The 57,671-nt window shown below is 51.3% G+C and carries 42 protein-coding genes, 1 tRNA gene and 1 pseudogene (2 of these 44 running past the window's edge); 25 read left to right on the plus strand and 19 right to left on the minus strand.

Annotation, left to right across the window (positions count from 1 at the left end):
- The 3 genes in view from fdhF to L4174_RS07690 are tightly spaced (at most 1 nt apart) and all read left to right on the plus strand, a layout consistent with a single transcriptional unit that may run on beyond the window.
- Positions 1-1,099, plus strand: the 3' portion of a protein-coding gene (gene fdhF / locus L4174_RS07680; RefSeq protein ID WP_254589128.1) for a formate dehydrogenase subunit alpha. The gene continues 998 nt to the left of window position 1, outside the view; the window shows 1,099 of its 2,097 coding nt (coding positions 999-2,097); its start codon lies off the left edge, out of view; the stop codon is at positions 1,097-1,099.
- A gap of 1 nt (position 1,100) precedes the next feature.
- Positions 1,101-2,132 (plus strand): 4Fe-4S dicluster domain-containing protein, encoded by a 1,032-nt coding sequence (locus L4174_RS07685; protein WP_248140080.1) that lies wholly within the window; start codon positions 1,101-1,103, stop codon positions 2,130-2,132.
- Positions 2,125-2,973, plus strand: a complete 849-nt coding sequence (locus L4174_RS07690) for an FAD/NAD(P)-binding protein (RefSeq protein WP_248140082.1) — start codon at positions 2,125-2,127, stop codon at positions 2,971-2,973. Before L4174_RS07685 ends, L4174_RS07690 begins: the two co-directional genes overlap by 8 nt.
- 46 nt (positions 2,974-3,019) lie before the next feature.
- Here L4174_RS07690 and ppsA (L4174_RS07695) read toward each other — a convergent pair whose 3' ends face one another.
- Complete coding sequence (gene ppsA, locus L4174_RS07695) at positions 3,020-5,482, minus strand: phosphoenolpyruvate synthase (protein WP_248140084.1); 2,463 nt, start codon at positions 5,480-5,482, stop codon at positions 3,020-3,022.
- Positions 5,483-5,754: 272 nt separating this feature from the next.
- On the opposite strand from ppsA (L4174_RS07695), the gene L4174_RS07700 reads away from it, so the two are divergent.
- The gene (locus L4174_RS07700; RefSeq protein ID WP_248140086.1) at positions 5,755-8,472 is read left to right on the plus strand and encodes a cation-transporting P-type ATPase; all 2,718 of its coding nucleotides are present in this window, start codon (positions 5,755-5,757) and stop codon (positions 8,470-8,472) included.
- 29 nt (positions 8,473-8,501) lie between these two features.
- Here L4174_RS07700 and L4174_RS07705 read toward each other — a convergent pair whose 3' ends face one another.
- The 5 genes from L4174_RS07705 to acsA all read right to left on the minus strand — a co-directional run bounded on the left by L4174_RS07705 (position 8,502) and on the right by acsA (position 13,872).
- Positions 8,502-8,747, minus strand: coding sequence for an acyl carrier protein (locus L4174_RS07705; protein WP_248140088.1), 246 nt, complete (start codon positions 8,745-8,747; stop codon positions 8,502-8,504).
- Positions 8,748-8,814: 67 nt separating this feature from the next.
- On the minus strand, positions 8,815-10,107 hold the full coding sequence (locus L4174_RS07710; protein WP_248140090.1) for a dihydrolipoamide acetyltransferase family protein: 1,293 nt from the start codon (positions 10,105-10,107) through the stop codon (positions 8,815-8,817).
- Positions 10,107-11,090: an alpha-ketoacid dehydrogenase subunit beta gene (locus L4174_RS07715; protein WP_248140092.1), complete on the minus strand. Its 984-nt coding sequence runs from the start codon at positions 11,088-11,090 to the stop codon at positions 10,107-10,109. The genes L4174_RS07710 and L4174_RS07715 overlap by 1 nt, the downstream gene beginning before the upstream one ends.
- 23 nt (positions 11,091-11,113) lie before the next feature.
- Entirely contained in the window at positions 11,114-12,103 is a 990-nt protein-coding gene (gene pdhA, locus L4174_RS07720) for a pyruvate dehydrogenase (acetyl-transferring) E1 component subunit alpha (protein WP_248140094.1), read from the minus strand.
- Positions 12,100-13,872 carry an acetate--CoA ligase gene (acsA, locus tag L4174_RS07725; protein ID WP_248140096.1) on the minus strand — a complete coding sequence of 591 codons (1,773 nt, stop codon included), beginning with the start codon at positions 13,870-13,872 and terminating at the stop codon, positions 12,100-12,102. The genes pdhA and acsA overlap by 4 nt, the downstream gene beginning before the upstream one ends.
- Before the next feature lie 305 nt (positions 13,873-14,177).
- On the opposite strand from acsA, the gene L4174_RS07730 reads away from it, so the two are divergent.
- From L4174_RS07730 to L4174_RS07740, 3 genes are read left to right on the plus strand one after another with little or no spacing between them, the layout of a single operon-like run.
- Entirely contained in the window at positions 14,178-14,849 is a 672-nt protein-coding gene (locus tag L4174_RS07730; RefSeq protein ID WP_248140098.1) for an ABC transporter ATP-binding protein, read from the plus strand.
- The gene (locus tag L4174_RS07735; RefSeq protein WP_248140100.1) at positions 14,830-17,295 is read left to right on the plus strand and encodes an FtsX-like permease family protein; all 2,466 of its coding nucleotides are present in this window, start codon (positions 14,830-14,832) and stop codon (positions 17,293-17,295) included. The genes L4174_RS07730 and L4174_RS07735 overlap by 20 nt, the downstream gene beginning before the upstream one ends.
- Complete coding sequence (locus tag L4174_RS07740; RefSeq protein WP_248140102.1) at positions 17,295-18,488, plus strand: lipocalin-like domain-containing protein; 1,194 nt, start codon at positions 17,295-17,297, stop codon at positions 18,486-18,488. The genes L4174_RS07735 and L4174_RS07740 overlap by 1 nt, the downstream gene beginning before the upstream one ends.
- Before the next feature lie 9 nt (positions 18,489-18,497).
- On the opposite strand, the gene cra is transcribed toward L4174_RS07740, so the two are convergent.
- Complete coding sequence (gene cra, locus L4174_RS07745; protein ID WP_248140104.1) at positions 18,498-19,484, minus strand: catabolite repressor/activator; 987 nt, start codon at positions 19,482-19,484, stop codon at positions 18,498-18,500.
- Between the two features lie 276 nt (positions 19,485-19,760).
- Here cra and fruB point away from each other — a divergent pair, with 276 nt between their 5' ends.
- Genes fruB through fruA form a run of 3 tightly spaced genes read left to right on the plus strand, consistent with a single transcriptional unit; the run spans position 19,761 to position 23,669 of the window.
- The gene (fruB, locus tag L4174_RS07750) at positions 19,761-20,906 is read left to right on the plus strand and encodes a fused PTS fructose transporter subunit IIA/HPr protein (protein WP_248140107.1); all 1,146 of its coding nucleotides are present in this window, start codon (positions 19,761-19,763) and stop codon (positions 20,904-20,906) included.
- A gap of 14 nt (positions 20,907-20,920) precedes the next feature.
- Positions 20,921-21,913 carry a 1-phosphofructokinase gene (gene pfkB, locus L4174_RS07755; RefSeq protein ID WP_248140109.1) on the plus strand — a complete coding sequence of 331 codons (993 nt, stop codon included), beginning with the start codon at positions 20,921-20,923 and terminating at the stop codon, positions 21,911-21,913.
- Between the two features lie 13 nt (positions 21,914-21,926).
- On the plus strand, positions 21,927-23,669 hold the full coding sequence (gene fruA / locus L4174_RS07760; protein WP_248140110.1) for a PTS fructose transporter subunit IIBC: 1,743 nt from the start codon (positions 21,927-21,929) through the stop codon (positions 23,667-23,669).
- 332 nt (positions 23,670-24,001) lie between these two features.
- Here fruA and L4174_RS07765 read toward each other — a convergent pair whose 3' ends face one another.
- Both L4174_RS07765 and L4174_RS07770 read right to left on the minus strand, forming a co-directional pair.
- Entirely contained in the window at positions 24,002-24,748 is a 747-nt protein-coding gene (locus L4174_RS07765; protein WP_248140112.1) for a hypothetical protein, read from the minus strand.
- A gap of 281 nt (positions 24,749-25,029) precedes the next feature.
- The gene (locus tag L4174_RS07770) at positions 25,030-25,863 is read right to left on the minus strand and encodes a pyruvate, water dikinase regulatory protein (protein WP_248140114.1); all 834 of its coding nucleotides are present in this window, start codon (positions 25,861-25,863) and stop codon (positions 25,030-25,032) included.
- A 220-nt stretch (positions 25,864-26,083) separates the two neighbouring features.
- Here L4174_RS07770 and ppsA (L4174_RS07775) point away from each other — a divergent pair, with 220 nt between their 5' ends.
- From ppsA (L4174_RS07775) to L4174_RS07785, 3 genes are all read left to right on the plus strand, one after another.
- Entirely contained in the window at positions 26,084-28,447 is a 2,364-nt protein-coding gene (gene ppsA, locus L4174_RS07775; protein ID WP_248140116.1) for a phosphoenolpyruvate synthase, read from the plus strand.
- 371 nt (positions 28,448-28,818) lie between these two features.
- Complete coding sequence (locus L4174_RS07780; protein WP_248140118.1) at positions 28,819-29,523, plus strand: hypothetical protein; 705 nt, start codon at positions 28,819-28,821, stop codon at positions 29,521-29,523.
- Positions 29,524-29,888: 365 nt separating this feature from the next.
- A complete protein-coding gene (locus L4174_RS07785) occupies positions 29,889-30,617 on the plus strand; it encodes a hypothetical protein (RefSeq protein WP_248140120.1) in 729 nt (242 codons plus the stop codon).
- Between the two features lie 89 nt (positions 30,618-30,706).
- On the opposite strand, the gene L4174_RS07790 is transcribed toward L4174_RS07785, so the two are convergent.
- The gene (locus L4174_RS07790) at positions 30,707-31,933 is read right to left on the minus strand and encodes an MFS transporter (RefSeq protein ID WP_248140122.1); all 1,227 of its coding nucleotides are present in this window, start codon (positions 31,931-31,933) and stop codon (positions 30,707-30,709) included.
- A gap of 176 nt (positions 31,934-32,109) precedes the next feature.
- On the opposite strand from L4174_RS07790, the gene L4174_RS07795 reads away from it, so the two are divergent.
- The 10 genes and pseudogenes from L4174_RS07795 (at position 32,110) to L4174_RS07840 (ending at position 45,115) form a co-directional block, all read left to right on the plus strand.
- Positions 32,110-32,877: an ABC transporter ATP-binding protein gene (locus tag L4174_RS07795; RefSeq protein ID WP_248141636.1), complete on the plus strand. Its 768-nt coding sequence runs from the start codon at positions 32,110-32,112 to the stop codon at positions 32,875-32,877.
- A gap of 21 nt (positions 32,878-32,898) precedes the next feature.
- Positions 32,899-33,792, plus strand: coding sequence for an ABC transporter substrate-binding protein (locus L4174_RS07800; RefSeq protein WP_248140124.1), 894 nt, complete (start codon positions 32,899-32,901; stop codon positions 33,790-33,792).
- Positions 33,792-35,795: a Fe(3+)-hydroxamate ABC transporter permease FhuB gene (gene fhuB / locus L4174_RS07805; RefSeq protein WP_256549378.1), complete on the plus strand. Its 2,004-nt coding sequence runs from the start codon at positions 33,792-33,794 to the stop codon at positions 35,793-35,795. The genes L4174_RS07800 and fhuB overlap by 1 nt, the downstream gene beginning before the upstream one ends.
- Positions 35,796-35,991: 196 nt before the next feature.
- Entirely contained in the window at positions 35,992-37,782 is a 1,791-nt protein-coding gene (locus L4174_RS07810; RefSeq protein ID WP_248140126.1) for an IucA/IucC family siderophore biosynthesis protein, read from the plus strand.
- Positions 37,783-37,801: 19 nt separating this feature from the next.
- Positions 37,802-38,704, plus strand: coding sequence for a GNAT family N-acetyltransferase (locus L4174_RS07815; protein WP_371929401.1), 903 nt, complete (start codon positions 37,802-37,804; stop codon positions 38,702-38,704).
- Positions 38,704-40,458 carry an IucA/IucC family siderophore biosynthesis protein gene (locus L4174_RS07820; RefSeq protein WP_248141639.1) on the plus strand — a complete coding sequence of 585 codons (1,755 nt, stop codon included), beginning with the start codon at positions 38,704-38,706 and terminating at the stop codon, positions 40,456-40,458. The genes L4174_RS07815 and L4174_RS07820 overlap by 1 nt, the downstream gene beginning before the upstream one ends.
- A 10-nt stretch (positions 40,459-40,468) precedes the next feature.
- The gene (locus L4174_RS07825) at positions 40,469-41,785 is read left to right on the plus strand and encodes a lysine N(6)-hydroxylase/L-ornithine N(5)-oxygenase family protein (protein ID WP_248140130.1); all 1,317 of its coding nucleotides are present in this window, start codon (positions 40,469-40,471) and stop codon (positions 41,783-41,785) included.
- 162 nt (positions 41,786-41,947) lie between these two features.
- Positions 41,948-44,176, plus strand: a complete 2,229-nt coding sequence (locus L4174_RS07830) for a TonB-dependent receptor (RefSeq protein ID WP_248140132.1) — start codon at positions 41,948-41,950, stop codon at positions 44,174-44,176.
- Between the two features lie 251 nt (positions 44,177-44,427).
- A pseudogene (locus L4174_RS07835) lies at positions 44,428-44,706 on the plus strand (transposase); the annotation flags it as partial.
- Positions 44,707-44,758: 52 nt separating this feature from the next.
- Positions 44,759-45,115, plus strand: a complete 357-nt coding sequence (locus tag L4174_RS07840; protein WP_248140134.1) for a DUF4113 domain-containing protein — start codon at positions 44,759-44,761, stop codon at positions 45,113-45,115.
- Between the two features lie 226 nt (positions 45,116-45,341).
- Here L4174_RS07840 and L4174_RS07845 read toward each other — a convergent pair whose 3' ends face one another.
- Both L4174_RS07845 and L4174_RS07850 read right to left on the minus strand, forming a co-directional pair.
- Positions 45,342-46,823 carry a sodium:alanine symporter family protein gene (locus tag L4174_RS07845; RefSeq protein WP_248140136.1) on the minus strand — a complete coding sequence of 494 codons (1,482 nt, stop codon included), beginning with the start codon at positions 46,821-46,823 and terminating at the stop codon, positions 45,342-45,344.
- A gap of 772 nt (positions 46,824-47,595) precedes the next feature.
- Positions 47,596-47,672 (minus strand) — tRNA-Pro (locus L4174_RS07850).
- Between the two features lie 552 nt (positions 47,673-48,224).
- Here L4174_RS07850 and L4174_RS07855 point away from each other — a divergent pair.
- A complete protein-coding gene (locus tag L4174_RS07855; protein WP_036752808.1) occupies positions 48,225-48,533 on the plus strand; it encodes a hypothetical protein in 309 nt (102 codons plus the stop codon).
- A 75-nt stretch (positions 48,534-48,608) separates the two neighbouring features.
- Here L4174_RS07855 and L4174_RS07860 read toward each other — a convergent pair whose 3' ends face one another.
- The 5 genes from L4174_RS07860 to L4174_RS07880 form a co-directional block, all read right to left on the minus strand.
- A complete protein-coding gene (locus L4174_RS07860) occupies positions 48,609-48,818 on the minus strand; it encodes a helix-turn-helix domain-containing protein (protein ID WP_248140138.1) in 210 nt (69 codons plus the stop codon).
- Positions 48,819-48,929: 111 nt separating this feature from the next.
- Positions 48,930-51,755, minus strand: a complete 2,826-nt coding sequence (locus L4174_RS07865; protein WP_248140140.1) for an Hsp70 family protein — start codon at positions 51,753-51,755, stop codon at positions 48,930-48,932.
- 116 nt (positions 51,756-51,871) lie between these two features.
- Positions 51,872-53,707 carry an Hsp70 family protein gene (locus tag L4174_RS07870; protein WP_248140141.1) on the minus strand — a complete coding sequence of 612 codons (1,836 nt, stop codon included), beginning with the start codon at positions 53,705-53,707 and terminating at the stop codon, positions 51,872-51,874.
- Positions 53,707-54,321 (minus strand): DUF2760 domain-containing protein, encoded by a 615-nt coding sequence (locus L4174_RS07875; RefSeq protein WP_248141640.1) that lies wholly within the window; start codon positions 54,319-54,321, stop codon positions 53,707-53,709. The genes L4174_RS07870 and L4174_RS07875 overlap by 1 nt, the downstream gene beginning before the upstream one ends.
- A 394-nt stretch (positions 54,322-54,715) precedes the next feature.
- Positions 54,716-55,009: a helix-turn-helix domain-containing protein gene (locus tag L4174_RS07880; protein ID WP_248140143.1), complete on the minus strand. Its 294-nt coding sequence runs from the start codon at positions 55,007-55,009 to the stop codon at positions 54,716-54,718.
- 529 nt (positions 55,010-55,538) lie between these two features.
- On the opposite strand from L4174_RS07880, the gene lpxL reads away from it, so the two are divergent.
- Entirely contained in the window at positions 55,539-56,468 is a 930-nt protein-coding gene (gene lpxL, locus L4174_RS07885; RefSeq protein ID WP_248140145.1) for an LpxL/LpxP family Kdo(2)-lipid IV(A) lauroyl/palmitoleoyl acyltransferase, read from the plus strand.
- Positions 56,469-56,538: 70 nt separating this feature from the next.
- Here lpxL and L4174_RS07890 read toward each other — a convergent pair whose 3' ends face one another.
- Both L4174_RS07890 and L4174_RS07895 read right to left on the minus strand, forming a co-directional pair.
- Complete coding sequence (locus L4174_RS07890; protein WP_248140147.1) at positions 56,539-57,381, minus strand: pirin family protein; 843 nt, start codon at positions 57,379-57,381, stop codon at positions 56,539-56,541.
- A gap of 157 nt (positions 57,382-57,538) precedes the next feature.
- On the minus strand, positions 57,539-57,671 hold the end of the coding sequence (locus tag L4174_RS07895) for a DNA-J related domain-containing protein (protein ID WP_248140149.1). Its footprint extends 485 nt past the window's final position; the window shows 133 of its 618 coding nt (coding positions 486-618); its start codon lies off the right edge, out of view; the stop codon is at positions 57,539-57,541.

The following is a 57,671-nucleotide window of genomic DNA, read 5'->3' on the forward strand; positions in this document are numbered from 1 at the left end:
GCAGAATAATGTGCAGGGTGCCTGCGACATGGGATGCCTGCCGAATGTCTATCCTGGCTACCAGGCAGCCGATGATCTGGCAGTGCAACAGAAATTTACTCAAGCCTGGGGAACAGAAGTTGCAACCAAGCCCGGTCTCACGTCGCTGGGGATGACCAAAGCAACACTGGCGGGTGATTTTCGGGCCCTGATCATTTTCGGAGAAGATCCGGTCGTGACCGATCCGGATCAGAATCATGTCCGTGCAGCAATGAAAGAGATGGATTTGCTGGTGGTTGCGGAACTGACGATGACAGAAACCGCCAAACTGGCCGACTTCATTTTGCCTGCGGCTTCTTTCGCGGAAAAAGAAGGGACCTTTACCAACTGTGAGCGACGGGTCCAGCACGTGGCACAGGCGCTGCAACCGCCGGGTTCAGCCATGGGTGACTGGCAGTGGCTCCAAGCACTGGCCGCGAAGCTAGGCAGCGATGCGCTGAACTGGCCAGACAGTGAAGCCGTGTTTGATGAAATGGCCTCACTGACGCCGTCTTATCAGGGGATGTCTTATCCGGGCATCATGCGTGCGCACGGCTTACAGTGGCCTTGTCATTCCGGCGCGCCTGAAGGGACCGCGATTTTGCATCAGACTACATTTCCGATTGGTAAAGCTCGGTTGATTCCGGTGCATCAGATTGAAATTGATGAACCTGCTGATGAACAATACCCGTTGCTGCTGACCACCAACCGGCTTCATTTCCATTATGGCTGCGGCTCGATGACCCGGAAATCACCTTTGCTGGAGCGGGAAATACCGGCCGGACTCTTATTTATCAACCCGGAAGACGCCCGGACGCTGAATATTCAGCGTTATTCGCCGGTGGGTATTCGTTCGCGCCGGGGATATGTCGAGACGCGGGCCATGATCACCGAGGATGTGCCGCCGGGGCTGGTCGCCATGCCGTATCACTTCAGGGAAGCGCCTTCGAATCAGCTGACGAATACCGCGCAGGATCCTGTCACGAAAATGCCAGAACTGAAGGCATGCGCAGTGTCAGTGTCGCCGTTACCGCCGGGTCAGGAACCCCGGGGTATCGACCAGTTACGGGAGGAACCATAAGATGCAGCAGTATGTGCTGGAATCATTACAGGCGCTGCAAGTGCACTTGTCTCGGGCGCGGCAGTTCTATCAAGTGGTGGAAAGTGAAGGTGAGGCCTTCTGGCAGCATGTCCCGCAAGGGCCGTTTCCTGCGCTGACGTCGCAGCAACCCCTCAGTTCGGCGAAAGGATTCTTCTTTGCTGAGCAGGAAAGTCTGTATGTGTTCGATGGTCAGTTTTTCCGCGAAACGATTCCGGCACCCGAGCCTTTTGTGTTATTCGGCGTTCAAAGCTGCGACCTGATGGCGATTCATTATCAGGACATTTTTTTCGAACAGGACCCTTATTATCAGGCGCGGCGGCAGCAGGCCTTACTGGTGGGGGTGGATTGCGTTCACCCGTGTGCGCAGGGCTTCTGCCATCTGGTGAATGCCGGACCGGGTGTCAGAGATACCACGGCGGACCTGATTTTACATCCGCTTGAACACGAACAATGGCTGCTGATCGCGGTGACGGATGCTGGCAAGGCATCGCTGCAAGGACTGACGCTGACGCCGGCTGCGGATCAGGACAAGCATTCGCGCTGGGATAACCTGAGCCATTGCGAGCAAGAGTTTGAGGATCAAACCTATATTCTGGAAGGCATTGAAAAGCTCAATCGCGATCAGCCGTCGGCTGAATTCTGGCAACAGGTGGCGATTCAGTGCATTGCCTGTTCCGGCTGCACCACACTCTGTCCGACCTGTTCCTGCTACGGAACCCAGCAGGCAGCGATTGGGACAGATGATGCTTCCTGCAGTCAGGCATCACAGACCCGGCAGGTTCGGTTCTGGGACTCCTGTTTATACGAAGGCTTTCAGCGTGAAGCCAGTTTCCACAATCCCTCCGCGCAGGCCGGTGAGCGGGTGAAGCGTTTCTGGTACCACAAATTCAGCAACGACTTTTTACCGGAATTTGGCCGGTATGGTTGTGTGGGGTGCGGGCGTTGCGAGCAGACTTGCCCGGGCGTGATTGGTGTTCATTCGATCATGAAAAGGATTGTCAAAGATGCATAACCTGACGCCAACGGCCATCCGTCTGATTGACTTTTACGATGATGGTGAGCATGCCCGTCATTTTCGGTTTCAATTGTTCAATACTGATCCCGGGGCAACTGCTGTACATCATGATTGGATGCAGGCCAAAACCGGACAGTTCTTCATGCTTTGTCTGCCTGCGGTCGGGGAAGCGCCTTTCACATTCACACAGGTGCCTGACCAGCAGGGGTATTTTCGCGCACTGGTCCGGAAAATGGGGCAGGTCACGTCAGCGCTGTTTCAATTGAAAGCGGGACAGATTCTGGGTGCCAGAGGGCCCTATGGCGAGGGCTGGCCGATGGATCAGGTGATCAACAAAAGCATTCTGGTGGTCGGTGGCGGTTGTGGTCTGGCACCTTTGGTTGGCGTGGTCAACCAGCTTGTGGCACAGAAAAATTACTCGCAACTGATGGTGGTGTATGGTGCCCGCAGTCGTCAGGCGAGAATGCTGACGCCGGAGCGCAGGCAGTGGCAGCAGGCGATCCCGGTGTTTAACGCCATTGAAGACGGCGATCTTGAGCCGGGTCAGAATGAATTCAGCGGCACGCCGGTCGATCTCCTGCCGATGGTACTTGGTCAGTTTCAACAGGGTCCGGATGTGGTGCTGCTGGCCGGGCCGCAAGCCATGATGTTTGCGGCGGCAAAACATCTGGTGACCAGCGGGGTTTCTGAACAGGGAATTTATTTGTCCATTGAGCGCCGTATGCACTGCGGGGTTCGAACCTGCGGGCATTGTTATCTGAAAGACAAGTATATCTGTTCTGATGGTCCGACTTTCCGCTGGGATGTACTGCAAGCCTACATCCCCCAGAGTCCATGATGAATCAAGCCCATCACAAAGTTATGCTGGCGCTCTCAGGTGCCGGTTACTCGTAACCGGCCGTGTTGATCTGGTACTTGAGTTCTGCCAGTGCGACTTGCTCGCAGCCTTTGGCGACCGAGTCCGGGTTCAGGGAAATCGAATCTATTCCGCAATTGACCAGAAATTCAGCGAATTCAGGATGATCTGAGGGGGCCTGTCCGCAAATTCCGACCTTACAGCCATATTGGTGTGCCACGGTGATCACTTCAGCGATCATCTCTTTCACGGCATCGTCTCTGGCATCAAATAAGGGTTTCAGCTCGGCTGAATCCCGGTCGATTCCCAAAACCAGCTGCGTGAGATCGTTACTGCCGATTGAAAACCCATCGAATCGTTGTGCAAAGCGGGCGGCCAGAATGACATTCGAGGGAATCTCACACATCACATAGACTTGCAGGCCATTTTCGCCGCGTTTCAGGCCCGCTTCAGCCATGACGTCCAGCACCTTGTCGGCTTCACCGGTGGTGCGGCAAAACGGAATCATCACAATGATGTTGTCAAACCCCATCGCTTGCCTGGCTTTGACGATGGCCTGGCATTCCAGCTTGAAGGCTTCCCGGTACAGCGGGTGGTAATACCGTGACGCACCGCGCAGTCCCAGCATCGGGTTCTCTTCGTTGAGTTCAAAAAACTCACCGCCCAGCAGCCCCCGGTACTCATTGGATTTAAAGTCTGACATGCGCACGATGACTGGTTTCGGGTATTGCGATGCTGCAATTTTGCCCACGCCCAGCGCCAGAAGGTCGACAAAGTAGTCCGGCTGATGGGCATAGTTCCGGGTCAGGTGGCTGATGGACTCGCGAACCGATGGATCGGCCACTTTCTCAGGGTGGATCAACGCCATCGGGTGAACGCGAATCTGACTGGAGATGATAAATTCGATCCGGGTCAGTCCGATCCCGGCAACCGGCAGCTGCCACCAGCGAAAGACACCGTCAGGCATCGCTGCGTTAATCATCACGGCGGTTCGGGTGCGCGGGATCTCATCCAGATTCACTTGCTGAGTCTCGTACTTGAGGATGCCTTCATACACTTTTCCGACAGCGCCGCCCGCGCAACTTAAGGTGACCGATTGACCTTGGGTCAGGGCTTGGGTCGCATGTTCAGTGCCCACAATCGCCGGGACTTTCAGCTCACGGCTGACAATGGCCGCGTGGCTGGTGGGGCCGCCGGTGTCTGTAATGATCCCGGCGGCTTTGCGCATCAGGGGCACCCAGTCCGGATCCGTTCTTTCGGTCACCAGAATGGCGCCATCCGGAAACGCCTCGGTATTGTGCGGATCATTAATCTGAAAAACGGGGCCAGTAGCAATGGCACTTCCGACACTGGCACCTTCCAGCAGCAGGGTGGATGTTTCTTTCAGACGGTAATTGACCAGCACCGCCTGTTCTTTCTGAGATTCGACGGTTTCCGGGCGGGCCTGAACGAGATACAGCCCCTGAACGTCCTTCGCCCATTCCATGTCCATAGGGCAGCCGTAATGACGTTCAATGAGCACCGCCCAGCGGGCCAGTTGCAGGATCTCCTCATCAGAAAGGACCAGTGAGCAGCGTTCCTGTTCGGTCGTCGGCAGCGTGACGGTTTGTCTGCCGGTGAAGGGGAGCTTTTCAGGCGTGCTCTGAGGAGAGGCTTCAGACAGAACGTCCGTCGCATACACCATTTTTTGCTGCTTATTGCCGGGTTGTTTTTCGATAATGGGTCGCTTCCCGGCGATTTCCAGCAAAGGTTTGTACACCATAAAACGGTCCGGGGTCACGCTGCCCTGAACAATGGTTTCGCCAAGTCCCCAGGCACCGCTGATCATGACCACATCCGGAAATCCATTTTCCGTATCTAAACTGAACATCACGCCCGCTGCCTGAGATTCGATCATCTGCTGCACCCCGACAGACAGCGCCACCTGCTGGTGAGCAAAGCCTTTTTCCTGACGGTAGACAATGGCCCGGTCGGTATAGAGTGAGGCGAAACACTGCTTACAGGCGTGCAGTACCTGCTCCCGGCCACGGATGTTCAGGTAGCTTTCCTGCTGACCGGCAAAGCTGGCATCCGGCAGATCTTCTGCGGTTGCAGAACTTCTGACTGCAACGCTGACATTGCTGTGACCCAATTCGTCACACAGCTGCTGATAGGCATCGGCAATCGCATCTTGTTGGGCGTCCGTAAAGGTGCCCTGTGAGATTAAGTGCCTGATCGCAGCGCCGGTGTCTGCCAGTGTGGCCGAACCGTCGTCCAGCGCTGCCAGCAGCCGTGCGATCGGCTCATCCAGCTGATTCTGATGCAGAAAGTCACGAAAGAGCTGGGCACTGGTGGCGAACCCTGACGGAACCCGGATACCGGCATCTTTCAACTGGCTGATCATTTCTCCCAGACTGGCATTCTTACCGCCAACACAGGGGATGTCGGTGGTGCGTAACTGGTGATACCAATAGATGATCGGACTGGCAGGGCGCTGAGGATCAGAAGTCATACAGTTCTCCTTTCTCTGACTCTGAAGTCATTTAAAACTCAGAGGCGGGACTCAATTTATTTTAGAAGTGAATTGTTGTGCAGCCAGAAAAGTCGATCCGGTTTTGTCGGACATCACAGGCCGGAAAGAATGACAGGGAGGACGGATTTTGCTGTCTATGCTTATCCGGAAGAGTCATGAGGGTTTTCCCGGGGAATGCACCGAGTGCTTTTTTGAACTGATCAGATTTGAGGTCTACAGCTCTGAATTGAAAGGAGGGGTGTCATTCGATCATGCAAAATCGAACAGAAAAAACATGGCATGAAATGACATCAGAAGATGTGCTTCATGCGCTGCATGCCAGTCAGGACGGCCTGTCTGCTGAAGAAGCGGCTACGCGTTTGCAAACCTGCGGACCGAACCGGTTGCCGGATCCGCCGAAGGAGCACCGGCTGATTCGTTTTCTGCGGCAGTTTCACAATATCCTCATCTACGTGCTGCTGGGTTGTGCGGCCATGACCGCACTGCTGGGACATGGGTCCGATACGCTGGTGATTCTGGCGGTTGTGATTGTCAATGCAATCATCGGCTTTATTCAGGAAGGGAAAGCCGAAGCGGCCATGGATGCTATCCGGCATATGCTCGCGCTGAAAGCCTCGGTGATCCGGGCAGGGACTCGTCACCAGATTGCCGGTGAGTTGCTGGTGCCCGGTGATCTCGTCTTGCTTGAAGCCGGCGATAAAGTTCCGGCTGATCTGCGGCTGTTGCAGGTGAACGGACTCCAGGTTCAGGAATCAATCCTGACCGGCGAATCTGTGCCGGTGAGGAAAAGTGTGCAGCCTGTTGCGGTGCATACAACCCTCGGTGATCGGGCATGTATGGCGTACAGCGGCACGCTGGTGACCCGGGGGCAGGGGTTGGGTGTCGTTGTAACAACGGGTGCAGGGACAGAAATCGGCAGGATTAGCGGCATGCTGTCGACAGTTGAAACACTGACCACACCTTTGCTTCGGCAGATGGATATATTTGCGCGGTGGTTGACGGCGTTGATCTTATTGATTGCCGTGGTGCTGCTGGTCTTCGGATATTTTGTCGCCCATTTCGATTTTACTGAGATGTTCATGGCCGTGGTGGGCCTCTCCGTTGCGGCGATTCCGGAAGGACTTCCGGCAGTCCTGACCATCACCCTGGCGGTGGGCGTGCAGGCGATGGCAAGACGCAATGCCATTGTCCGGCGTTTGCCCGCCATTGAAACGCTGGGCGCCGTGTCGGTGATTTGCACGGATAAAACAGGCACGCTGACCTGTAACGAGATGATGGTGGCATCCGTGGTCACTGCATCCCATGCGTTCTCACTGGACGGTGCCGGGTATGAACCCAAAGGGGAAATCCGGCTCAATGATGTTGCTGTCAGCGCCAGTGAGCATGCCATTTTAGCGGAAATTGGCCGAGTAGCGGCTTTGTGCAATGACGCATCGCTGCATCATCACGAAGGCGTGTGGGAAATTGTGGGTGACCCGATGGAGGGCGCTTTGCTGACGCTGACCGGTAAGCTGGGTCTGGCGATTGAAGAAGAACTGGCCGGATGGGTGCGGACAGACGTGATCCCGTTTGATGCCAAGCATCGGTTCATGGCGACCCTGAATCACGACCACGAAAATCATGCGTTTATCGCAGTGAAGGGGGCGCCTGAACAGATTTTTTCGATGTGTGTTTTTCAGCGAACGGTCGCCGGAGACATCGAACCGATCAATCTGGGGTACTGGCATGAAAAGGCCGAAGAGATTGCGGCGCTGGGGCAGCGCGTCCTGGCGTTTGCGGTCAAACCGGTGCCGCCTGAGCATACGGTGCTTGAATTGACGGATGTGGCGCAGGATCTGACACTGATTGGCATGGCCGGATTGATCGACCCGCCGCGTCCCGAAGCCATTGACGCGATCCGCGAATGTCATGCGGCTGGCATTCGCGTGAAAATGATCACCGGCGACCACCAAGGCACCGCCGTGGCGATCGCGAAACAGCTCGCTCTGCAAAATACTGAGCGGGTGCTGACGGGCGCTGATCTGGATGAGATGGACGATCCAACGCTGGCTGCGACTGTGGTTGAAACCGATGTTTTCGCCCGCACCAGTCCGGAACATAAGCTGCGTCTGGTGATGGCATTGCAATCTCACGGGATGACGATTGCGATGACGGGCGATGGGGTGAATGATGCACCGGCGCTGAAGCGGGCGGATGCTGGGATTGCCATGGGGCTGAAAGGCAGTGAAGCGGCAAAAGAAGCCGCGGACCTTGTGCTGGCGGATGATAACTTTGTATCCATCGTTGCGGCGGTGCGGGAAGGGCGGACCGTTTACGACAATATCAAAAAAGTGATCAGCTGGACCTTGCCGACCAATGCCGGGGAGGCACTGACCATTGTGGTGGCACTGCTCTTTGGGATGACACTCCCGATCACTCCGATTCAGATTCTCTGGATCAATCTGATTACCGCGATCACGCTCGGGATAGCACTGGCCTTTGAACCGACGGAACACAAGAGCATGCAGCGTTTGCCCCGCCGCCGGGACGAACCGCTGCTGACCGGCGAACTGACCTGGCGGATCATCTTTGTTTCGGTGTTACTGCTGGGCGGGGTGTTCGGTATTTACGCCTATGCAATCGATCAGTCTTATTCGATTGAACTGGCACGAACCATGGCCGTGAATACTTTAGTCGTGATGGAAATCTTCCATCTGTTTTTTATCCGTAATATCTACGGGACGTCACTGAAGTGGGAGCTGATTGTCGGCACTCAGGTTGTCTGGCTGACGGTGATTTGCGTCACTGCCGCGCAGTTCGCCATCACCTATTTTCCCCCTTTACAGGCACTGTTTGCGACTGTTGCTGTGCCATTTTGGGACGGGGTGATGATCGTGGTGGTTGGCATCGTGTTTTTTGCGATCATCGAAATCGAAAAGCGACTCCGCTTGTTGTTGCGCGAGATGCACACCGGACATCAGGTGCCATGATCCAATCATCAGTGCCATCAGTCGTGCCATCAGGTCAGATGCTTATTCAGATAATCGACCATCCCCGTGAAGGTCCTGACCTTGGGATAGTCCGTTTCCGGAATATTGACACCGCAGCTTTTTTTCAACGCGCTGAGCAGATTGAGGTAGTCCATTGAATCGAGATCGCAGGTGTCGCGTAAATCCTCATCCGGTTCAATGTCTTCAGCTGTGATTTCCGGTGCCACACTTTGTATTGCGGTGATCACTAAGGCTCTGATGTCGTCTTGATTCATTGCTGCTCCGTTTATCGCTATTTGATGGATCACTGTTTTATGGGTAACTGATTTATAGCGGCTTCATTCATAACAGCTCGGGTTGCTGTAATTGCTGGGATAACGCGTGGAGGAACTTCGCGCCCTGGATACCATCGCTGACTCTGTGATCTGCGCTGAGCGTGACCGTCATCGTGTCACAAATGTTGATCTGTCCCTGTTTGACGAGCGGGGACTGGCGTAACCGGCCAAAACCGAGGATGGCGACCTGTGGCGGATAGATCACGCCGAAGACGCTGTCTGATCCCCGATCCCCGATATGGGTGAGTGTGATGGTGGCATCGGTCAGTTCAGAGCTGCGCAGGCGGCCGGTCCGGCTACGCTGGCTGATATCCCGGAGCGCCAGCATGGTGTCATTGAGCGAAAGCTGGTCCGCATGGTGAATGGCGGGCACCATCAGGCCGCCTTCTCGCAGACTGATCACCGTGCCGATGTGAATGGCCGGGGCCGGTTCAAATCGGCCGTCCAGATAGTGCCCGTTCAGGGCCGGGAAACGCGGCAGCAGAATTGCGACGGCTTTGATGAGCAGGGCTGTGAGCAGCAGGCGATCGTCGGGGTCCCGTCCGGCATTTTCCTGGCTCAGCCATTGTTTTGCGACACTGAGATCGATCTCATGGCTCAGGTAGTAGTGCGGGATTTCACGTTTGGATTTCTCCATGGCGGCAGCAATGGCTTCTCGCATCGCGTTTGAATCACGGCTGCTGGTGGCTGTTTTGGGGGTCACTGCTTTTGATGAAGGCGCTGCTGTCGCTGCCTCCGATGGGCTGGAAGCCGCGGACTGGGCCTGAAGAAGCGTTTGTATATCCTTCAGTAAAATAGCCCCCTGAGGGCCTGAACCGGAGATGCCCCGGAGGTCCAGCTGTTGTTGCTGCGCCAGCGCTCTGACAATCGGTGAAGCCAGGCGCTGTGATGTCAAAGCGCGAACGCTGGTTTCAGTTGCCGGAGCCGTTGAGACGACCGGGACAATCGGCGGTTCATTGTGTATCGGGGGCGATATGGATTGAGACACCGGCTGCTCATTGTCTGTCACAATGTCAGCGTCTGCATTTTCCTCGGCATCTGTTTCGGTATTTGAATCTGCATCAATGGTCCCCAGAATCGCGCCGACCGGCAGGGTCAGCATCGGCTGGACCAGAAGACGGTTGATGGTGCCGGAATAATAGCTTTCCATCTCAATGGCACCCTTGTTGGTTTCGATCACGGCGATACTGTCGCCTTTGCTGACGTGATCGCCTTCAGCAACCAGCCACTCCGTGAGCGTGCCGTCGCGCATGTCTGCCCCCAGAGATGGCATCACAATGTCGAAGGACTGGCGAGCCATCAGCGACCTTCCATCACGGCTTTTGCCGTGGTGACAATCTGTTCGACCTGAGGCAGTGCGGCCTGTTCGAGGTGGCGGGGGTAGGGGATGGGCACTTCCGCGCTGCACACCCGTCTGACCGGCGCATCCAGAGACCAGAATCCATCTTCCATGATGATGGCACTGATTTCTCCGGCCAGACTGCCGGTCTGCCAGCCTTCATCGATGAGAACCGCCCGGTGTGTTTTGCGGACGCTGTTCAGCAGCGTCGGCTTGTCCAGCGGTCGCAGGCAGCGCAGATCAACCACTTCCGCAGAAATGCCGTCCTGTTGCAGCTGTTCGGCAGCCGTCAGTGCTTTCGGCAGGTTGCCCCCGTAGGTGATCAGACTGATATCCGTTCCCGGACGGCGGATCAGCGCGGTTTCCATCGGGGCATCCGGTTTGTCCGGCACGGTGCCGGGTTCATTGAGCAGCATGACGTGTTCGAAAATCAGGACCGGATTCGGATCGGCCAGTGCCTGTCCCAGCATGTACCGGGCGTCGCTGTGCGTAGCCGGGCTCAGAACTTTGAGACCGGGAATATGGGCATAGAAGTTCTCCCAGCTGTGTGAATGTTGGGCCGCCAGCTGCCTGCCTGCACCACAGGCCATGCGGATCACTAAGGGGACATGGAACTGACCGCCGGACATATGGCGCAGCGTAGCCGCGGTATTAACGATCTGATCCATCGCCAGCAGGCTGAAATTGACCGTCATGACTTCAACGATCGGACGCATACCACCCAGCGCGGCACCGATGCCGACGCCGACAAAGCCGGACTCGCACAGCGGGGTGTCGATGATGCGTTCGGCTCCAAACTGGGCCAGCAGCCCTTTGCTGACGGCATAACAGCCGCCATAACGTCCGACATCTTCGCCCATCAGAAAGACCCGGGGATCCTGATTCAGCGCTTCTTCCAGACCAGCACGTAATGCTTCGCGGTAGCTCATGGTTTCTGAAGCCATAAATGTCCTTCCCGTAAATCGACTTAACGATGGGTCTGCCGGGGGCTGTAGACATCCCGGGACAAATCTTCCACCGGCTCCCATTCTCCGGCTTCAGCAAAACGGACCGCGGCCTGAATTTCTTTGTCAACGTCTTTTTCGATGTCATCCAGTTCACTGTCCAGCAAATGACTGTTGTTTCTCATCCATTGCACCAGTTGTCTGACCGGGCCTTTTTCTTCCCACAACGCCACTTCTTCTTTTTCACGGTAGAGCTGGCTGTCGAAGCTGGAGTGGCCCCGAAAACGATAGGTTTTGCATTCAAGCAGATAAGGTTTCTGTTGTGTGTGGATGTACTCAGTTGCTTCAAGGGTGGCGGCTTCCACATCCACCACATTCATGCCATCTACCTGTGCGGCGGCGATGCCATAACTGTCGGCCTTTCTGGCGATATTGGTTTCCGATTCAGACAGGGTCAGTGCGGTGCCCATGGCATAGTTGTTGTTCTCACAGATAAACAGCACCGGTAACTGCCACAACGCTGCCAGATTCAGGCTTTCATGAAACTCACCCTCGGCAACGGCACCCTCACCGAAAAAGCAGGCGGTCAGGGCGGTGCGCTGCATTTTTTTGTTTGCCAGTGCCAGCCCGGTTGCCAGCGGCAGGCCACCGCCGACAATGGCATTTCCGCCGTAAAAATGCGTTGCGCGGTCAAACAGGTGCATGGATCCGCCGCGTCCGCGACTGCATCCTGTGGTCCGGCCATACATTTCTGACAGAACACTGCCCATACTGACGCCGCGGGCCAGCGCGTGGCCGTGTTCTCTGTAGGTCGCAACGACCTGATCATCGGCACTGAGCACACTCATGACCCCGACCGCAATGGCTTCCTCGCCGATATAGAGATGCAGAAAGCCGCGAATTTTTTCCAGCGCATACAGTTCGGCACATTTTTCCTCAAAGCGGCGGATCCGCAGCATCTGTTTGAGCTGACGCAGTAAGTGAGCGCGGTTGATATGGAGTCTGCTGGTCATTGTTCGTCGCTCTCCAGAGTTGAAAGATCACCTTCGGGCAAGCCGAGTTCACGGGCTTTGAGCAGCCTGCGCATGATTTTACCGCTGCGGGTTTTCGGCAGGTTGCGACGAAAAACAATCTCCTTGGGCGCAACGGCCACCCCCAGATGCTGGCGGGCAAAACCAAGTAAGGTTTTTTGCAGGGTTTCATCGGGCGTAAACCCGGGTTTGAGGGTGACAAAGGCTTTGACGATTTCACCGGCAACCGGATCGGGTTTGCCAATTACTCCGGCTTCAGCCACGGCTTCATGCTCCATCAGCGCACTTTCTACTTCGAACGGGCCAATCAGATGTCCGGATGACTTGATGAGATCATCCTTGCGTCCGACAAACCAGTAGTAGCCGTCTTCGTCACACATCGCCAGATCGCCGCTGAGGTACCAGCCGTTGGCAAAGCAGTGGCGGTATTTTTCTTCCTGATGGAGGTAACCGCGAAACATGGCGGGCCAGCCGGGTTTCAGTGCCAGTTCACCGACCTGCATCGGTGCGGTGATGATCTGGCTGGTGCCATCGTCCTGGTGGCCGATGATGGCGGCCTGAATCCCGGGCAGAGGGCGCCCCATGGAACCGGGTTTGATGTCCTGACTGGCCAGATTGGCAATCATGATGCCGCCGGTTTCGGTTTGCCACCAGTTGTCGTGAAAAGGTATTGAGAAAGCGGTCTGTCCCCACACAACCGCTTCAGGATTAAGTGGCTCCCCGACACTGGCAATAAAGCGCAGCGCGGACAGATCGTACTGATTCCGGATCGCCAGTCCGGCTTTCATCAGCATCCGGATGGCCGTCGGCGCGGTATACCAGACGGTCACCTGCTGTTGCTGGAGCAGGCGATACCAGCGCTCGACGTCAAATTCGGCTTCATCGATGATCATCGTGACGCCTAAACACAGCGGCGCGATGATGCCGTAAGAAGTACCGGTGACCCAGCCCGGATCGGCGGTGCACCAGTAGGTGTCTGAGGGTTTCAGATCCAGCGCCCAAAAGGCGGATAACTGATGATAGGCCACCGCCTGATGGACGTGGATGACCCCTTTGGGCTGACCGGTTGTCCCGCTGGTAAAGTGCAGCAGCGCCATGTCTTCAGGTTGGGTTTCCGCACAAGGGAAGTCAGGGTCGGCCTGCTGCATAAGCTCGGACCATAAATGACAGTCGGGTTCGTCATCCAGATCGCCATCAATCAGGATGACCGCTTTCAGACTTGGCAGGGATTGCCGCCACGATTTTACTTTTTTCCGGTACAGGCTGCGGGTGGTCAGCAGAAGCTGGGCTTCCCCGATGTCCATCCGGGATTGAATCGGCTCGGGGCCGAAGGCCGAGAACAGCGGGGTAAAAACACAGCCTGCTTTTAAGGTGCCTAGCGCGGCGATATAAAGTTCCGGCCGGCGACCGAGCAAACTGAAAATACGCGCGCCGGTTGATAAATTTAACGTGTGAAGAATGCTGGCAAAACGGCTGGTGAGCTGACACAGATCGCGGTAACTGTAATCAAGAATCTCATCATTTTTGCTGATCCATCGGATGGCCAGCTTGTCTGCCACCGGGCTCTTCAAGTGGTTGTCTAGCGCCTGATAACAGATATTCAGTCCGCCGCCCGGCAGCGTTTTCAATTGCGGTCCATCTGAAGCGGCATTGTCCGAACAGAAATCGGTAAATTCGCTGCAGCATTGCTGATAGTCGGCCAGATTGGCAGCCGCAGCATTTGCTGGTTTTTTGATAATCGGAACAGCCATCTCTGCTTTCCCCTGATACAGCCTGGCGGCGTCGATGTCATTTCATCTGGAATACCGAAGTTGCTGTATAAGGATAGTTGGCTTCAACGTGAGGATGCGGTCGAGCCTGTGAGACAAGCTGTGAATCAGTGTCCTGGGCACAGATGTTACGGACCCAATCGCCCGCCGGAGCATCAGGCGATGGACTACACTTATTTTCTGAACCTTCTGATCTAAAATAATTATCTGAAAATACATGGATTTCAGGCTGATAAGCCGAAGCTTTGTTCTGAAGGGCGATCTTTGTTTCATCCACGGAGGCGGGCATGCTACGACTTGTTGATCTCTGTAAAGGGTATCAGGATGGCAACGAGTTTCACTCCGTACTTCAGGGAGCTGCGCTGACGCTCGACCGGGGAGAACAGGTGGCGCTGATGGGCGAGAGCGGCTCCGGCAAGAGTACGCTGCTGAATCTGATTGCCGGGCTGGATCGGGTCGATCAGGGCGAAATCTGGCTGGCGGACACCCCGCTGCATGCAATCTCAGAGCGGGCCCGGACGGCTTTCCGTCGGCATCATATCGGGCTGATTTTTCAACAGTTTAATTTACTGCCCACCTTAACCACACAGGACAATATTCAGTTTTGCCGCCAGCTGAAGGGACTGCCGGATCAGCCGGAGCTCTGGCGCAATATTGTGTCGGCTCTGGATCTGAAACCCTTACTCAAGCGATATCCGGAAGAGATGTCAGGCGGACAGCAGCAACGGGCCGCGATTGCCCGTGCATTGTATATGGAGCCGGATATTCTGCTGGCTGATGAACCGACCGGCAGCCTGGATGAGCGGAATGCACAGGCGGTGATGCGGCTGCTGACGGGCCTGACCAGGCAATTGAATTGTTCATTGCTGCTGGTGACGCACAGTCATCAGGTGGCGTCTTACATGAATGGCCGGGTGATGCTGAAAGGGGGCGTGCTGAATGCGCAACCCGGTCTTTAATGCACTCTGGGGCCATTACCGGCGTCATCCTTTGCAGATGGTGTTACTCCTGCTCGGACTGGTCATGGGGATTGCACTGCTGGTGGGGGTACTGGCGGTCAACCAGCAGGCCAGAACAAGTTACCGGGCCGGAGAAATGTTGTTCAAAACGCCGTTCCGGTATGCCATTCGCCATCAGCAGGCCGGGATGACAGTGCCGCAGGGGCTGTATATTCAACTGCGGCGAATGGGCTATACCCAATGTGTGCCCTATGAAATGCACCGCATTGAGACAGCCGAAGCCGGTCCCCTGACGCTGGTAGGCATTGATCCTTTTGTCATGATGCCGTTTGCTTCGTCGCGCAGCGAATCGGCTCAGTCTGTCGCTTTGAGTCAGACGCCGGGGCAGATTTGGATCAGCCGTCAACTGGCACAAATCAAACAATTAACCGACGGTCAGCGGCTCACGCTGAATACGGGGCGTGAGGTCGGTCAGCTGGCGATTGTCAATGATGACCGGATTCATGGCGCACGTCTGCTGGCCGACATGGGGCTGGTGCGGCAGTTGTTTCCCCGCTCAGGGTTTACCGCCGTGTTCTGCGGTCAGTTAACGCAGGATGAGCAACAGGACATCAGTCAGTTGCTGCCGGGCGGGCTGATCCTGACCGAAAATGATCATGCGCATCTGGAACCCCTGACCCGGGCTTTTCATCTCAACTTATTTGCCATGGGAATGCTGGCTTTCATCGTGGGTCTGTTTATCTTTTATCAGGCCATGTCGCTGTCGCTGACGCAGCGTCAGTTTCTGGTCGGTCTGCTTTGTCAGAACGGTGTATCCGGCTCGCAACTGGCGAAAGCCTTGTGTGTTGAGCTGATGCTCTGGCTGGTGATTGGTGTGGTGGGCGGGAATGTACTGGGGTTGTTTCTGGCGCAAAAGCTGTTGCCGTCGGTCGCAGCAACGCTCAGCGACCTTTATCAGGCCAATATTGCGTTAACGACTGGATGGCACTGGCAATGGGGGGCGCTCAGTCTGGTGATTGCCCTTGGCGGCACTGTGCTGGCCTGCGGCTGGCCACTGGTGCGGCTGATCCGCACACAACCGGCCCGGCTGACGGCACATATGACGATGGTCAGAGGCAGCTGGCGTGAGTTCATCTGGCAGGCATTGATGGCAGCATTGTTCATCATGGCTGCTGTGATGATTTATTTTCTGGAACACAACCAGTTCGCCGGGTTTGCGTTGATCGGCTGTCTGCTGGCGGCGGCCGGACTGTTGATGCCATTTCTGTTATGGGCCGTGTTTAAAGGGCTGGCGAAATGGATTCGTTCACCACGGGTCCGCTGGTTTTTCAGTGATGCTGCAGCCAGTCTGAGTTACCGGGGCGTCGCAGCCATGGCATTTATGCTGGCGCTGGCTGCCACGATCGGGATGGATACTATGGTGGGCAGTTTTCGGCTGGCAACGCAAAACTGGCTCGGGCAACGGCTGGCCGCTGATCTTTATATTCAGCCGTCCACACATCAGGCCGCTTCAATTGCCCGCTGGGCAGTCAAACAACCACAGGTCAAAGCCGTGTGGTGGCGATGGCGTCAGGAAATCACCGGGGACCGCTATGAACAACCGTTGCAGATCTTCAGTATCGGGTCATCGGCTGGAGAAAAACAGGCCCTGCCAGTCAAAGCGGCACTGGATGATTACTGGTCGTTACTGCACCGTCAGGGACCGGATAAAATCTTTCTTGCCAGCGAATCGCTTGCACTGAGAAATCAGTGGGTGCCCGGCCAGACCGTCGATTTACCACCAAGACTGGGGCAGGGCTGGCGTCTCGCAGGCGTGTATTACGATTACGGTAACCCTTATGGGCAGATTGTGGTGGCTGAGTCTGTGTGGCACACCCTGTTTCAACGAGAGGGGAAAGTCAGTCTGGCAATTCATCTCCACAACGAGAAAGAGATTCAGAGCGTGATGAATCACATTCTGGGTCGCTTCGGTCTGAAGGCCAGTCAGGTGCGTGATAACAATCAGATCATGAATCAGGCCATGGCGGTGTTTGACCGGACCTTTATTGTGACAGCAACGCTGGGCAAACTGACGCTGTTCGTTGCTGTGGGCGGTTTGTTCATTGCCACGATTGCAGGTGAAATTTCCCGGCAACGGCAGTTTGCCTTACTGCGTTGTATGGGCATGACCGGCAAAGAACTGGCATTACTGGGGGGTGGACAGCTGCTGGCGATTGGTGCCATGACAGCGCTGATTGCTTTGCCGCTGGGTTTGCTCCTGGCCCAGTTGCTGATTGATGTGGTGCTGAAATATTCCTTTGGCTGGACTATGCCGGTTCGCTTCTTCCCTTTGCAGTATCTGTTTTCGCTTGGCACCGCACTGGCAGCTCTCCTGCTGGCTGGCGCGTGGCCCGTCTGGCGGTTGGTGCGACGCTCTGCCATGTTATCGTTGCGGGAGGCATTCTGATGCCGAGACTGAGAATCTGGCTGAGGCGTTATATGTTCGGGTTGCTGAGCCTGTTCCTGTTGATCCTGTTATTGTTCGGCTGTGAGCCTGATTCCCGGGAAAACAATTCACTGGCCATACTGTCTCAGCAGAACGATGCAGGATTTGAGCAGGTGACCCCAGGGAAGCCGCTGATTTTCCCTCAGGATCATCTCAGCCATCCCGGCTTCCGGACGGAATGGTGGTACCTGACGGCCAATCTGATGTCTGATTCCGGCCAGTGGATCGCAGTGCAATGGACGTTGTTCCGGACGTCAGCCCGGCCGAATCAGGGCGATGTCCAGGCGACGGGATGGCAGAGTCCGCAGCGATTTATGGCCCATGCTGTGGTCACGACGGCGCAGAAACGCTGGCAGGCGGAACGCTTTGCACGCGGCGGTATCGGGCAGGCGGGTGTGACGGCGGAGCCATTCACCTTGTGGCTCGATAACTGGCGGTGGCAGGGGCAAGAACAGGGGAAAAGACAGGCGGCATCGCCGTTCCCGGGGACTTTAACTTTCCGTGATCACAATATGGATGTGATGCTGAAAATGCGCAGCTTTGGCAATCGGGTCCTGCAAGGGGATGCCGGTTACAGTCAGAAAGATCCGGCAGATCCGCGGCTGGCTTCTTACTACTACAGTATGCCTTTTCTGAACATCGATGGTGAGATTCGCCTGGATGGCGAGCTGTACAAAGTGAAAGGGGAAGGGTGGTTCGACCGCGAGTGGAGCAGCCAGGTGATGTCTGAACACCAGCAGGGCTGGGACTGGTTTTCAATTCATCTGGACGATGGCAGAGCACTGATGCTCTATCAGTTACGCAGTCGCAAACATCCGCCTTTTGTGTTTGGCAGCCTGAGCTGGCCTGATGGCCGAAGCATCCGGATCACTCAGGGAAAAGCCCGCATGACACCAATACGAATGGCGACATTACGAAGCGCAAGCCAAGGAACTGAAATCCAAGGCGCCGAAACGCCGGGAACCGACAACCAGACTGAACGTGAATTTCCGGTGCGCTGGCATCTGGTGGTGCCCGAACAACACATCGAGCTGGATGTTCAGGCCCGGCGCGACGATCAGCTGCTGCCGTTTCTTTTTCCCTACTGGGAAGGCCCGGTGACGGTAACCGGCAGTCACACCGGGCAGGGGTTCATGGAGCTGACGGGTTACTGATGAAAAAAGTTAACGCACTTTTAGCTGACGCGGAATCACTTCCACACCGGCGCGATAACGTCCTGCCGTGGCATTCAGGGCGAGTTCCAGTGCACTGTCGGCAATGTCTTCGAACTGCTGGGGCAGAGAATGAATCCGCATCGGCAGAAAATCTAGCAGGCGGTGATCACCAAAGGTCGCAAGCTGAGTGGTTTTCATGAGCTCCGGGTGAGACAGCAAGCAGTCCAGCATGCCTTCAAACAGGGTGTAAGAGGTGATCAGAATGCTGTCGGGGACGGCATCTTCCTGAATCCACTGTTGTAACAGGCGCTGTCCTTCTTCCGGACTGAAGTGCTCGCCATACAGGGTTTTCGCCGAGAGCGCTGTGTTGCCCAGATCCCGGATGGCGGCTTTGAACCCCAGCTCACGTTGCTGAGAAATGCCCAGTTCGGGCACGGCGCCGATCAGACCGATGGATTGAGTGTGTGGTTGAATCAGTTGTTTGGTCAGTGCATAAGCACCGTCGTGATCTTCGCTGATCACGCAGGCAAAGAACTCATCATCCAGTCCCCGGTCAATGGCGATCACCGGCACGCCGGCAGTCTGTATCTCGCGATAGAAGGGATGGTCAGCAGGCAGGCTACTGGCAACGATCAGCGCATCAATCCGGCGGGCGACTAACGTCTGGGCCACTTTCATTTCTGTCTCCGGTTCATCATCGGAGCAGCTGATCATCAGCTGATAGCCAGCTTTACGGGCATCTCTTTCGAGCAGCTTTGCCAGTTTGGCATAACTGCTGTTTTCCAGATCCGGAATGATCAGGCCCAGAGAACGGGAGCTGCCTGCCCGAAGGGCACTGGCGGCGTGATCCGGCCTGAAATTGTGTTCTTCGACTACAGCCATCACTTTCTGCTGGGTTTTCTCGCTGATCCGGTACTGACTGGCTTTACCATTGATCACGTAGCTTGCCGTGGTCTTGGAAACCCCCGCCAGCCGGGCAATTTCATCTAGCTTCATCTTGTGTATTTACTCGAAAAATCAGGGAAAGTGTGGTTTGGATCATAGATTGAAACCGGATCGAAAGTCCATTGTTTGCAATTCTTGCTGAATCGATCCAGCATGATAGCTGAAAGGTTTCAGCACTGTATTCAAGCTTATTCTATACTCACTGGTACATCGCTGAAACTTTTTATTTCCCGGCTTGCTGAATCGTTTCAGCTTCCGGTGGATTCAAGCGAAGCACTCAGTAAATCCGGTCAACAGAGCCGGTCAGCAAACGAGGGGAGTGAACCGATGTTGTCACTGACGCGACAAGACATTGCGCTGAATCAGTCAGCCAATGATAAAACCGCTGCAATTTCTGCCCTGGCGGGCGAACTGACCCGACAGGGGCTGGTGGCCGAAGGCTATGTCAAAGGTATGCTGGCCCGTGAAGCCCAGAATTCCACATTTCTGGGCAGCGGCATTGCGATTCCTCATGGCACAACCGATACCCGTGATCTGGTCAATCAGACCGGAGTGAAAATCCACCATTTCCCTCAGGGGGTCGATTGGGGAGACGGTAACATTGTGTATCTGGCGATTGGGATTGCGGCGAAGTCTGATGAACATCTCGGCATTCTGAAGCAACTGACCAAGGTGCTGTCGGCCGATGGGGTTGCTGAACAAATTCAGCAGTGCAGCAGTGAAGATGCCCTGATTGCCTTGCTGAATGGCGAAACTCAGCTTGAAGCGGATTTTGATGCCGGGTTGATTGCGCTGAATTTTCCGGCGACTGATTTACTTCAGCTGACAGCGGTCGCAGCAGGTTTGATTAAAAATCGCCAGGCCGCGGGCCATGGATTCGTGGCTGATGTGATTGCCAGCGACCCGTCGTATCTGGGGCAGGGTTTGTGGCTGGCAAAAAGCAGTCAGGATGTTTCGCGCACCACATTGTCATTTGTGACGCCGTCACAAGATGCAGCGCATCAGGACAAGCCAGTGAAAGGTCTGCTGATGATTGCTGCTGGAAACGGCACTTATCAAAAGCCGCTGAAGCTGATTTCGAAATGGCTGTATCAGCAGCAGCTGCAAGTTTTGTTTGAAACCGAAGCTGCGAAACTGCCTTCCCTCCTGACTGAATCTGAAGTCACTGAATCCGGGGTTCAGGCGGGTGAGGATGCAAATTCCGCGGTGTATCAAATTCGCAACGCGCATGGTCTGCATGCCCGTCCGGGTGCCATGCTGGTGAGCGTCGCCAAGAAATTTGAGTCGGCGATACAGGTTCGCAATCTTCAGGGGGACGGGGCTGCTGTGAACGCGAAAAGCCTGATGAAAGTGATTGCGCTGGGCGTGAAACACGGTCATGAGCTGGAGTTCACCGCAGACGGTGCGGATGCAACTCAGGCGCTGAACGCGATTGGTGATGCCATTGCGGCGGGTCTGGGTGAAGGCAAATAAGAGAGGGCAAATCAATGAACACCCAGACAACTAAAACCGCAGCGAAGCCCAAAGTCGTGGCTGTGAATCTGAATCCGGCGCTGGATTTAACCGGCAGCCTTGCTTTGCTGGAGCCGGGCACAGTCAATCTGATCGCGCAAAGCTCTCTGCATCCGGCCGGAAAGGGGGTCAATGTGGCCCGGGTTCTGGCTGAACTTGGCGCCGCAGTAACCGTGACGGGACTATTGGGCACGGAGAATCAGGATCCCTTCTGTGAGCTTTTTGCTCAGTTTGGCATTGAAGATGCTTTTGTCCGCGTACAGGGTTCAAGCCGGATCAACGTCAAGCTGGTTGAAGCCAGCGGTCGTGTCAGTGACATCAATTTTCCGGGCGTCGTGGTGACAGAAGATGATGTTGCGTCCATGGGGCAAAAACTGTTCGAACTGGCTGAACAGCACGAGGTGTTCGTGATTGCCGGAAGCCTGCCGGTTGGTTTGAGTCCGGAGATCTGTGCGCAATGGATCAAAGACCTGAAATCACAGGGAAAAAAAGTATTTTTTGACAGCAGTAATGACGCGCTGAAAGCAGGCGTCCTTGCTTCGCCCTGGCTGGTGAAACCCAATGATGAAGAGTTGTCTGCGCTTTGCGGGAAAGCGCTGGAAACCCCGTCTCAGTTGCAGGCCGCTGCAGAAATCATTCACCGGCAGGATATCCGCAATGTTGTGGTGTCCCTGGGTGCAGACGGGGTGATGTGGCTGGATGAATCGGGTTGGTTGCAGTCGCAGCCGCCAAAAATGACGGTCGTCAGTACAGTCGGTGCGGGGGATACCCTGGTGGCTGGTTTGTGCTGGGGAGAACTCAATCGCTGGAATAAACAAGAAACACTGAAGTTTGCAACGGCTCTGTCTGCGCTGGCAGTCACCCAGATTGGGGTGGGCGTACCGGATGCGGCTGTGCTGCAGCAAACGCTGGAAAGTGTTCGGATTTTTAACGAGCAGCCTGTTGGCCAAAACGTGAACGTTGAATGACAAAGGTGACGACATGAAGATAGCAATACTGACCGCTTGCCCAAGCGGGATCGCAAACACAGTGATTGCGGCGGGACTAATGGAACAAGCCGCAAAAGACCTGAACTGGCAGGCAGAGATTGAGTGTCTGTCCAGTATTCTTCCGGTACAGGCATTGTCTGATGCAATGGTTGCGCAGGCCGATGCTGTGGTGGTGGTTGCCGATTGCCCGGTCGATCTGAACCGGTTTGTGGGTAAAAAACTGTACCAGGGCGGAATGGCCGCCTGTCTGGCCGATCCCAAAGGTTTTCTTGAACAGGCCGTTGCCAGTGCAACTGTGCTGGAAGAGGCACCTGTCGTCGCTTCAGTTGATACCGTGATTTCAGCGTCCGCCACACAACGGATTGTCGCCATTACGGCTTGTCCGACCGGTGTTGCGCATACGTTTATGGCTGCAGAAGCGCTGGAAGAAGAAGCCAAACGCCAGGGATATGACATCAAGGTTGAAACCCGTGGCTCCGTGGGTGCAAAAAACCAGCTGACTGAAGCGGATATTTCCACAGCCGATCTGGTGATTATCGCCGCGGATATCGAGGTCGATCTGAATCGTTTTCAGGGCAAAAAATTATACAAAACCAGTACCGGGGCTGCGCTGAAGAAAACCCGGCAGGAAATCGATCACGCATTTGCCTTGGCTGCTGTGTATCAGGGCAAAGCGTCTGGTTCATCATCGGAACAACCCGCGAAAGAAGAAAAAGCCGGACCCTATAAACACCTGATGACCGGGGTCTCCCATATGCTGCCGCTTGTGGTTGCCGGCGGTCTGGCAATCGCATTGTCGTTTGTCTTTGGTATCGAAGCATTTAAAGAAGAAGGCACACTGGCTGCAGCGCTGATGAAAATCGGTGGTGGTTCGGCCTTTGCCCTGATGATTCCGGTGCTGGCGGGTTATATTGCTTATTCGATTGCCGACCGTCCGGGTCTGGCACCGGGTCTGATTGGCGGTATGCTGGCCAGTTCGACCGGAGCTGGTTTTCTTGGCGGGATCGTTGCTGGTTTCCTGGCGGGTTACAGTGCCAAACTGGTGGCGGAACAGGTTCGTTTGCCGTCATCCATGGAAGCGTTAAAGCCGATTCTGATTATTCCGCTGATCGCCAGTCTGATCACTGGTCTGGTCATGATTTATATTGTTGGTGGTCCGGTTTCGGCGGCGATGACAGGTTTAACAGAATTTCTGAATAACATGGGATCTGCGAACGCGGTGCTGCTGGGAATTTTGCTGGGCTGCATGATGTGCTTTGATTTAGGCGGCCCGGTGAACAAAGCGGCGTACACTTTTGGTGTCGGCTTACTGGCATCGCAAACATATGGTCCGATGGCTGCGGTCATGGCTGCGGGCATGGTGCCTGCGCTGGGCATGGGACTGGCAACTTTTCTTGCGAAGCGCAAGTTCAGTCTGCCGGAACAGGAAGCGGGTAAAGCTTCATTTGTGCTGGGATTGTGCTTCATTTCAGAGGGTGCCATTCCGTTTGCAGCACGTGATCCGATGCGGGTGATTCCAAGCTGTATGGCTGGTGGTGCGCTGACAGGCGCATTATCGATGCTGTTTGGTGCAAAACTGATGGCGCCCCACGGCGGTCTGTTCGTCCTCTTTATCCCGAATGCGATCACACCTGTGCTGATGTACCTGGTTGCCATCGCAGCAGGGACGATTCTGACCGGCGTAACTTATGCTTTCCTGAAACGGACGGAAGAAGCACAGTTAGCGACAGCATAAAGAAATCGGCAAACTAAACTACCTGTTGCTGAAAGATTTGAAAAGAAAAGAGCCCCGGGCATCGAATGCCCGGGGCTTGCCACCGCTGCCTACTGAATCTGTGGGCTTGATATGCTTGCGTTGCTATTCTGTTTTCCCCAAATAAAACGCAATCCAGAACAGCTTTGCACACCAACCGCGTTATTTTGCGTAGGCTCTCCGTGCGATGAATCGTCGCCGGTCAGGCGAATGCGCAATGTTTCCCAATTATTATTATTCACTCAATGTCATCGGTGATGCATTGATGTTGTTGTATCGACTCTTGATACCCCCTGCGATGACTGCTTTGCGCTTTATTCTTGAACTGCATAGAGAATTTCATCATCACTGGTAATCAGCAGGTAGGCATCGCCGGGTTGTAAATCCGGTATGCCGCACAAATCCAGCTGCACGGGCTCAAGACCGGTTCCGGCTTCTCCTTTGGTCGCCGAAATTTCAAATTGATCATTACAGCTCGCCATCAAAATGGGTGATGAAACCTTGCCTGCCGTGACATTCGTTGCACCAGAAGCCGTCGCGGATTCATAGTCAATTTTAATATCTGTGTTCGAAAAGACCCTGAACCGGTATTGGTCGGCAGGGACGTCATCATGGTCCCGGCGGACGGATGTCACCTGAAAACTGTTGGTGGTTTCTCCGTTGAGCCAGACCACAGCCCACCAGTCTTCACCGCTGTTCAGCAGGGTATTGGTTTGTGCCGGTTCTTCATCAAGCCGGTATTTGCTGTCCCAGATTCCGATGCTGATATCCAGAGCAGAACTGCCGCCCCATTGATGGGTATACTCGCGATGGGACTCGTTACTGACCGGGCCAAGTTTCAGATTGGCTTGCGTGAACAGCTCCGCAATCGCGGAATCAGAACCATTTTTCACAAAAACATCAATCTGATCGCGCGCAGTATTCACAAATGTCAGTCTTGCCTGCTTATCCAGTTGGCTGCTGCTGCCGGTTGCATCATTGCCCGAACCGCCAGAACCACCACAAGCTGAAACTGTGAGCGCAATCCCCAGACTTAAAGTGAAACACCAAAATGGCTTCATCGTCTGCCACCTCTAATGGGATTAATTTATTCTTTTATTAGTAAGCATATTTCAACGAATGGCGCTTTTTTGAGGATTTCAGAGGTGTCAGAAAAGTTTTCATTAATTAGTTCAATTCTTGAGGTTTTTTGGCTCTCAAAGCTGAGACAAGCCCAAGCGGCAAGAGAAAAAGCGGATGTTTGGTGGGTGGATAGGGAATGGCGAACGAACAAAGAGAATCACGAAACCATAGTTGCAGTCTATGGCTTCGTTAATTTTATAACATTATCAATATAACTTTGTTAACACATGCGGCGTTTGAGACCGCTGATGTCCAGTAAGCGGGTTGAAATTTCTTCAACTGACAGCGAAGTGGTATTGAGATAGGGGATGGCTTCCCGGCGGAACATGGCTTCTACTTTAGCAAGCTCGCTCTCACATTGAACTTCACTGGCATACTGACTGTTGGCATACCGCTCATTACGAATGGTAACCAGACGTTCGGTATCAATGGTCAGGCCGTAGGTTTTGTAACGGTAAGGTTCGATTTCTTTCGGCAGCTTCAGGCTGTTCATGTCATCTGCAATGAAGGGATAGTTCACTGCCCGGATCCCGAACTGCATCGCGAGATAAAGGCTGGTTGGTGTTTTACCGCAACGGGAAACACCCAGCAGAATAATATCTGCCTTTTCCAGGTTATTCAGAGAGATTCCATCGTCATGGGCGAGTGTATACTCGATCGCAGCAATCCGATCCTGGTAGCTTGCCGCATCGCGGCTGATACTGTGCGAACGACCCAGCATGGCATTCGGCATCATGTTCAGATCCTGGCTGAGCGGCTGTACCAGTGCGTCCAGCACATCGTAAAGTTTTGCCTGGCTTTGGTTGATGACCGCTTTGACGTCGGGCAGCACAATGGAAAAAAACACCAGCGGTTCAATGCCGGATTCCCGGTAGGCGGCATCAATTTTGTCTTTTACTTGCAGGGCGCGTTCAATCGTTTCTACAAAAGGGAGGGTCGTTTGACGAATCTCCAGATCGAATTGACCCAGTACAGCATGACCAAGTGTTTCAGAAGTAATCGCTGTGCCGTCAGAAACGTAAAATACATCACGAAAATCAGATTTGCGGCGCATAATAAGTTGAGTCCTTTAAATGATCCTGTAACGATTGGGGCTGACAAACAATTTATAACTATAACCCTACAGGGTAAGTGTTCTGCTGAGCAAGCTTTTGCCAGTAGTTTGTCTCGAACGGAATCTATTCTGAAGCAAGTTTTTTTTGAATGCTAAAGCAATCGTTTTCGTTGAGAGTTTGCCCACACAATACAGCTGATCCAATACAAGGAGACTTCCCGTGCAACAGAATGTTGTTTGGTATGACGCTTTATCGATGAATGATGTTGATAAAGTTGGTGGTAAGAACGCATCGCTGGGCGAAATGGTCGCTAACCTCGCGAATGCAGGCGTGAAAGTACCGAATGGTTATGCAACAACATCTTATGCATTCAACCAGTTCCTGGAAGCCAATCACCTGAATGATCGCATTTACGATCTACTGGATACGCTGGATGTTGATGATGTGAATGCGCTGAAACAGGCGGGTGAAACGATTCGTAAATGGGTTTATGAAGCTCCGCTACCAGCTGAACTGGAGCAGGAAATTCGCAAATGCTACGTGGAGTTGGGTGAAGGCGACGACATGCTGTCTGTTGCAGTTCGTTCTTCCGCAACTGCAGAAGATCTGCCGGATGCCTCTTTCGCCGGTCAGCAGGAAACTTTCCTCAACGTGCGCGGCATCGACTCTGTCATCGAAGCTGTGAAACACGTTTTTGCTTCTCTTTTCAACGACCGTGCCATTTCTTACCGCGTGCATCAGGGCTTCGACCATAAAGGTGTTGCACTGTCTGCCGGTATTCAGCGCATGGTGCGTTCTGACAAAGCGTCTTCTGGCGTCATGTTCACCCTGGATACCGAATCTGGTTTCGATCAGGTTGTCTTCATCACCTCATCTGTGGGTCTGGGTGAAATGGTCGTGCAGGGCGCAGTCAACCCGGACGAATTTTATGTGCACAAACCAACGCTGGTAGCCGGAAACCCTGCTGTTGTTCGCCGTACACTCGGCTCGAAAATGCAAAAAATGGTTTACGGCGAAGGCAAGGCGCTGGGTACTCAGGTTGTCATTCAGGACACCACATCAGCTGAGCAAAACAGCTTCTCGCTGACTGATGACGAAATTGAATCACTGGCAAAACAAGCCATGATCATCGAAAAACACTACGGTCGTCCGATGGACATCGAGTGGGCGAAAGATGGGATCACCGGTGAGCTGCTGATCGTTCAGGCGCGTCCGGAAACTGTGCGTTCCCGTGATGACGCCAACGTGATGGAGCGCTTCCATCTGAACGGTCAGGGCAAGTCTCTGGTTGAAGGTCGTGCAATCGGCCAGCGCATCGGCACTGGTGTGGTTCGCGTGGTGAACGATCTGGACGAGATGGATCAGGTTCAGCCTGGCGATGTGCTGGTGGCAGACATGACCGACCCGGATTGGGAACCTGTGATGAAGAAAGCCGCTGCGATTGTGACCAACCGCGGTGGCCGTACCTGCCACGCTGCGATCATCGCGCGTGAGCTGGGTATTCCGGCGGTGGTGGGTTGTGGCAATGCAACGTCACTGTTGAAGGATGGCCAAACCGTCACCGTTTCTTGTGCACAGGGTGAAACCGGTTATATCTACGAAGGCGAACTGGATTTTGAAATCCGTCGTTCAGAAGTCGATAACCTGCCGGAACTGCCGCTGAAAGTGATGATGAACGTGGGTAACCCGGATCGTGCATTCGACTTTGCCTGTATTCCAAATGAAGGTGTTGGCCTGGCGCGTCTCGAATTTATCATCAATAAGATGATCGGTATTCACCCGAAAGCACTGCTGAATTACGATGCGCAGTCGGATGAGCTGAAAGCCGAAATTGACCGTCGTATTGCGGGCTACTCGGATCCGGTAGAGTTCTACATTCAGAAACTGACCGAAGGGATCTCAACGCTGGCTGCAGCATTCTGGCCGAAGCGCGTGATCGTTCGGATGTCCGACTTCAAATCGAATGAATACCGCAATCTGGTTGGCGGCCTGAACTTTGAACCGGTTGAAGAAAACCCGATGATTGGTTTCCGTGGCGCTTCTCGTTACGTGTCACCTCAGTTCCAGGACTGTTTTGCACTGGAATGTGAAGCCATTAAACGTGTGCGTAACACCATGGGTCTGCGCAACGTCGAAATCATGATTCCCTTCGTACGCACCGTGAGCGAAGCGGCATCTGTGATTGACCTGCTGGCGAAATTCGACCTGCGTCGCGGCGAGAATGGCCTGAAAGTCATCATGATGTGCGAGCTGCCATCAAACGCAATTCTGGCGGAAGAGTTCCTGAAGTACTTCGATGGTTTCTCCATTGGTTCAAACGATATGACGCAGCTGACGCTGGGTCTGGACCGTGACTCCGGTGAAATCGCCCATATGTTTGATGAGCGCAACGAAGCGGTGAAAGCCATGCTGTCGATGGCCATTAAAGCAGCGCGTAAAGCCGGGAAGTACGTCGGCATCTGTGGTCAGGGCCCGTCCGACCATGACGATCTGGCTGACTGGCTGATGGAGCAGGGCATTGACTCTGTTTCCCTGAATCCGGATACCGTGGTTGAAACCTGGCTGCACTTGGGTAAGAAATAAGCACAAGTCAGCTAAGCTGAAATAAAGAATCAAAGCCCGCGCCAGTCGCGGGCTTTTTTGTCACTCAAGTCATCGTTGAATGCATGGTTTCTATGTGCATTGTTTCGATATACATCGTTCTATATGAATAGTTTCGATGCTTGTGATAACAGGCATCCTGAGCGTTCAATCTTTCATCATATTACTTTTACTTATCAATCACTTACCATTTAATCTTTCCCTCGATATCACACTTGTTGATTAAGCAATGTGATCCGCATGCATAGAGTAAAAACACTAGATTGATATGCAATCTGCTCAGTGAAACCCTATGTGCATCAGCAGGCGGATCTTGCTGATTTCATTCAATCATTGCATTTCGAGAGAGAAAGATGTTTAAAAAGAAATTATCCGTCGTCATGTTGGCATCACTGGGTCTGTTTGGTTGTGGCTCGGACAACGATAAAAAAGCGGTTGAAGAGAATGTGACTGAGGAAGTTGTTAAACCAGAAGGGTTGAATATTCAGGTTGATTTGTATAATAAGCTACCAGAAGATTTTCATAATGCTTACGTTTCATTTTATTTTGACACCGACAACTCAGGTAGCATTGATGAGAATGATTTTAACATTCAAGTATATTTTGCTGATAGGGATCCAAGCATCACTGCTGAAATAAGACACCCTATTAGAGAAAATAACGCACCTTCAAAACATGACTTCATTGTTGAACGTTTAGGAGTGGTAAACGTTGATAGTTCTAATGGCAAATCAACGATTAATATCAATATATTTCCTGAGCCTATTTTGGCGGATGAATCAGTAAATGGCAGTCTGGGTCTAGATAGTGATGGTAGACCAGATCCTGTTTTAAATGAATATTTGGAATTGTTTGAGAAGGCCAAAAGTGCGACTCACTTTGATACTTATGTGGATTATCGAGGTGATTCACCTGCTGATAGAAGTAGGGATTTTCTAAGTGATGGCGGTAAAGTACCATTGCAGTTAACTTCTAATATATTCTCAGATTCAAAAGATGATTATGACGGTGAGACCAATTACGCTGACATAGAGCGAGTTTCATTTAGCTTCAATTAATCGTTATTTATGATAGTGAAAGTAAGCCCACATTTGTGGGCTTATTTACTTACAGACTCATTATGCATAGGGTGTTTTAAAAGTCATCGAAGTCATGAGGTCGCGTAACTGGACTTTATCGGTGATCGATTTCTTGCATATAGCAAGGCATCAGAGTTGTGTGAATATTCATCACTTTATCTTTATTATCAATAATTTATCTTCAAAACCTCTCATCAGTATCACACTTGTTGTCTAAGCGGTGTGATCCTTATGCATAGAGTTAAAGCTCTAGATTGATATGCAATCTGCTCAGTGAAACCCTATGTGCATCAACAGGTGGATCCTGCTGATTTCATTTAATAATTGCATTTCGAGAGAGAAAGATGTTTAAAAAGAAATTATCCGTCGTCATGTTGGCATCGCTGGGCTTATTTGGTTGTGACTGGAATGACAGTGATAAAAAAGCGGTTGAAGAATCCGTGAAAGAAAGTGTGACTGAGGAAGTGGTTAAGCCGGAAGGGATTAATGTTCAGGTTGAATTTTATAATGAAGTTCCTGAGTTTTTGAATGATCAGCAAGTATTTTTAGTTGAAGTTGCATTTGAGATCGAAAATCCTTTGAAGTTGACACAGACTGATGACTTTATTGTTTCTGCTGTTTTCACTAATGGGAAAGCTAATATAAATTATGATGCTTATAAATCTGCAATCAAAGAAAAAAGTTCGACTTCTTCTTATATATATGTTGTTGAGGAATTAGGAACTGCTAAATTGGAATCGATCAATGGAAAGACTGTTGTTAATTTTAATATCTTACCTAAACCAATTTTGGCGAATCATTCTGATAAAGAAACAGATATTTTGGTCGGTTCAGATAAAGATGATCCAATTCTTATTAAGTACTTGACTAAGATGGCTAAAGCAAAAACAGCTTCAACATTTGATATTCGCTCTATATATACAGATAAAAATGTTAGGTCGGAAGATTATCTGAGTGATGGCGAAGATATTTTAGTACAATTGTCATCTGATACATTCTCCGATTCAAAAGATGATTATACAGGTGATATCAATTACGTTGACATTGAGCGAGTAACAATCAGCTTTGACTAATAGTGATTCATGATTTTCATAAGTAAGCCCGCAAGTGCGGGCTTATTAACCATTGAAAATAAAAAGTACCTTCATTCAATTATTTTATGTCACCGCTCCTCAACCACATCCACGATGGCTTTATCCTTCCGCCGGGTCAACGCAATTCCGGTCACCAGAACCGAAAACCCGAGACAGACCCAAACCGGGAGTTGTGGAGAAATCACCACAGTACTCGCCAGCAGAGAGGCCAGACCATAGCCCAGGGTATGTGACATCGAAATCAAACCGGCGATTTTACCCGATTGATCCGGGTTGGTTTGTGTTGCCATGGCGGTGTAGGCGGGCACCAGCAAGGCTGCGCCAATAGCCGAGGCGACCATAGCGATGGTAAAGATCCAGAATGAGGTGTTGAGGAAAAGCACAAACCCGATCAGCAAGGCAATACCGCCCAAACGATACATCGATTCGATGTCCAGCTTTTTCTTTTTGATCACCAGCACCTGTGTCAGCAGGGTAAATGCGGCGCTCAACGTCAGTAATAAACCAATGGCCTGACTGATCTCATCTGTGGTCCATGCGGTAATTGAACCAATCAGGGGCGACAGGCTGTATTGCAGTAAAGCCACAACGGCGCAGAGCAGCAATCCCGTGAGGAGAAACGGCACTAGGGTGAGGTCAGGTAATTTGCGGGTTTTCTGTTGTGTTGTTGTCTGCTCTGTTTTCGGAGTGAAAGCCGGTTTCGGCAGCCAGCAGGCACCAAGTAAAGCAATGACCGGAAATGCGACCATCAGCATCAGCGGGGCGTAGGTATGAAGTTTCAGAGCGCCCATTGCCAGTAGTGGGCCAACCAAACGGCCTGTGCTCAACCCGATACTGACTGACGTAATGGCCTGCAGGCGATTCTGGCTGCCGCAGAGTAAAATTGCCCAGTGCTGACTGGCGGGCACCATACCAGCCACGGTACAACCATAAATGATACGGGCAACGACAAGCCCGGCAAGCCACAGATAAGTCTGTTCACTGAATTCGTTGCTGAGGGCAGTGAAGACCAGCAGCAACAGGAAGCTGACCGCCATCCCAGCCAGTGCCTGAAGAACAACGGTTTTTGGCCCGTTCCGGTCACTGAAACTGCCCCAGAACGGCGCAGCGGGCAGAAAGAGGAAACTGCCGATTGCAATCACGATCGACCAGGTGGGTAAGCCAAACGCTGAGTGTTCAACGAGAAAGGGGAGTGAAACAAGCAGGCCGTTTTGCCCGATGCCCATCAAGGCTGCGATGAGTCCGATCAGTGTCAGATGAAGTCGATGTGGCGTACGGCTGGCATCGTGGGTCATGGTCCCTTCCTGGCTGGAAAATCAGAGATTTATGAAACAAAAGAGAACTATTCGTGTTCTCACTAAAAGAAGTGACGGGTATCCTACATCGAAATAATGATTGTGAAAACTATTATCATTCACAGTAGGCTGTGGTACAGTTCGTGCACTTTGTTGTGCAACACATTACCGCATTCATGTACCAACTCATTGATGTCGCCTTTGATGTGGAAGGGAAAAGGATTCTCCATCCCACTTCACTGATGTTTGAAACCGGAAAAGTCACGACCTTGCTTGGCCATAACGGCTGTGGCAAGTCCACCCTGATGAAGCTGCTCAGCCGACAGAATGTGCCTGCGTCCGGTCAGGTCTTGCTGAATGATCAGCCGGTTCATCAACTCGACAGTAAAGCGTTCGCGCTCAATGTGGCTTATCTGCCACAACATCCGCCGATCACCGATGGCGTGACTGTCCGGGAGCTCGTTTGTTTCGGTCGTTATCCCTGGAAGGGCGCTTTTGGCCGCTACAGCCGGGAAGATTATGACCTGGTGGATGAGGCCATTGAACGGGTTGGTCTGACTCCATTTGCCGATCGCTTTGTGGCGACACTCTCTGGCGGTGAGCGACAAAGAGCCTGGGTCGCGATGCTGCTTGCTCAGCAAAGCCAGTGTATTTTGCTGGACGAACCGACTTCCGCACTGGATGTGGCGCATCAGTATGAACTGCTGCATTTGATCCGGGAACTGAATGAAAGTTTAGGGCTGACGGTCATTATGGTGCTGCATGACGTCAACATGGCGGCCAAATTCAGTGATCATCTGATTGCCTTGCATTCAGGTAAGGTGATTGCACAAGGCACACCAGAATCCATGATGACTCCAGAGGTCCTCAAAAATATTTATGGTATGGAACTGGCGCTGTTCGCTCATCCGCAAACGGGTCAGCCAATCAGCTACATTCCATAAGAACATGTACAGGGAAAGATTGTGAAGAAACTGATCGCATTTCTTTTGGCCGCACTGGCCTTGCCGGGTCAGGCAATGATAGTGAAGCATGAGCTGGGCGAAACGGAACTGACAGAAACCCCGAAGAAAGTGGTCGCGCTGGACTGGGCACTCACAGAAACCGTGTTGAGCCTGGGGGTGACGCCGGAAGGGGTTGCGGACGAGGACGGATATCGTACCTGGGTTGGCGAGCCCAAGCTTCCTGAATCTGCGGTGAATGTCGGCTCCCGCCGGGAGCCGAATCTTGAATTGCTGGCGGAAATGAAGCCGGATCTGATTCTGATCAGTAAACACATGGGCCCGGTTTATCAGCAACTCAACGCGATTGCGCCAACCCTGGTGTATTCTATTTACAGCGAGAGTAAGACACCAATGGCAAATGCGGTGTCGGTGACCGAGCAGTTAGGTCAGGTGCTGAACCAGGAATCTCAAGCGAAAGCCGTGATTGAAGCAACGACAGCGCGCCTGAAACAAAATGGTGAAAAAGTGCTGGCATCTGCTGCGGGACGGAAACCCTTGATGTTTGTGCGTTTTATTAACGATAAAACGTTGCGCATTCATAGTGAAGGCTCTCTGGCTCAGGACACGATCGCTGCCATGGGGCTGAAAAATGACTGGCGTGAACCGACCAACTTATGGGGCTTCACGACGGCAGGCATTGAAAAAATGGCGGAACACCAGTCCAGTAACGTGATGATCTTTGGCCCGCTAAAGGCCGAAGAACGCCAGAAACTGACGACTTCACCCCTCTGGCAGGCGATGGCTTTTACCCGTTCGGATTCAGTTTATGAATTACCGGCTATCTGGACCTTTGGCGGCCTGATTTCCGCTCAGCGTTTCAGCGATCATATTACCCAGAAACTGATACAGAACTAATGCAGTCCCAAGTTTCATCTATCAATCCTTTCGCACGATCGGGCCAGACAGCCCGGTCGTTTTTCATTTTTGCAATCCTGATTGCCGTCATGGGTTCTCTGATCAATTGGACGGTTCCCTATGCACAGGGGCTGCCGCTGCTCTGGCAGACCTTATTCCATTATGATCCGGCGAATTATCAGCATCTGATTGTGCATCTGACTTATCTGCCGCGTCTGACTGTGGCGATTCTCTGCGGTTTTTCTCTGGCGGTTGCGGGGGCTGTGATGCAGTTCGTTCTGCGCAACCCAATCGCATCGCCCACCACACTGGGGGTAGCTTCCGGTGCTGAACTGGGGATGGTGATGGGGATATTGCTGTTACCAGCGTCTGTCTCGGTGTCGTCTTTCGTTCCTGCATTTCTGGGGGGGGCTCTTGCAACGGCACTAGTGTTTCTGCTCTCGGCAAAACGCGGGTTTGCTCCGGTACATATGGTGCTGGCGGGCATGGTCATCAGCCTGTTCTTCGGTTCCATCAATACCATGTTGCTGCTGTTGCATGAGCAGAAGCTGTCTTCAGTTTTTGTCTGGGGGGCGGGAGCACTGAATCAGAATGGCTGGGCAACCGTTCAGGCATTACTGCCGATGACGCTGATACCGCTGGCCGTTTTGCTGTTGTTGCAGCGGCCGCTGGCGTCTTTGCAGCTTGGTGAGGGCGTTGCCAAATCGCTGGGCGTGAATGTGAAACAAATCAAGGTGCTTTGCCTCGGGCTGGCTATCTTCATGACAGCCAGTGTGGTGAGTGAAGTTGGATTGATTGGTTTTGTCGGGATTGTTGCGCCAGCGATTGCCCGCATGATGGGGACACGCAAGTTGTACCGGCATCTGCTGAACAGCGGGCTGGTTGGTGCATTGATGCTGTTGTTTGCCGATTTACTGATCCAGCCGTTTTCCGGCGTTGGCGGGGAAATGCTGCCGACAGGGGCAATGACGGCGCTGATTGGCGCGCCTTTTTTACTCTGGCTCTTGAGGCGGAAGACACTGCAATCAGAGCTGCGTGCCCGGGAAGAAGGCGTACCGCATTATCATCATCGTGACTTCAGAAAAACGGTTTGGCCTTTAACTGTGGTCGTGCTGGTTTGTTTCATCCTGGCGGTGACGGTGGGTCAAAGTCAGCAGGGCTGGACTTTTTCGCTGTCTGAGCATATCTGGGAATACCGTTTTCCCCGGGTGCTGGTCGCTCTGCTTGCCGGGATTGGGCTGGCACTGGCCGGAACTATGATTCAGCGTGTTACAACCAATCCGATGGCCAGCCCGGAAGTTTTGGGGATCAGCTCAGGTGCGGCACTGGCATTAGTGATTGGCGCATTGCTGGGTGTTTCCGTAGAGCGCCATGAGCAGGTGTTGCTGGGGACGGCAGGTGCCATGCTTGCGACCGGGGTGATCTGGCTGATGGGCAAGAAACATCAGTTTGCACCGACACAGACCTTGCTGACGGGAATCGCACTTAGTGCGGGTCTGGATGCCTTTTTGCGGATAGCGATGTCTTCAGGACAGGACAACGTCCGGGCGCTGCTGACCTGGCTTTCTGGTTCCACGTATCTGGTGTCAGTGCAGGATGTGGGGCTCTTGGCCGTCGGTGTCGGGATCTTGTTACTTATGACCCTGTCACTTAGTCGGTGGATTGATCTGATTGGGTTAGGTGAAGTCAGTGCCACCAGTGTCGGTTTGGATTGCAGGCGGGTTCGACAAGTCCTGTTGTTGTTGGTTGCAGCCCTGACGACCCTCTGCACAATTGTGATTGGTCCGTTGAGCTTCGTTGGCTTACTTGCGCCGCATATGGCGCGCACGCTGAATCAGTACTCAGCACGCAGGCAGTTGATCGTTGCATCACTGCTTGGCGGGTGCCTGATGGTGATTGCGGACTGGATTGGACGAAACCTCTGGTTTCCGTGGCAATTTCCCGCAGGATTGTTAGCGTCTGTCATCGGCGGCGGTTATTTCCTGTATCTGATGAGAAAGTAACCGGCAGGCCATATCTGCGAATAAATTTTTCAGCCAGCGATTTTGTCGCTGGCTTTTTTTTATGCAATGTAACGTAATCACACCACTGACTTACATCAAATATTCACTATTTAAAGAAGAATTAACAAAAGGCTATTGATTATGTTTATGAGAATCATTAGCATTTGACGCAATTATCAGATGCAATGAGTTAACTATGGAAACGCAGAACCACGCTTTTGTTACGCCAGCGGGTCAACATGATGTTGCAGCGGCGTGTTTTTTCAATGCCCTTGCCCGGGAATGTCCGGCGATTCAGTTTGAGAAAGACGAGCAGGGGACCAGCTATCTGATCCCGTTTGCGAATCAGGAACGGATTCGTATTCCATTGCGTTACTTTTCTTCTCTGGGTGTTCACGAGTATCAGTTCCCTGCCTTTCTGGAGGGCGATACGTCGGTCACATTCAGCTACCCGGAGCTGGTTGCCCGCATTCTTGAAGAGCCGTCTCTGGCAGGCCTGGTGACGGAAGAGCAGAAACAGATTTTCACGAATCGTGTGCTTGAAAGTCATTACAACACCTACAGTGCAGTCAGTCAGAGCCCGTATGGTGAAACGCTGTTTAATCAGGCGCTGAATTTCCAGCAGGCTGAGCAGGGATTGCTGATCGGTCATTCATTCCATCCAGCACCGAAAAGCCGTGAACAGTTCAGCGCTGAAGATGCGAAGAAGTTTTCTCCTGAATTTGGCAGTCATTTTCCGCTGCGGTGGCTGGCCGTTGATAAATCAATTCTGGTGTCCGGCAGTTCTGCAGATAAAACTGTGATTGAACGTATGGCAGAGTTGCTGCAGGCAGATTCGGCTTTCGATAATGCGCTGGTCTCCCAGCTAACTGAAAATCAGGTGCTTTTACCGGCTCACCCTTGGCAGTGGCAGGTGTTCAGTCAGTATCCGGATGTGATCGAATATCTTGAACAGGGTTTGATCAAGGATCTGGGTGAAGCTGGCAGTGACTGGTACCCGACGTCTTCTACGCGATCTCTGTACGCGCCAGCATTGCCTTATATGCTGAAGTTCTCCCTGAGCGTCAAACTGACCAACTCCATCCGCAACCTGTCGGTGAAAGAAGTGATTCGCGGTACCCGCCTGAATCAGCTGTTTGCTGATACAGACATTCAGCAGGTGCTGGGCAACGGCCAGGGGTTTCAGCTGATGCAGGAACCGGCTTATCTGGGACTGGTGGACAAAAATGGCAAGGCCATTGATGAATCTCTGGTTGCTTTCCGCGATAACCCGCTGGCTGCCAAGGCCGATGAAGAGGCTGTGGTGCTGGCAACACTGGCACAGCAGAACCCGTTTGGCGGACAAAGTCTGCTGGCAAAACGTGTGTCTGATTATGCTGCAGGCCAGGGCATCAGTTTAGAGCGGGCAGCCAAAGACTGGTTCAGCGCTTACTGTCAGCACAGTGTCGTTTCACTGTTTGACCTTCAGGCAAACTACGGTGTGGTGTTTCTGGCGCACCAGCAGAATATCGTGATGCAACTGAAAAACGGTTTCCCGGTGGGTATGTATTACCGCGATTGTCAGGGAACTGGCTATACCGATCTGGCGTTTGAGCGATTTGCTGATTCCCTGAACGATGCTTCGATCAATAAAACCAGACAGGATATCGAAAACTACTGGAACCAGGATAAAGTCCGCCGTTATTTCGCTTACTACCTGATCATCAATTCAACCTTCAACGTGATTGGTTCGATCTGTGCCGGTACCGGTGTGGACGAAATGGCACTGGTTGCCATTCTGCGCGAGCAACTGGAAGCGCTGAAAGCAGGGGGTGTTCGTGATTCTGCCTGTCTTGATTATGTCCTGAATGATGAAGGCTTGTGCTGTAAAGGGAACTTCTTCTGCTATCTGCAGAATTTCAATGAAAACTCTATTCCGGACCCGGCGGTGATTTATTTTGACCTGCCAAACCCACTGATCAACGTAAAGGAAGCGATCCATGTTTAAGGCAAAAACATTTCAGGTCATGGAAGAACTAGGACAGGAGAAATTGCACAGCCTGCAGCTGACATTGTCGGCGCATGATCTGGAGAATCCTCAGGCAATAGCACAACTGATGACCGATCTGGACGCTGAGTTCAGTCACCAGCCGGAACGTGATCGTTTCCTGCTGGAAGCACCGCAGGATTTGCAGGCTCAGTTGTCGGCGATCCTGCCGTTGTGTGAAGGCAATCTACTGTACAAATCGATGTTTTATCAGATGCCGGAGCAATGGCATCTGCATACACCTTCGAGCCGGTTCCCGTTTGTTGAAGTGCAGTCGAACAATCAGCATCGTCACCATCCGATGCGTCCCGAAATGCCGATCGGGACGGTCTATAAGCGGTTTGACCATCAGGCCGATGCAGAAGTGTCTTTCCGGGTCTTTGATATGGAAAGAGATTTGGATGTGTTTGTCCGCTGGATGAATGATCCGCGGGTTGCACACTTCTGGGAGCAGGCATGGAGCAAAGAAAAACTGGCTGAGTTCGCACAATCGCGCCTGAACGATCCGCATATTATTCCGCTGATTGGTGAGTTCAATGGCGAGGCTTTTGGTTATATCGAAGCTTACTGGGTGAGCGAAGACCGGCTGGCACCTTACTATGATGTGCAGCCGTATGACCGGGGCATTCACCTGCTTGTGGGTGAGGAACAGTTCCGTGGTCCGCGCTTTTTCAACTGCTGGATGCGTGCGATCAGCCATTACCTGTTCATTGATGATGTGCGTACAACCCGAATTGTTCTGGAGCCCCGTGCGGATAACCAGCGCTTGTTTAACCGTATTGAGGCCGTCGGCTACCGGAAGCTGTTTGAGTTCAACTTCCCGCACAAACGTTCGGCACTTCTGATGCTGGAGCGTGGCGCATTCTTTGGGGAGCAGTGGTGATGATTCAGCAGGCATTACAACAACACTGGCCGCAGGCGAACCGGGCGATTGTGGCGAAAATGATCAGTGAATTTGCATACGAGCAGGCATTCCGCTTTGAAGAGACGGCACAGAGCTTTGTGCTGAATCTGGATGAAGGTGTCAGCTATCAATTCCGGGGGAAAGCGAATATCTGGGGACAGATTGTTATTGAACCTGAATCGGTCACCCGTTTCCCTGCAACTGAACCGGTACTGGCAACTCAGTTCATGATGGATATTCAGCATTTGCTGAATATGCCGGATGAGGCCATGGCGGAACACTTTGAAGATCTGAATGCGACTTTACTGGGTGATTGCAAACTGGCCGTGAAAAAGCAGGCCATGACCGCCAAGGATCTGGCAAATCTGAGTTGTGAATTGCAGCAGACTTATTTCAACGGTCATCCGAAATTCGCCTTCAATAAAGGCCGCAGAGGATGGGGTACCGACGATCTGGATTTGTACGCGCCAGAATCACAACGCGCATTTCAACTGGGCTGGGTGGCTGTTCATCAGTCAGTTTTACAGCAGTCGACCAATGAAACGACGCGCTGGGAGCAGCTGATTGATTCAGCCATGACTGAAGTTGAGCAGGAAAAACTGGCTCAGGCATTCAGTGTGTTTGAAGTGAATCCGCAGGACTATACCCTGATCCCGGTTCACCCGTGGCAATGGTCTCAGAAACTCTCTCTGCTGTTTATTCGTGAAATCGCGGAGAAAGCGCTGCTTTATTTGGGGGAGTTCGGGGATTATTTCCTGCCGCAGCTCTCGATTCGGACGCTGAGCAATGTGTCCCGCCCTCAGGGCTATGACATCAAATTGCCGCTGACCATCATGAATACCTCCTGTTATCGCGGGATTCCGGGTCGTTATATTCTGGCAGGGCCGCTGGCGTCTGACTGGATTGATCAGGTCTTCCAAACGGATCCGCTACTGGTCAGCAAAGGTGCTGAAGTATTGCAGGAACCGGCATCGGCTTATGCCGCTCAGGCGGATTACCGGCAACTGGAAAAAGCGCCTTATCGCTACCATGAACTGCTGGGTGTGATCTGGCGTGAATCGCTGGCTTCCAAACTCAAAGAAAACGAGTCAGCCATTCTGATGGCAGCCCTGATGGAGTCGGATTCACAGGGGAATCCGCTGATTGGTGAATATATTGCGGCGTCCGGACTCTCTGCGGAAGCATGGCTGACCCGTTTGTTTGATGCTGTGGTGATCCCGTTCTACCACTTACTGACCAAGTATGGTGTTTCGCTGATTGCGCATGGTCAGAACATTACGATTGTGATGGAAAATCATGCCCCGAAACGCATTCTGCTGAAAGATTTTCAGGGTGATATGCGCTTGGTGGAAAGGGAATTGCCGGAGCAGGCATCACTGCATCCGCAAGTGAAAGCCGCCACCGTTCGTCTGCCGGAAGAACTGATTATTCACGATCTTCAGACAGGCCACTTTGTGACTGTGCTGCGTTTTATCTCTCCACTGGTAGAAAAACTTGGTTTCACCGAGCAGCAATTCTATCGCCTGCTGGGTGACCGGATTCAGTCTCATATCAACCAGCACCCAGAACTTGCAGAACGGTTTGAACGACTGGATCTGTTTAAGCCGCGTATCCTGCGTATCGGTCTGAATCTGGCGAAGTTCAGACACAGCACCGACAGCAGTGCTTCCCGTATGTTGCCGGACATGGATGACATGCTGGATAACCCTCTATTTTTGGCCCAAGAACAATAAGGAATGAACCATGGAACTGAATAATCACAAAGAATGTCTGGATCTGGCGGGTGTGGGTGTCGGGCCGTTTAACCTGAGTGTCGCGGCACTGCTGGAGACAAATACGCATCTGAATACCTGCTTTTTCGAAGGTCGTGAATCATTCTCATGGCATCCGGGACTGCTGCTGGATAACACCAATATGCAGACCATGTTCCTGAAAGATCTGGTGACTGCGGTGAATCCGCAAAGTCCGTATTCTTTCCTGTCATATCTTGTGAGTCAGAAGAAGTTTTACCGTTTCCTGTCTGCCGAACTGAATTGTATCAGCCGTCATGAGTTCTCTGATTACCTGGCCTGGGCGGCCCATCAATTGTCGAATGTTCAGTTCGATTCTCGCGTAGAGCACATTGAGTACACCGGAGAAGCGTTCGAAATTCAGACCAGTCAGGGCTCGTATCTGGCAAAAAACCTGTGTATTGGTACCGGGAAAGTGCCATCGATTCCTGAATGCGCGAAGCCACACATCAGTGACAAAGTGTTCCATGCTGCGGAAATGGGTTTGCGCGATCGCGACTTTACCGGAAAACGCGTGATGATTGTCGGCGGTGGCCAGAGTGGCGCTGATATCTTCCTGAATGTCCTGAACGGTAAGTGGGGCAAAGTGAAAAGCCTGGATTGGCTGTCTCGCCGCTCAAACTTCCAGCCGCTGGATGAAGCTGCTTTCACCAATGAGTTTTTCACGCCGGAGTACGTCGAGACTTTCGTGGGATTAGATACTTCTGTGAAGCGGTCAGAAATTGACGCACAAAAACTGACGTCAGATGGCATTACGCAAGCTGCGTTACTGTCGATTTACCGCGAGCTTTACCACAGATTTGATGTTCTGAAAGAAGATAAGTGGGTGCGTCTGCTGCCGCATCGTTCCATGAGTGCACTGGAGAGTCATGCGGGTGGTTTCTCTGTTCAGGCATTGAATGCCCTGAGTCAGCAGGCAGAAATGCACGAAGCCGACATTATCATTCTGGCTACCGGTTTTAGTGCGCCATACCCGCAGTGCCTGAAATCCATCATGCCGCTGCTGGAACTGGATGAAAATGGCCGCTATGGCATGACGGAAAACTTTGAACTGAAGTGGGAAGGCAGCGCGAAAAACAAGATTTTTGCTGTGAATGCCGGTATGCACAGCCACGGTATTGCAGAACCTCAACTGAGTTTGATGGCGTGGCGAAGCGCACGAATCATCAACCAGCTTTGCCAGAAACCGGTATTCGATATCGGCAGCGACAAGGGCATGATTGAGTGGGTGACAGAAAGCCTGGTGACTGAGTATGCCAAAGCGTCTTAAGAAACGCTTAGGCCTTATTGATAACCATATAAAAGATAAGGCCTTAAAAACATACAAATAAATTGAACTTTTTTAACGTCAGATATGGAAATAAAGTGGCAAATGAGTATTATTATCAAACTTATTTGTTTAAACCTTATCTAAAAATATAAAGTGATTACAATGGCAGTGAAAAAAGGGATGTTTCAATTGACGACAGTGGCCGCTGCGGTGGCTGCTTCAGCGTTTGTTTCCAGTTCAGTATTTGCTCAAGACTACAAGACAACCGAAGAGAAAATGGTCGTGGTATCCAGCCGCGCACCAAAAGCGATCAGCGATATTCCGGGCACTGTCTGGTATGTCGACAGCGCGCAAATCGAACAGGAATATCGGGGCGGTAAAAACCTGGGTGAGATTCTTGCCGCAGCCGTGCCGTCAATGGATGTCAGCAGCCAGGGCCGGACTAACTACGGACAAAACCTGCGTGGTCGTCCGATGCTGGTCATGATTGACGGTGTTTCTCTGAACTCTTCTCGTCTGATCAGCCGTCAGTTAGATTCTATCGATCCGTTCAATATTGATCGCATCGAAATTCTTTCAGGTGCAACGTCAATCTATGGTGCAGGCGCGACGGGCGGTGTGATTAACATCGTCACGAAGAAAGCAGACAGCACTGAATTGCAATTTGAAAGTTATGTCAACACCACATCTGGCTTTAACAGCAGTGATGATTTCGATTACAAGCTGGCTCAGTCAGTTAGCGGTGGCAATGATCTGGTGAAAGGTCGTGCCTCTGTGGTTTATGGCGAAACCCAAGGTTATTACGACGCGAATGGCGATATCGTTGTGCCGGACATTACTCAGGGTTCTGTTCAGTTTAATGAAGTCATTGATGTATTGGGTACATTGTCTATCACGCCGACAGACACTCAGACCATCAATCTGCTGGCGCAATACTACAGCAGCGAGCAAGACAGCCCGTATGGTATTTACTTTGGTCAGGATCTGGCTGGTGTAAATAAAAATATTACCGGGAATCCTGGTGATAAGAGCCTGATTGAAGTCCGGGACGGGTTTGAGTCGGATCGCCAAGGTTCAACAGAACGCTGGATGCTCAATGCAGACTACATTCATTCGGATTTCCTGGGCCACGAGTTACTGGTTCAGGCATCATACCGTCATGAAACTTTGAGCTTTATTCCTTTCATCTATAGTACCTATTTAGCGGCATCTGAGCAGGAAACGGACGTGATCAGTCTGCGTGCGGCGATGATCAAGTCGCTGGAAAACCTGACGCTAACTTATGGTGTCGACGGTTACATCGACAAGCTAGATAGTAATCAGATGCTGTTCGATCGTCAGACGAGCTATAACTCTGGCGGTCTGGTGAACAAGAAAGCGTCTATGATTGGCCGTTATCCGGGCACCGAAGTGTCTTCTATTGCTGGTTTCGTTCAGGCGGATTATGCAATCACCGAAAACTGGAGTGTGGAAGGTGGTTATCGCTTCCAGTATATGAAGAATAAAGTAGATGACTTTGTTGCTACCGGTACGCAGGTTGCTATTGCGCATGGCACGGGTACTTCTGCTGATCCGGTTCCCGGCGGTGAAACAGATTACGATATTGGCTTGTTGAACTTAGGCACTATCTATCACCTGACTGATACGGATCAGGTTTGGGCTAACTTCGCACAGGGCTTTGATCTGTCTGATCCAGCAAAATATTACGGTGTCGGCACGTATTCTGGCCCTGATGCCAATGGTCATTACAATCTGACTGGCAGCATCAATGTGGATGATTCCAGGTTGTCTGGGATTAAAACCAACAGTTATGAAGTCGGTTATCGTCATGACAGCGGCGACCTGAATATCCAGACAGCCGTTTATTACTCACAATCTGATAAGAAAGTCAGCGCCAATAAGAAGACGCTGAATATTGAAATTTCTGATGATAAGACGCGTGTCTATGGTTGGGAAGGTCAGGCTTCTTACTGGTTGAGTGATGCTTGGCAAGCGGGTGTGAATGGACACCTGGTTAAATCTGAAGTGCAGAATGCGAATGACGATTGGGTAAAACAATCCATTAACTATGCGAGCTCTTCGAAAGCAGGTGCATGGCTGGCTTGGTTCGAAGATAGCTATGCACTGAAACTGCAAAGCCAGACAACATTTAATTTGAAGGATGACGCAGGCAAAGAAATTTACGGTTACACCACCCTGGATCTGGTTGGTAGTTATCAGTTGCCTGTCGGTAGCCTGGGTTTTGGTATTCAGAATCTGTTGGATCGTGAATACAGTACGATTTGGGGACAGCGTGCATCAGGTTTGTATGCCAGCTATGGCCCAGCTGAAATCTTTGATTACAAAGGCCGTGGCCGTACTTACACTGTGAACTATCAGGTGAAGTTCTAAGGCCAGTTCGACTTGAAGGTCTTAATAATGAACCGCCCGGTTATGCCGGGCGGTTTTTTTGTATTTCTATTTTCAAAAAAGCAGTAAAGCTGAGGCTCTTTCTCTTTCATTAATCGAGCTGCGGTTTGTCGCGGTGATATTCAGTGGCTGGCCCCATGCTACAAACCAGCATTGTAAACCTCCCCCCTAAATCAGGTACATATGTAATAAGAGTTCTTCCGAATATACTAGGACATTACGGAGAACTAATATTGAAGAAATCTCTCTACACGGAAACTCAAATCGTTAAGATTTTGAAAGAAGTAGAAGTCGTTAAGGAGGTCTGTCGAGAGTGTGGCATCTTGGATGCCACATACTATAACGGGAAAACAAAAATCGGTGGCATGAAGTCTTCAGATATCAAGCTCTTAAAAGAGCTAGAAGACGAGAACCGACGACTGAAGTCTATGTTTGCTGATCTCAGCCTTGAACATCATATTCTGAAAGACATCATAGAAAAAACTGTAAAGCCAGCAATCAGGTGGGAGCTTTCAATTATGCCAGAAAAGAACATGGAGCAATTCTCCTTATGACGAGAGGCCTGTGGGGTTTAAGCAGGTTCACCGTTTTGCTTATCCGACTGACGATACAACGGTGATAACCAAAGCGGTCTCTGGTCTGGTTGATGCGTTATTTGTCGAAGGTGTCCGTTATTACAAGCTGGGAGTCGGATTTATTGCGATGACCAGCGCAAAGTATGCCCAAGGCGACTTGTTTTATGAATCACCGCCAAATTCTGCATTGATGAAGGTGTTTGACTGTATCAACCAGAAGTACGGGAGCCATTCTATGTTTCTGGCTGCACAGGGTATCGAACAAAAGTGGGCGATGCGGCGGGCACTGTTGTCTCCTCAGTACACCACGCGTTGGATGGATGTACCGAAGGTGAGGTGTGGGTGAATTCAATGTTTAATATCGCTTTTGTTTCGGGAAAATAGTGCGCTGCAAAATGAAACTTAGCTGAGATTAGATCGGAAATTTCTGATTCAATCTGTTCTCCGTGTGTCAGTGATACCGTTTGTTTTATTTTTCATAAGGCAAAGTCTGTCCGAGAGAGATTAAACAAAAAAGCCAGCATTGAATGAATGCTGGCTTGAGATTTGAATCGCTTCAGAAGCTTGATGCTTTATTTAGACTCTTCAGCTGTCTCTGGCTGTGGATGCCATGCACCGTCCAGCTTGTTCAGCTCCGGGAACTTCGTGCGGTCAAATGTTGGTACCTGACCTTTTTTCACCTGAGCTTCGTAGTCTTTAATCACCTTAATGGCCAGATTCGACAACAGAACCAGTGCAATGATGTTGATCAGTGCCATCATCCCCATTGAGGCATCTGCCATATTCCAGACGACCGGCAGAGAGGCAACAGAACCAAACATCACCATCGCCAGAACAATCAGGCGGAAAACCAGCAGGCCTTTCTTGCTGTTTCCATTCAGGAACATGATGTTGGTTTCAGCATAGCTGTAGTTTGCAATAATTGAACTGAAGCAGAACAGTACAATTGCAGCAGCCATGAAGTAAGTGGTCCAGCCGCCCAGCTCGTTGGTCAGAGCCTGTTGCAGCAGGCCGATACCGGTCGCTGCATCGGGTTGATCCATCACACCGGAAAGCATGATCATTGCTGCAGATGCGGTACAGATAATAATGGTATCTGCAAACACTCCCAGCATCTGAACAAAGCCTTGTGACGCAGGGTGGTTTGGATTTGGTGTTGCGCTTGCCGCTACGTTCGCAGCAGAACCCATACCGGCTTCATTGGAGAACAGACCACGGGCAATACCACTTTGCATTGCCTGTGCAATGGTGTAAGCCACACCACCTGCCGCCGCTTCCTGCCATCCAAATGCGCTTTTCACAATCAGCATGACGACTGCTGGTAGTTCAGAAATATTCATCGCAACAATCAGCAATGCGATAGCCAGATAACCGACAGCCATGACAGGTACAATGCGTGATGAAGCCTGCGCCACTGATTTTAAACCACCCATAATGAACAGGGCAGAGCAAAGCACAATCGCGATACCCATCCAGCTGCGATCAATTTCGAACGAATGATACAGCGCATCGGTAATGGTGTTGGCCTGTACAGCGTTAAAGACCAGACCAAAAGCGATAATCAGACAGACGGAGAACAGGCTGCCCATCCAGCGCTGGCCAAGGCCTTGTTCCATGTAATATGCCGGACCGCCACGATACTGGCCGTCAACGTCTTTGACTTTATAAACCTGAGCAAGTGTGGATTCAACAAAGGCTGTTGCCATACCAAACAGTGCCATTGCCCACATCCAGAAAATAGCACCAGGGCCACCAATGGTCAGTGCGACAGCCACACCAGCCATGTTACCTGTACCAACACGTGCTGCCATTGAAGTGCAGAACACCTGATAAGAGCTGATGCCAGCGTCTGAGTCTTTGCCTTTTTTCAATACGCCAATGGCATGACGGAACTGGCGGATTTGGATAAAGCCGAGGCGAAAAGTAAAGTAGATACCTACTGCAACTAGGAGGTATACAAGAAGGTGGCCCCAAAGCAGTCCATTGATGTCGCCAATAATGGACATTAATGTCTCATTGAGAGAGGCGATCCAATTGTTAATCGTTGCATTCATAGAATGATCCTGTGATGTCGTACTGACTAAGATGCAGGACAACAAGTTGTGTCCCAAGTGATGGGCGCAATCCATTGCCTGGTTGCAGTAAGCAACATGGCGAAAGGAATCCCCATATATTGATTTAGTGACTTAGTTTGCGCCGCAGAAGTTAGCATAAAATTCTGAAAATGGCTCGGGATCTGGATCACGTTTTCACTGAGTTGTCGTTTGTTAATATCATAATATTTACAACGAAAACGTACTAAATTCAATTTATTTCAATGCCTTAACATTTAACTGTCATGAGTTGACGGTACACTTTGAAAACTTGTAATTCATTTCTTGTTAACAGAATTTCAAACTGACATTAACCTGCTTTGGTGGTTTTTTAATCGGTTTTTGAGATGGGAAAAGGATTCGAATGCGTCAAAGTTCATTTGATGGCTGTAAAGTATGCCAGGTGAAAAGCGGTCTTTTTATTATGTGTTTTAGTGAATATGGAATTCAAAAGATGGCAGCGGGGAGGGGGCATCACATGCAATTGTTTTTGAAGGTAAGAGATAGAAGCAACTGAACTGGTATCCGCAAATACAGATATATCTGTGTTCATCAATAATGATGAACTCTTCATCCTGTCCGCATGCTGTGCAATATGGTACTGATTCCATATTATGCTCCTTCGTTAAAGGCATATCATAGTCTTTAGTAGCATTTGCTAAAATACGTTCTGGAAAAAATACGAGGGATTGCAAATTTAGTAAGAGAATATCTGAAAATAAAAAAAGCCCTTTGGTCGGACATACTGGATTCGAACCAGCGACCCCTACTCCCCCAGAGTAGTGCGCTACCAAACTGCGCTAATGTCCGCCAAAAGGCTTTGTTGTTAAGTTAACTCAACGGGGGCTATATTAGCAACCCTTAAAGGGAAGAGTAAAGCTAAATTGCTGAGAAATAGGTGATATTTTCATCAAACGGTACGGGCTAAGCTCTTGCTCGCATGTTTGATGAGAACATTTTCGTCATTTTTTCAGAAATGAAGGAATCCGGGTAAAGATGCATTATGACCGAAAAATATGATGGTCGCTCACATGGTTTGGTCATAGAAATGTCAAGCTGACAAAAATTATGTTCACAAGAACAAAGTCTGGGGTTATTATTTATTAACTCGCTGGCTACTCTTTCATCCTCGACAGAGTTTTCTATAATTATTAGGTGTGTAGACCAAACTTATCACACTGGCGTCAGCGGAGTCAGAACGTTAGTTAAGTGGCTGAATACTGTTCTCATGATCCCTCATGGGATCGTGGTTAAATCTTTATTAATGTTTATTCTATTTCAAATAGCACAAAGGTTGTCATGAAGGTGTGAAGCAATGACAAGAAAGTGCTGTTTGCAGAAAATCGTGTTTAGAGGTAATTCATGACAAACTTTTCGGATGCAGAAAAAGCACTGAGTGCGATGCTAAAGAATGTAGAGAGCGGTAAAAAGCTGCAAGAGTCGAGAGCTGACTATCGCCAGGCTCTGATTGATTTTGCGGATGAAGTCCCGGGCAGACAGCGTGCTGTCATTAAGCGCATTCCGTTACAAAAAATAAATGATTTAATTGCTGTTCTGAATGAATTTAAGGAAGAAGCTCGTCAGGTAAGAATGACTGAGATTCTGGCAATGATGGAAAAAGATGGTGTTCATCCGGAAGAATTGATGGATTCTTCTGTTGTTGAGGAATAATCTGACTGAACTTTCAGACAGGTTGCACAGAAAATTGAAATAAAAAAAAGGAGAGTGAAAACTCTCCTTTTTTTATTATGCTTGGTTGACTGTGATGATGTAGTCGACTTCGTTTTTATATTTACGAACATTGCGTGATAGGGTTCCCTTGGGCACACCAAAACGCTTCTCTGCTTCGTAACTTGATAAGCCTTCGAAGACGACAGCTTCAACAGCAGTGCGTTGGTTTTGGGACTTGAAAATGCGATCAGCAATTACTTTATATTGTTCTCGTGTGATAGCCATAACTACTCGCTTGTTATTCCTTTTTAGGCCTGCTGGGTATGACTGTCCAGGCAGATTTGATGCCCGGTATAATAACAGCCATACCCTAACGTAAGCTTAATAAGCGAATTTTTACTCTAATAGCATAAGGCCACGAGGCAGTGAATCACCATATACGCGTTGATTTTCTTCCTGAGACAGGACTTTGACTTCGGAAACCATATTGATCCAGCTTTCCGGTACTTTACTGGTCTGAAGTTTATCGATCACCTGCTGCCGAAGTTCTTCATCAATATCCAAAGTCCGGTCGCCAGTTTTACGTGTCATCATCACTGCCGCAAGAGCAATATCAGGTGATTCTCGCCAGTCATGATCAAGTAATTCAGGCAAACAATAGGCAATATGCTGCCCGCTGAGCAGATTATGCCGACTGCCATATAATGGGAAACGGCTGGCAATACGTCCGATTGCCCACCAATGCGCCTGAGCATATTGTGGTTTCTGTAATCGAGAAAACAACCATTCAATGAGCTGTAATTTTTTCTCAAATGTAATGTTTTCAAGAGAAGCGGCCAACCGAACCATTTGTTCATAGCCGCGTTCCTGTATTTCTTTATTTAGTTTGGGCTGTCGGGTTGCGCTTGGATTGATATATTTGGCAATGTCCTTATAAATCGATTCCTGCTGATGTTGATTCAGCCCGCCAGCAACACGCCGCCAGAAGATCCACCATTCATTCCAGCTTTGTACAGACTGGTGAAATTGCAGGTTTTGCTGATAAAGCGGCCAAATCTGGCTGATACGCCAGTTGTCGACTGGATCGCCAAACCCCGGACGTAATGTATACCCGGTTATTTTCAGCCAATTACGTTCGTGAGCGACGGAACGGCGGCGACGCTTTTTACTTTCAAGGAATGTATCAGCCAGGGATCTGAGTTGTGACATTTCCCAGGCTTCGCGTTTGCCTAAGTATTTTTCCAGATCATTTCGCAGAGTTTTGACTGGCTTATCATCAGCATGTTTCTTACTTCCGCCATAGGCTTTTTGAATCGCTTCCGTTGCATGTTGCAGTGCTGCGCTATCTATGGGGGTGTTATCTGTCTCTTGGCGCTCCGGATTTCCGGCAGGCGTTTTCCGGACTGAAAACTCGACCTGCCATCGTTTTGCCGGATTTTCTGTATCAATGCATTCAAGTTGTAGCGTACCGACTTCAGTTAATTGACAGGCAAGGGATACGCTGACTCTGTCTTTTTGATTGGCGGCTAAGGATTCTCTGTCTGTATCGCTGTCAAGGGTGGCAATGAAAGGCGGCAGAGGCACCATGTGCGGGTGATCCAGTGTCATCATTTCGCCGGCCTGAATCGGGGCATCTTCGTTTGTCGCAAATAAATGAAAGCGGACTGGTTCTCCCAGTGTCAGTGCAAATTTTCTGTCTGACAGCAGAATCTCCTGACCTTCATCTGTTCCGCGGGGTAACAGGCAGATGCCTGAAGGCGGAGACTGATTGTCTAACTCCAGGAAGAATGAACGTGCTGAACCCCCACCAATTTTGAGCTGTGCGCCATGCCGGGCTTTTCCGTAGGCCACGGCGCCATATGCGACAGCCAGATCAGGGTGAGGGTTATCCAGGAGAGTGACGCCGTCACTTCGCCAGTGTGTGAAAACATCCACCATCCGGTTGGTCAGAATGTGGCTGTTAAACACTCCGCCGTTGAGCAAAACTGCTGGCGGAACGGCAGCAAGGTGTTCTTCAGGTTCTGTACCGGCCCGCTTGAGTGCTTCGCGGCAAACCATGTCATGGTCGCTGATAAATTTCGCCAGATGTTTCGAAACCGCAGGGTCTGAGGCATAGGGCAGGCCAAACTCGACCATGGCGCTTTGTCGTTGACTCGGATATTCATCGGCAGCTGAAATCGGGAAGAAGCCATTCAGGGCAATGTCTCTGACCTGATCCTGGTTGACAGGAACAGAACGGCTGTCGCCAATCAGTTTGGAACCGCTGCCAAGTAAAGTGATTGTGGCCTGTTCGGGTGCATGTTCAGCGAGCAGTTGTTCTTTGGCCCGACGTGCCTGTTGAATCAGTTTTGACAGCGCTGCTGCATTGAGGCGTTTGCCATCACCATTGAGGTTGCTTTCAGCAAGATGAGCCAAAGCCAGATCCAGATTGTCGCCGCCCAGCATCAGGTGATCGCCGACACCAATACGATCCAGCTGTAGCCGCTCATTTTGAGAGCTGACCTGGATCAGGCTGAGGTCAGTTGTTCCGCCGCCCACGTCGCAGACCATCAGCAGAGGAATGTCTTTCAGCAAAGACTCAGCTTCTGTGTGATGTCGTGCATACCAGTCATAACATACAGCCTGAGGTTCCTCGAGTAATACGAAATTGTGCAGGCCTGCCAGTTTCGCTGCCTCAACGGTCAGTGCTCTGGCACCTTCATCAAAAGATGCCGGAATTGTAATGACAACATCCTGCTGTGCCAGTTTTGCATCCGGATAATGATAGTCCCAGCTTTGTCTGACATGGTTGAGATAGCTGGCGCTGGCAATCACCGGAGAGATTTTTTTCACGCCTTTTGCCGCAGCCCAGGGGAGGATAGGCTGATTCCGGTCCACACCGGTATGAGATAACCAGCTTTTCGCACTGGTGACTTGCCGGCCTTCAACCTTGGCACCGAGTTCACGGGCATATTCACCAATGATTGCTTCAGGAAAATCACCATCGACAGGCTGGACTTCCCAGGGCAGCACACACTGTTCAGCAGGGATTTCTCCCGGTGTCGGGTGATAGCGAAACGAAGGTAACAGCGGTTTACGTGCCACTTCGCCCGGCGCGATCAGCTGGTCAATGTCGAAAATTTTTACAGTTTCATTTTGTAACGAGGCGGTGACAGGGCAGTAGGCAACCACGGTGTGGGTGGTGCCTAAATCAATACCGACTAAATAACGGGGAGAAGACATGTATGACTCCGAGCATTTCAACCCGATTGCCCGCAAGCGTGGTGATTGTGTTGTGCTGGGGCCGGGTAAAATAACGGCGCAATAAATGCGCCGTGAGAAAGAATGTTGTGAACGACTCAGTTATCCCGAACGTCGAATTCGACTTGCCACTTCTGACCACCGTCGGTCGGGATAGCTTCCAGGCATAAAGTACCCAGTTCAGTCACTCGGGCGGCAAGTTTCACCGGTACGATATTTCCGGCACTGCGGCCATCGGAAACCGGTAAAGTCACCTGAATTGCAGGGAGTTCTTCCAGCTCTTCAGGTTGCCACCAGTCCAGCAGGGTTCCCGGTGCATCTTCACGACGAACGGTTGAGCCGAAGAAACGGAATGTGACCGGTTGGCCGATAATCAGACCAAACTCCCGGCTCGGAACATCTGCGTGACTGCCTTCTTCCATACCAAAAGGTGCAACGCACAGTGCTTCAACAGGCGGTTCCATGCCCGGGATGGCTGGCATGGCACTTTCAATACCCACATAGTAGCTGCTGGCAATACCCCCGCGGATCCGGACGCCTTTTCCTTGACGGACAGAACCGTAATAAGAGGCGCCGTGCGCAACCGCCAGATCCAGGTCCAGTCCCTGCAGGCGTTTCGCTTCCGCACTGCCACCTGTTGTCAGCCATTGGTTAATGATGGACATCAGGCGTTGTGACAGCAGATCTGATTTCAGTACACCGCCATTGAACAGCACTGCAGTCGGGCGGATAAAGCCTTCATGGATTTGTTCAAAACTGTCAAACAATTCATCAACCGCTGAAGACTGACGACTCAGGAACCCGGCAATATGACGGGAAACAGCGGCATCTTGAGCATAAGGCAGGCCCATTTGGGTCAGGGCGCCGCGCTGCATTTCAACCGGGTGTTCTTCAATACTGGTCTGCGGGAAGAAGCCTTCAACCAGTGTCTGTTGCACTTCTTCCTGAGTCAATTCGGTTTGCAGGGTGCCGCCCAGCAGTTTCGAACCACGGCTCGGAACGACGATCGGCACAGCACGCAGGTTTTCGTCGCTCAACAGGGCTTCTTTCGCATCCCGGCAGGCATGTGTGATCGCCTGAATCTGCCATGGCTGCAGCTGTTTACCTTCCTGGGCGAGTTTGGCTTTCAGCCGGAAGGCAAGTGCCAGATCCATGTTGTCGCCGCCCAACAGGATATGATCGCCAACTGCGACCCGGTTCAGCGTCAGGTTACCGTCTTCTTCTGTCACCGCAACCAGCGACAGGTCAGTCGTACCCCCGCCGATATCGACAACAAGAATAATGTCACCCACGCTGACCTGGTCCCGCCAGGTTTCATCGTTGTTTTTAATCCAGCTGTAAACCGCAGCCTGTGGCTCTTCCAGCAGGGTCAGGTGTTTGAAGCCGACTTCACGGGCAGCTTCGGCAGTCAGATCCCGTGCGGCCGGGTCAAAGGATGCCGGGACCGTAATGGTGACATCCTGCTCAAACAAAGAAGCATCCGGATGCTGGTGATTCCAGGCTTCAGCCAGATGACTCAGGTATGCACGAGTGGCCTCGAGGGGCGAAACTTTTGCGACCTCTTCCGGTGCATTCAAGGGCAGGAAAGCATCCCGCCGGTTCACTCCACCATGACAAAGCCAGCTTTTGGCACTGGCGATCAGGCGAATCGGCGTTTTGCTGCCCAGGCTGCGGGCCATGGCACCGACAATTGCATTTGGCTGTGCGTTCCATGGCAGGGCGGTATCACCCTGAGCAAGCTCAGATTCGTGCGCCTGATACATGAATGAAGGCAGCTGCGATTTTTCCTCAACACTGCCAGGGGCAGTGAGCTGGGCAATCGGCATTATTTGAACGGGCGCTTCGTCCTGTTGCAGGTCAACATAAGACAGCACGCAGTGGGTTGTGCCTAAGTCGATCCCCACACTGTATTTATGTTCTTGAATTTCTTGCATTATAACTCTACCTCAGCAGCAGCAAGGATACGCGGATCATGTCCTTCTGCCATTTTAGGTAAGTGAACGTCGGTGACTTTCCAGCCGCGGTGAATGAGTGTGCCAGTAAATGGGGCGTTGCCGACAACATTGCCAGTCAGGCGGACTTCAGAAGCATTGAAGCCTTCTGGTAAAGTAACACGGCTTTCTTCTTCTTCACTGCGTACCGGGACAAAACGGAAGTATTCATCCAGCACTTTCTTTCCGCCTTCGTGAATAACACGGGCTGCTGCGCCAATTTCAGCATCAGCAAAACCTTTCAGATCTTCCTGCATAAAGTCGATAAAACGTGCTTCTTTTTGCAACAGAGAAAGCAGTTGCAATGCGGCATCCGGGGTTGCAGTTTTCAACTTCGACTCAACCTCGACAATCTTTTCTACTTCTACAATTTTCTCGACTGGTTTTTCGACTTCGACAATCTTTTCAACTTCGACTTCTTTCTCAACGATTTTTTCAACTTCTACTGTTTTGCCTTTCTTTGTGACATAAAGCAGCAGAAGAATCACAACAAGGGCAGCCAGCCAGGCGTGTCCCATATCAATCGTGGTTGGCATTGCGGATAGATCCACTGTCATTTTTGAAAAGTCTAAAGCCATATTCGTCTTCTCTTTGTCCGTGACAAACTGTCTTATTGGAAAAATTTGGCCGAATACTAACACAACACATTGCTAATATTGCCAGTGAGTACGCGATTTTTAGCGCTATTTTCGTGAGAAACAGTTCCTTAGGTTACTTTGCAACCAAGTCAATATGACAATTTTCTGTCATTGGCTGCATGACCTTATGGTATGTGCGCGAAAACCCGGGTGTAAATCGATCTGTGGCTGGATTTTCCGATACCCCACCTTCTTTTTAGTCTATTTTTTGACGCTTTGTGGAACCGAAGGCAGGTGCGGATTTAAAAAGAGCGCAAATTGCATTGCAATATGAGTTGCAAGTTGCGACTCATGACAAAAATGACCGTGCAATTTAAGGATAATCCAGTACAGATTTAATTTCGGTCAGGTTTTCTTCAATCCAGTGTTTATTGATCGCACCCCAATCAAGTATTTCATAACGCCCAATCCGGTGGCGCTCTCCCTCTGTTTGTTTAAACTCACAGGTAATATCCAGATCTGACAGACTTTTTATCGTGTCCTGAGCTGTCCGTCTGGGCATACCGGTATATTCAAGCAGAGCGGGCACCGTAGCAATGCCTTGATCAATGAGATGGGCGACATAGAGGCGCCGGTAAAAGCTTGATTTTGTTTTGCTGATGGACATGGCTGTGAACTGAACTCCCTTTCATTGTCGGCATGTGGATGCAGGTTAACACTATTCCCGGTGGGATGAACAGGCACAGAAAAGTGTCAGGTCTTTTTACAGGTTCCTGCGCGTGTTTTTGAACACTGACTTTAAGTGATTGAAAAACAGAAACCGAAAAAGTTGGCGCGATTAGTGCATTTATAAACATAGAAACCAGGCTCGTATCCGTTCTCATCAGAGTTCAGGCTGAGCCAACAGGATTTCGATGTGTAGAGGGAAGCCTTTATCACTGCTCCAGGGCTTAGGGGAAGCGCTGAAACTTCGCAGGGATAAAAGGATAACTATAAAAATGATGACAAAAATAACTTTCAACTGGCCACCTTCGGGTGGCTTTCTTTTTTTGACTGGTTTTCTGCTGTGAGCGGACCAGGTATCGTCATTCTTGCATGCTGAAGATGCTGGTATACAATACATTGTTCTTTTCCTGTCTGCCGTGACGATGACAGTGCAGGCTTGGCTTTAAACAATAAGGAAAATCGTCTCTGTTATGAGCAAATTGACGGCACCGGAATTCAAAATCGCGTTTCTCCATCCCCGATACTGGCCGACTTTGCTGATGATTGGCACTATGAAGCTCATCAGTTTACTGCCATACCGAATTCAGTTCTGGATGGGCAAAGGGATTGGCCGACTGGCGATTAAGCTACTGAAAAAACGTCGTTTTACGATTGAACGAAATCTTGAACTTTGCTTTCCTGAGATGCCTGAAGGGGAACGTGAAGCGCTCATTCAGCAGAATATCGATAATGCCGGGCTGGCATTGTTTGAAACCGGGATGGCCTGGTTCTGGCCGGAATGGCGCTTCAAACGTCACGTTCGTTTCGAAGGCGTTGAATATCTGGATGAACTGGAAAAAGAGGGCAGAGGTGTGTTGCTGGTCGCGGCACATTCGATGAATCTGGAAATCGGTGCGCGTGCATTTGGTTTACGGGCTCCGGGAGTTGGCGTCTATCGCCCGAACAACAACCCGTGCTTTGATTATTTTCAGTTTCATGGCAGGGTACGGTCGAACCGATACATGCTGGATCGTAAAGATGTCAAAGGGATGTTCCGCGCGCTCCGTGAAGGAGAGCGTGTCTGGTATGCACCGGATCATGACTATGGCCGCCGCCGTTCAACTTTCGCGCCTTTATTCGCAGTCGATAAAGCCTGTACGACGACAGGGACCAGCATTCTGGTCGATGCGACTCGATGTGCCATCGTGCCGATTGCCATTGTCCGCGATACGGATGACGGTATGTATACCCTGAAAATTTTTAAACCACTGGAAGGCTTCCCGCATAAAGATCCGGATGCGGCGGCAGCATTTATCAATAAAAATGCTGTTGAACCTATCATTATGGAAGCGCCAGAGCAGTATATGTGGTTGCACCGCCGGTTTAAGACCCGCCCGGAAGGTGAGGCCTCCCTGTATTAACAGATAAAACTGACAAACGAAAAAACAGCCCGTCTTTGCGGGCTGTTTTTCTATCAGTGGATTGTGAATATCAGTCTGTCAGTGTGCCAGTCTGGTAATCACGAATGGCTTGCTCAATTTCGTCCATGCTGTTCATTACAAAGGGACCATAATGAACAACGGGTTCATGAATCGGCATGCCAGAAAGCAAGAGCATGCCCGTATCTTCTTTAGCCTTGATTGACAGTCCTTCTCCGGCATTCAGGATCGCCAGCTCACCGGCTTTTGCAGCTCTGCCATCAATGTCAATTTCGCCTTGATAGACATAAAGCATGGCCTGAAAGTCTGGGTTCAGGCAGGAGTTTAACTGGCCGCCGGCAGCGGTTTGCCAGTCTGCGATGGTGGTTGGCACCCCGGTTTGCTGTAATGGACCTGTGACGGTGTCACCTTCAATAGTCAAATCACCTGCGATGACCCGGATCAGATTGTTTGGGCCCAACTGCTTTTCAGCAATGACGTCGGACTGGAAATCATGGTATTGGGCCGGCTGCATCTTTTTACTGGCTGGCAGGTTAATCCAAATCTGGAAACCATGCAGCTGACCGTCGGTCATGATTGGCATTTCACTATGGATGACCCCTTTACCGGCTGACATCCACTGAGCACCGCCATCTTTTAACTCGCCCCGGTTCCCCATGTGATCCTGGTGCTGAAAGTGACCTTTGAGCATGTAGGTCAGGGTTTCTATTCCGCGGTGCGGGTGTGGCGGAAATCCGCCGACATAATCTGCGGCTTCGTCGGATTTCAGTTCATCCAGCATCAGGAAAGGAGAAAATGCGGCATTTTCGAACCCGTGGACACGCTGAATTTTGACGCCATCTCCATCAGAAGTCTGGTGTGCGCGAAGGATGCTTTGAATTTGTCTGATTGCCATGATTGCCTCCAAATTTCTGGTTCCGGCCGTGGCCGGGAGTTACAGAAAGTGTACGTCGGCTCTGGGAGGCAGAACAGTTGAAACCGACGAACAGCTTATTAGAAAAAATTGAATAAGAGGTGAGGTGCTGACGGAAAAGTCGTGCAGCGTCAGCAGGCTAACTGTGAAGGCGGTTTTGAATGCGTTGCCACGCTTCGCAGGCCAGACGGAATTTCTCCGTGTCTCCTCCGGGTCTGTCGGGATGCCAGCGAAGGGCCAGTTTGCGCCATTGACGGCGGATTTGTGCCGGA

It is taken from the genome of Photobacterium sp. CCB-ST2H9 (assembly GCF_023151555.2).
Lineage (GTDB): Bacteria > Pseudomonadota > Gammaproteobacteria > Enterobacterales > Vibrionaceae > Photobacterium.

Excerpts from the sequence above, each read along its gene's own strand:
- L4174_RS07710 (WP_248140090.1), bottom strand. The coding sequence starts at position 10,107 with ATGGCTCGCCAGTCCTTCGACATTGTGATGCCATCTCTGGGGGCAGAC.
- L4174_RS07790 (WP_248140122.1), bottom strand. The coding sequence starts at position 31,933 with ATGACCCACGATGCCAGCCGTACGCCACATCGACTTCATCTGACACTG.
- pdhA (WP_248140094.1), bottom strand. The coding sequence starts at position 12,103 with ATGACCAGCAGACTCCATATCAACCGCGCTCACTTACTGCGTCAGCTC.
- L4174_RS07785 (WP_248140120.1), top strand. The coding sequence starts at position 29,889 with ATGTTTAAAAAGAAATTATCCGTCGTCATGTTGGCATCGCTGGGCTTA.
- L4174_RS07770 (WP_248140114.1), bottom strand. The coding sequence starts at position 25,863 with ATGCGCCGCAAATCTGATTTTCGTGATGTATTTTACGTTTCTGACGGC.
- pfkB (WP_248140109.1), top strand. The coding sequence starts at position 20,921 with ATGAACACCCAGACAACTAAAACCGCAGCGAAGCCCAAAGTCGTGGCT.
- L4174_RS07705 (WP_248140088.1), bottom strand. The coding sequence starts at position 8,747 with ATGAATCAAGACGACATCAGAGCCTTAGTGATCACCGCAATACAAAGT.
- L4174_RS07730 (WP_248140098.1), top strand. The coding sequence starts at position 14,178 with ATGCTACGACTTGTTGATCTCTGTAAAGGGTATCAGGATGGCAACGAG.
- L4174_RS07890 (WP_248140147.1), bottom strand. The coding sequence starts at position 57,381 with ATGGCAATCAGACAAATTCAAAGCATCCTTCGCGCACACCAGACTTCT.
- lpxL (WP_248140145.1), top strand. The coding sequence starts at position 55,539 with ATGAGCAAATTGACGGCACCGGAATTCAAAATCGCGTTTCTCCATCCC.
- fruA (WP_248140110.1), top strand. The coding sequence starts at position 21,927 with ATGAAGATAGCAATACTGACCGCTTGCCCAAGCGGGATCGCAAACACA.
- cra (WP_248140104.1), bottom strand. The coding sequence starts at position 19,484 with ATGAAGCTAGATGAAATTGCCCGGCTGGCGGGGGTTTCCAAGACCACG.
- L4174_RS07880 (WP_248140143.1), bottom strand. The coding sequence starts at position 55,009 with ATGTCCATCAGCAAAACAAAATCAAGCTTTTACCGGCGCCTCTATGTC.
- acsA (WP_248140096.1), bottom strand. The coding sequence starts at position 13,872 with ATGGCTGTTCCGATTATCAAAAAACCAGCAAATGCTGCGGCTGCCAAT.
- L4174_RS07820 (WP_248141639.1), top strand. The coding sequence starts at position 38,704 with ATGATTCAGCAGGCATTACAACAACACTGGCCGCAGGCGAACCGGGCG.
- L4174_RS07690 (WP_248140082.1), top strand. The coding sequence starts at position 2,125 with ATGCATAACCTGACGCCAACGGCCATCCGTCTGATTGACTTTTACGAT.
- L4174_RS07735 (WP_248140100.1), top strand. The coding sequence starts at position 14,830 with ATGCGCAACCCGGTCTTTAATGCACTCTGGGGCCATTACCGGCGTCAT.
- L4174_RS07700 (WP_248140086.1), top strand. The coding sequence starts at position 5,755 with ATGCAAAATCGAACAGAAAAAACATGGCATGAAATGACATCAGAAGAT.
- L4174_RS07715 (WP_248140092.1), bottom strand. The coding sequence starts at position 11,090 with ATGGCTTCAGAAACCATGAGCTACCGCGAAGCATTACGTGCTGGTCTG.
- L4174_RS07685 (WP_248140080.1), top strand. The coding sequence starts at position 1,101 with ATGCAGCAGTATGTGCTGGAATCATTACAGGCGCTGCAAGTGCACTTG.
- fhuB (WP_256549378.1), top strand. The coding sequence starts at position 33,792 with ATGCAGTCCCAAGTTTCATCTATCAATCCTTTCGCACGATCGGGCCAG.
- L4174_RS07855 (WP_036752808.1), top strand. The coding sequence starts at position 48,225 with ATGACAAACTTTTCGGATGCAGAAAAAGCACTGAGTGCGATGCTAAAG.
- L4174_RS07780 (WP_248140118.1), top strand. The coding sequence starts at position 28,819 with ATGTTTAAAAAGAAATTATCCGTCGTCATGTTGGCATCACTGGGTCTG.
- L4174_RS07740 (WP_248140102.1), top strand. The coding sequence starts at position 17,295 with ATGCCGAGACTGAGAATCTGGCTGAGGCGTTATATGTTCGGGTTGCTG.
- L4174_RS07870 (WP_248140141.1), bottom strand. The coding sequence starts at position 53,707 with ATGCAAGAAATTCAAGAACATAAATACAGTGTGGGGATCGACTTAGGC.
- L4174_RS07865 (WP_248140140.1), bottom strand. The coding sequence starts at position 51,755 with ATGTCTTCTCCCCGTTATTTAGTCGGTATTGATTTAGGCACCACCCAC.
- fruB (WP_248140107.1), top strand. The coding sequence starts at position 19,761 with ATGTTGTCACTGACGCGACAAGACATTGCGCTGAATCAGTCAGCCAAT.
- L4174_RS07815 (WP_371929401.1), top strand. The coding sequence starts at position 37,802 with ATGGAAGAACTAGGACAGGAGAAATTGCACAGCCTGCAGCTGACATTG.
- L4174_RS07845 (WP_248140136.1), bottom strand. The coding sequence starts at position 46,823 with ATGAATGCAACGATTAACAATTGGATCGCCTCTCTCAATGAGACATTA.
- L4174_RS07875 (WP_248141640.1), bottom strand. The coding sequence starts at position 54,321 with ATGACAGTGGATCTATCCGCAATGCCAACCACGATTGATATGGGACAC.
- L4174_RS07830 (WP_248140132.1), top strand. The coding sequence starts at position 41,948 with ATGGCAGTGAAAAAAGGGATGTTTCAATTGACGACAGTGGCCGCTGCG.
- L4174_RS07765 (WP_248140112.1), bottom strand. The coding sequence starts at position 24,748 with ATGAAGCCATTTTGGTGTTTCACTTTAAGTCTGGGGATTGCGCTCACA.
- L4174_RS07825 (WP_248140130.1), top strand. The coding sequence starts at position 40,469 with ATGGAACTGAATAATCACAAAGAATGTCTGGATCTGGCGGGTGTGGGT.
- L4174_RS07795 (WP_248141636.1), top strand. The coding sequence starts at position 32,110 with ATGTACCAACTCATTGATGTCGCCTTTGATGTGGAAGGGAAAAGGATT.
- L4174_RS07810 (WP_248140126.1), top strand. The coding sequence starts at position 35,992 with ATGGAAACGCAGAACCACGCTTTTGTTACGCCAGCGGGTCAACATGAT.
- L4174_RS07860 (WP_248140138.1), bottom strand. The coding sequence starts at position 48,818 with ATGGCTATCACACGAGAACAATATAAAGTAATTGCTGATCGCATTTTC.
- ppsA (WP_248140084.1), bottom strand. The coding sequence starts at position 5,482 with ATGACTTCTGATCCTCAGCGCCCTGCCAGTCCGATCATCTATTGGTAT.